This window comes from Burkholderia sp. BCC0398 (assembly GCF_902833245.1).
Taxonomy (GTDB): Bacteria; Pseudomonadota; Gammaproteobacteria; order Burkholderiales; family Burkholderiaceae; genus Burkholderia; species Burkholderia sola.
Map to the genome: position 1 here is coordinate 346,027 of NZ_CADFEM010000004.1, position 55,748 is coordinate 401,774.

Below are 55,748 nucleotides of genomic sequence, written 5' to 3' on the forward strand. Positions count from 1 at the left end.
CCGTTTCAAACAGGCCGCCGCGCGCCGGCGGCTTGATCGCCAGCGCCTCCCGCCCTGCCGACGGCCTTTTCCGCGCATCCCGCATGGCGGAAACGGGACCGTTCCAAACCCCGCTCAGCCTTTCCCCGCTTGATTTCCTGCCCTTAGAGCGTCGCTTCTAGCCTCTTGCGGTTTCCGGGTTCACCCACTATCGTTACATCAACCAATGTAACATTAAAAAATGAGCCAGATCGGAGACACCCGGATGAATGCTCGCACGTTGCCTTTCGGTCCACCCGGCCCTGACGGCCGGGATGAAGCCATCGACATCGCCATCATCGGCACCGGCTTCGCCGGCCTCGGGATGGCGATCCGCCTGAAACAAACCGGCGTGACCGACTTCGTCGTCCTCGAGAAGGCCGCGTCGGTCGGCGGCACGTGGCGCGACAATCATTACCCCGGGTGCGCATGCGACGTGCAATCGCACGTCTATTCGTTCTCGTTCGCGCCGAACCCGCGCTGGACCCGCATGTTCGCGCCGCAGCCGGAGATCCGCACGTATCTGGAAGACTGCGTGCAGCGCTTCGGCGTCGGCCCGCACCTGCGGCTGAATCACGAGTTGCAGCGCGCCGAGTACGACGAAGCCGCGCAACGCTGGCGCCTCACGTTCGCGAACGGCAAGCGGCTGTCGGCGCGCGTGCTGGTGTCCGGGATGGGCGGGCTGTCGCGCGCCGCACTGCCGGCGATTCCCGGTGTCGAGACCTTCAAGGGCCGCGCATTCCATTCGCAACAGTGGGATCACGACTACCCGCTCGAAGGCAAGCGCGTCGCGGTGATCGGCACCGGCGCGAGCGCGATCCAGTTCGTGCCGCAGATCGCGCCGCGCGTGAAGTCGCTCGCGCTGTTCCAGCGCACGCCGCCGTGGATCATGCCGAAGCCCGACCGCAACCTGACCGGCGTCGAGAAATGGCTGTTCCGCACGCTGCCGTTCACGCAGAAGGTCGTGCGCAGCGGCATCTACTGGATGCTCGAATCGCGCGTGCTCGGCTTCGCGATCCATCCGTCGCTGATGAAGAACGTGCAGAAGCTCGCGCTGCGTCACATCCGCAAGCAGATTCCCGATCCGGCACTGCGCAAGGCCGTCACGCCGAACTACACGCTCGGCTGCAAGCGCGTGCTGATCTCGAACGACTACTACCCGGCGCTGTCGCGCAAGAACGTCGACGTGATCACGACCGGCATCGATCGCATCGAAGCCGACGCGGTCGTGACGACCGACGGCAAGCGTCATGAAGTCGACTGCCTGATCTACGGCACCGGCTTCCAGGTGGCCGACCCGTATCCGCGCGGCGCGATCATCGGCCGCGGCGGCCTCGACATCGTCGATGCGTGGCGCGACGGCGCGCACGCGTATCTCGGCACGACGCTGCCCGGCTACCCGAACTTCTTCATGATCGTCGGCCCGAACACGGGCCTCGGCCACAACTCGATGGTGTTCATGATCGAGTCGCAGATCGAATACATCCTCGGCGCGCTGCAGGCGATGGGCCGCGAGCGCGCGGAGGCGATCGAGGTACGCCCGCTCGTCGAGGCGCAGTACAACGACGACCTGCAGGGCAAGCTGAAGAAGGCGATCTGGTCGACGGGCGGCTGCAAGAGCTGGTACCTCGACCCGCGCACCGGCAAGAACACGACGCTGTGGCCGGGCTTCACGTGGCGCTTCCGCCAGGCCACCGCGCAGTTCTCGATCGCCGATTACCACGCGTATCGCGCACCGCACGACACGACCGCGCGGCCCGCCGCCGCGCCGGCCGCTTCCGCTTCCACGTCCGCCGAAGCGGCCTGAGCCAGACAAGGAGCCATCGACATGAGAGATTTCGCCAACAAGGTCGCCGCGATCACGGGTGCCGGCTCGGGCATGGGCCGCGCACTCGCGATCCAGCTCGCGCAGGCCGGCTGCCACGTGTCGCTCGCCGACAAGAACGGCGTCGGCCTCGCCGAAACCGAACGAATCGTCGGTGCGATCGCGCCGAACGTGCGCGTATCGACGCGCGTGCTCGACGTCGGCGATCGCGACGCGATGTTCGCGTGGGCCGACGACACCGCGAAGGCGCACGGCAAGGTCAACCTGATCTTCAACAACGCGGGCGTCGCGCTGTCGAGCACGATCGAAGGGATGGACTACAGCGATCTCGAGTGGATCGTCAACATCAACTTCTGGGGCGTCGTGCACGGCACGAAGGCGTTCCTGCCGCACCTGAAGGCATCGGGCGACGGCCACGTGATCAACACGTCGAGCATCTTCGGGATCTTCGCGCAGCCGGGCATGAGCGGCTACAACGCGACCAAGTTCGCGGTGCGCGGCTTCACCGAATCGCTGCGCCAGGAACTCGACATGATGAAGTGCGGCGTGTCGGCCACCTGCGTGCATCCGGGCGGCATCCGCACGAACATCGCGCAGTCGAGCCGCGTCGCGAAGAACATGGTCGGCTTCATCGTCGAGAGCGAACAGCAAGGCAAGGACAGCTTCGAGAAGTTCTTCATCACGACCGCCGACGACGCCGCGCGCACGATCCTCGCCGGCGTGCGCAAGAACAAGCGCCGCGTGCTGATCGGCCGCGACGCGAAGGGCGCGGACTGGATGGCGCGCCTCCTGCCGGCCGCGTACCAGGCGCTCGTCGTGCTCGCGACGCGCCGCGAGGCCGCGAAAGCCCGCCGTGCCGCACGCGGCACGCCGGCACCGGTGCACGCCACCTACAACAATGCAGGCAATCAGGGAGAACAATCATGACGACACCGAACATGATGCCCGTGCGGCGCGACATCCGTTTCGCGCTGCCGCCCGAACGCGCGAAGGACTGGCATGTGCAGGGCGTGCCGGTCACGCACTTCATGAATGCGCTGTCGCTGCTGTTCCCGGCCGGCGAACGCTTCTTCATGGATTCGGTGCGCCACTACCGCGACCGGATCGAGGATCCCGAGCTGAAGAAGCAGGTCATCGGCTTCATCGGGCAGGAAGCGATGCACACGCGCGAGCACATCGAATACAACGATCTGCTGCAGGCGTCAGGCCTGCCCGCGCACAAGCTCGACAAGCGTCTGTGGACGATCCTCGGCTGGTTCAAGAAAGTGCTGCCGCACTCGATGCAGCTGGCGATCACGATCGCGCTCGAACACTACACGGCGATCCTCGCGAACCAGTTGCTGTCGGGCCACGAGCACCGGATCGACGGCTCGGTCGAGGGCTACCAGCAGATGTGGATGTGGCACGCGATGGAGGAAACCGAGCACAAGGCGGTGTCCTACGACGTGTGGCGCACCGTGATGAAGCCGGGCCTCGGCAGCTACCTGCTGCGCACCGGCACGATGCTGACGACGACGGTATTCTTCTGGGCGATCGTGTTCGACTTCCACGTGCGGCTGATGCGCGCGCACCGTCGCGAACACGGCAAGTTCGACGGCATGTGGCGCCTCGTGAAGTATCTGTACAGCCCGAAGAACGGCGTGTTCCCGAGCATCGCGCGCGAATGGCTCGACTACTTCCGCCCGGGCTTCCACCCGTGGGATCACGACAACCATCAGTACCTGCAGGAGCTCGACACGCTGCTCGATAACATCGACGCGACCAACGCGCGCTATGCGGCGCAAGCCGCCCCGCGCCGCGTGCCGCTGCATTCGGTAGCGCAGGCATGACGCGATCGCGCGCTCACGAGATGCTGACCGTCCGGTCCGGCGACGTGAAACTCGCCGTCTACGTCAGCGGGTCGCGTCGCGCGCCGCCGCTGATCCTCGTGCATGGCTACCCGGACTCGGCGACCGTGTGGGCGCCGATCCGCGCGCGGCTCGCGAAGCGCTACCGCGTGATCGCGTACGACGTGCGCGGCGCCGGCGCATCCGATGCGCCGCGCCGCCGTGCCGACTACACGCTCGAACGGCTCGCCGGCGACCTGAAAGCGGTGGCCGACGCGACCTGCGGCGGCCGGCCGTTCCACCTGGTCGGCCACGACTGGGGCTCGATCCAGTGCTGGGAGGCCGTGACCGACCCCGCGTTCCGCGGCCGCATCGCGTCGTACACGTCGATCTCCGGCCCGTGTCTCGATCACGTGTTCCGCGCGAAGATGCGGCTCAAGCAGAGCCTGAAGTCGTGGTACATCGGGTTCTTCCATCTGCCGCTCGTGCCGTCGCTGGTATGGCGGCTCGGCGGCGCCGCGCTGTGGCCGCGCTGGCTGCAGCTCACCGAACGCGTGCGCGCCGAGCGCGATCCCGTGCAACTGAAGAACGCGCTGAACGGGATGCAGATGTACCGCGCGAACTTCCTTGCCCGGGCCCGCAAGCCGCGTGAGCGGTACGCGCAGGCGCCGGTGCAGATTCTCGTTCCGCTGCGCGACCGCTACGTGACGCCCGAGATGTCGGTCGACCTCGACCGCTGGCTCGGCGAGCACGTGCGCGAGGAAATCGACGGCACGCACTGGATCGTGCTGCGCCATCCGGACATGATCGCGTCGCGGATCGACCGGTTCGCGGCCGCGCATGAACGGCCCGCGGTTGCCGCCGCGTCGGCAGCGGCGCCGGCCACGAGAACGGGAGCCGCGGATCAGCGCAGCGGCGGCAGTCGCTCGAACAGCGTTTCGTAGTCGATCACGAGCCCGTCGTCGTCGATGTCCATCTCCGCGGTGAAATCCCGGAAGATCCCTTCGTAGCGGTAGCGGCGGCCCGGTTCGATGCACGCATAAGCCTGCTTGACCGGCATGACCTTCAGATCCGGCGTCGAGATGTACGCGACGTCGAGCGGCCGCCGCTCGCCGCGCGCGAGCCCGAGGCGGCCGATCGGCAGCGAATTCGTGAACGGCGTCGCGGCGATGTCGATATCGATGCAGCCGTCGAGCTCGTGCAGTTCGCGGCCTGAGCCGTCACGCCAGTGCCCAGCCCCGTCGCCACGCAGTTCGAGCGTGCCGCCGCCCATCACCTTGAGCACCGCGTAGGTCACGCGCCATTGCAGATCGCATTCGACGCGATACGCGAGCCCGTACGCGCGGCCATACCGCTGGCCGACCACCGCGCTTTCGACGACGATGCCGGATTCACTCCGGTCGAACGTCAGATGTTCGATTCCGTCGCCTTCGAGCGACGCCCAACGTACTTCGCGCATCGTTCCACCTCCTTGGTATCCCGCGTCGGGGCATCGTCACACAAATCGTCGCTATCCGGAATGCCGCCGTCGATTGAGTCCAGCTCGGCGGCCCGGTCGCTAGAGCGTTGAAACTGACGCGCATGGGTCCCCCCTCGGCAACCCCGCGTGCACGCGAAAGCAATAGCGATGGCGCAAATTTGATATCGAATCGCCAGAATCTCGCGAAAACGCTAACAACACATCCCGAGTACGCGCACCGCACCTCGCGATGCCCCGCTTCAGGGCATCGACCACAAATCCTGACTATCCGGAATTCCCTATTCCGGTGCATCGCAGCATGTCCTATGCTCGCGGCTCATCCTGTTCCGCCGCGATCATGCCTACTGCCCGCCCCGCTTCGCCGTCGATCGACCTGCGCATCCTGCTGCGCGGCATCGGGCAGATCGTGCTGCAGGCGAATGCGCTCACCGGGTCGCTGCTGCTCGCCGCGCTCGCGCTGAACGACCTGCGGCTCGCATGCGCGGCGCTGGTCGGCTCTGCCGCCGCCAGCATGACGGCCGTGCTGGCCGGCGCCGAACGCCGCGACGTCGAACAGGGGCTGCACGGCTTCAACGGCGCGCTCGCGGCGCTGATCGCCGTATTGTTCGCGCCCCATCAACTCGCCGCCGTCGCGCTGGTGCCGCTGGTCGCGATCGGCGCGGCGCTCGTGCAACGCGCGATGCGGGCGTCGCTCGCCCGCTGGCGCCAGTGCCCGTATTCGAGCCCGTGCCTGGTCGTCACCGCGCTGTGGCTGCCGTTTGTCGCGTTGCAGCATGCGGACGGCGCGACCGCCGCCCCGGTGCCGACACTCGCTTCCGCAACCGACGCGCTGTTGTCGGGCGTTGCTCAGACCACCTTCGCGCAAGGCGCATGGGCCGGCGCGCTGGTCGTCGCCGCCCTCGCCGTCGCGTCACGCCGCGCGGCCGCGTTCGCGCTCGGCGGCGCGATCGCGTCGACCGTGCTGCTGATCGCGCTCGGCGCAAGCGACGCGTCGTTCGCCGGCGGCCTGCTCGGCTTCAACGGCGCGCTCGCCGCACTCGCGCTGATGTCGCGCGGGCCGCGTGCGGCGCTCGCGGCCGCCGCACTCGCCGCGCTGATCCAGTGGCTCGCGATGCGCGCGGGCATCCCGGTGTTTACAGCCCCGTTCGCGCTCGCGGCGTGGGTGACCGTAGTCGTCGCGCGCCGCCTCACCCTCGGAGCACCCGATGTCATTCGCACACCGTCCTGACGCCGTGAAGCCCGGCGGCCCGATCTCCGACGCCGAACGCAGGCTGCGCGTCGACCTCGCCGCCGCGTACCGGCTCGTCGCGCTGAACGGCTGGGACGACCTGATCTACACGCATCTATCCGCGACCGTGCCCGGCGAGCCCGGCCACTTCCTGATCAACCCGTTCGGCCTCACGTTCGACGAGGTACGCGCATCGAACCTCGTGAAGATCGACCTCGCCGGCAACCGGATCGGCGACAGCGAGCACGCGGTCAACGTGACCGGCTTTGCACTGCATGCGGCCGTGCACGCCGCGCGCGCCGATGCCGTCTGCGTGATGCACCTGCACAATACGGCCGGCATCGCCGTGTCGATCCAGCGCGACGGGCTGTTGCCGGCGTCGCAGCACGCGTTGCGCTTTCACGGCGATCTTGCGTACCACGACTACGAAGCGCTCGCGTTCTCGCCGGCCGAAGGCGCACGGCTGACCGCGAACCTCGGCGCGAAATCCGCGATGCTGCTGCGCAACCACGGCACGCTGACGGTCGGCCGGACCGTCGCCGAAGCGTACGTGCTGATGGATACGCTGATCAAGGCGTGCGACATCCAGGTGCGCGCGCAAGCTGGCGGCGGGCCGCTCGTGCTGCCGGAGCCGGCCATCGCCGAGCGCACCGCCGAACAGTTGCGCGACGGCGGCGCGATCGAAGGCGAACTGGAATGGCCGGCGCTGCTGCGCCGGCTCGACCGGATCGATCCGTCATATCGCGACTGACCGCGCATCCACCCCACCCAATCGTTCAATCCCAACCGGAGCCTGTGTCATGCCGACTTTCAATATCCAGCTGTTCGAAGGCCGCACCGTCGAGCAGAAGCGCGCATTCGTCGAAGCAATCACGCGTGTCACGTGCGACACGCTCGGCTGCACGCCGGGCTCGGTCGACATCATCCTGACCGACGTGAAGAAGGAGAACTGGGCGACAGCAGGGAAGCTGTGGAGCGACGAGCGCTGAGCACCGACGGCGGCGTCGCGTCGGCGCCGTCCGCTCTGTGCTGAGCCCTGCACTGAGCCCTGCACCGCAGCGCCTGCGACGCGTGCTGCACGCCGGCGCCTCCACTCGCCTCCGTTGTGCGCCCGCACATCGCTTTGTCACGCAATCGGCGCATAATGCCGGACAGACGCAGCAGCCAATGGCCACCCGACGGAGACCGCCATGGAAGCGAAGAACGAGGAAGTCGTCGCACACCTGCTCTCCGATGTCGTCGAATTCGCGCGCGCTCGCCTGCCCGACGCCACGTTCCGGATCGTCGAACTCTTCCTGCGTCATTACTACGATTTCGTCGATGCCGACGATCTGCAGAGCCGCGGCATCGCCGACCTGTACGGCGCCGCGATGGCGCACTGGCAGACCGCCCAGAAATTCGTGCCCGGCAGCGAACGCCTGCGCGTGTACAACCCGATCCTCGAACAGCACGGCTGGCATTCCGACCACACGGTGATCGAGATCGTCAACGACGACATGCCGTTCCTGGTCGACTCGGTGACGATGGCCATCAACCGTCTCGGGCTCGCGCTGCACTCGGCGCTGCATCCGGTGTTCCGCATCTGGCGCGGCGCCGGCGGCGGCATCGAGCGCGTCGACGCGGGCGGTGCGACGTCCGGCGACGGCCAGTCGCAACTCGCGTCGTTCATCCATTTCGAAGTCGACCGCTGCGGCGACGCCGCGCTGCTCGACACGCTGCGCGAGGACATCGCGCGCGTGCTCGGCGACGTGCGCGCGTCGGTCGAGGACTGGCCGAAGATCGTCGACATCGCCCGCGCGACGATCAAGGAGATGAAGGCGCGCGAGTCGACCGCGGAGGACATCGAGGCGCGCGCGTTCCTCGAATGGATGGCCGCCGATCACTTCACGTTCCTCGGTCAGCGCGACTACGCGCTCGTATCGGACGGCACGGGCTTCGGCCTGCGCGGCATCGAGGGCTCGGGCTTCGGGATCCTGCGCGAATCGCTGCGCACGTCCGGCGCCGCCGACGTGACGCCGCTGCCGCCGGCCGCCGCCGACATCATCACCGGCGCATGGCCGATCTTCGTGACCAAGGCGAATTCGCGCGCGACGGTGCACCGGCCCGGCTACCTCGACTACGTCGGCGTGAAACTCGTCGGCGCCGACGGCAAGGTCACCGGCGAGCGCCGCTTCATCGGGCTCTACACGTCGACCGCCTATTTCGGTTCGTACACCGAGATTCCGATCGTGCGCCGCAAGTGCGCGAACATCGTGCGGCGCGCGGGCTTTTTGCCGAAAGGGCATCTCGGCAAGTCGCTCGTGACGGTGCTCGAAACCTATCCGCGCGACGAACTGTTCCAGGCCGACGAAGACCGGCTCTACGACATCGCGCTCGGCATCCTGCGCCTGCAGGAACACCAGCGCACGCGACTGTTCGTGCGGCGCGACCGGTTCGACCGCTTCGTGTCGTGCCTCGTGTTCGTGCCGCGCGACAAGTACAACACCGACCTGCGCCGCCGCATCGCGAAGCTGCTGGTCGACGCGTACAACGGCGTGAACGTCGAATTCACGCCGCTGCTGTCGGAATCGGCGCTCGCCCGCATTCACTTCGTCGTGCATGCGGAACCGGGCACGATGCCCGACGTCGACACGCGCGAACTCGAAACGCGGCTCGTGCAGGTCACGCGCCGCTGGCAGGACGATCTCGCCGACGCGCTGCTCGACGCATTCGGCGAAGAACAAGGCAACCGCCTGCTGCAGCGCTATGCCGATTCCTTCCCGGCAGGCTATCGCGACGACTATCCGGCGCGCACGGCCGTGCGCGACATCGAGCTGATCGAGCGCGTGAAGGACTCGGGCCAGCTCGCGATGAACCTGTACCGGCCGATCGAGGCCGAGCCGCGCGCGTTCCGCTTCAAGGTGTATCGCGCGGGCGACCCGATCGCGCTGTCGCGCAGCCTGCCGATGCTCGAACATCTCGGCGTGCGCGTCGACGAGGAGCGGCCATACCGGATCCAGACGCAGGACGCCGCGCACGCGTGGGTACACGATTTCGGGCTGGAACTCGCCGACGATACCGAGTTCGACATCGAGCGCGTGAAAGGCCTGTTCGAAGATGCGTTCGACCGGATCTGGAGCGGCCGGATCGAGAACGACGACTTCAACCGCCTCGTGCTGCGCGCGCACCTGAGCGCGCGCGAGGTCACGATCCTGCGCGCGTATGCGAAATATCTGCGGCAGGTCGGCTCGACCTTCAGCGACGCGTATATCGAACGCGCGCTGACCGGCAATCCGGCGATCGCGCGGCAACTCGTCGAGCTGTTCCTGCTGCGCTTCGATCCGCGCATCGGCGACACGCGCGACGTGCAGGCCGAACGGCTGCTGAAGGCGATCGAAGGCGCGCTCGACCAGGTGCCGAACCTCGACGAGGATCGCATCCTGCGCCAGTTCCTCGGCGTGATCAACGCGACCGAGCGCACGAACTACTTCCTCGCGGACGCGAACGGCGAATCGAAGCCGTACCTGTCGTTCAAGTTCAATCCGGCGAAGGTGCCCGGCCTGCCCGAACCGAAGCCGATGTTCGAGATCTGGGTGTATTCGCCGCGCGTCGAGGGCGTGCACCTGCGCGGCGGGCGCGTCGCGCGCGGCGGCCTGCGCTGGTCGGATCGCCGCGAGGATTTCCGCACCGAGGTGCTCGGGCTGATGAAGGCGCAGATGGTGAAGAACGTCGTGATCGTGCCGGTCGGCTCGAAAGGCGGCTTCGTCGTGAAGAACCCGCCGCCGCAAAGCGATCGCGAAGCGTGGATGCGCGAAGGCATCGCGTGCTACCAGACGTTCCTGCGCGGGCTGCTCGACCTCACCGACAACCTCGCCGGCAACGCGATCGTGCCGCCGCCCGACGTGGTGCGCCACGACGCCGACGATCCGTACCTGGTCGTCGCCGCCGACAAGGGCACGGCCACCTTCTCCGACTATGCGAACGCGATCTCGCACGAATACGGCTTCTGGCTCGACGACGCGTTCGCGTCCGGCGGCTCGGTCGGCTACGACCACAAGAAGATGGCGATCACCGCGCGCGGTGCGTGGGAATCGGTGAAGCGGCACTTCCGCGAGATGGGCGTCGACACGCAGGCGACCGATTTCACCGTGGTCGGCGTCGGCGACATGTCGGGCGACGTGTTCGGCAACGGGATGCTGCTGTCGCCGCATATCCGGCTCGTCGCCGCGTTCGATCACCGGCACGTGTTCCTCGACCCGAACCCCGACCCGGCAACGAGCTTCGCGGAGCGCCAGCGGATGTTCGCGCTCGAACGCTCGAGCTGGGCCGACTACGATACGTCGGTGATTTCGCCGGGCGGCGGCGTGTATCCGCGCACCGCGAAGACGATCCCGCTGTCGCCGGCCGTGCAGTCCGCGCTCGGCATCGACGCGCACGCGCTGCCGCCCACCGAGCTGATCCGCGCGATCCTGCAGGCGCCGGTCGACCTGCTGTACAACGGCGGCATCGGCACCTACGTGAAGGCCGCGCGCGAAACGCACACGCAAGTCGGCGACCGCGCGAACGACGCGGTGCGCGTGAACGGCGCGGACCTGCGCTGCAAGGTCGTCGGCGAAGGCGGCAATCTCGGCTGCACGCAGTTCGGCCGCATCGAATTCGCGCAGCGCGGCGGCCGCATCAATACCGACGCGATCGACAACTCGGCCGGCGTCGATTGTTCGGATCACGAAGTCAACATCAAGATCCTGCTCGGACTCGTGGTGTCCGACGGCGAGATGACCGAGAAGCAGCGCAACGCGCTGCTCGCCGAGATGACCGACGAAGTCGGGCTGCTCGTGCTGCGCGACAACTACTACCAGACGCAGGCGCTGTCGATCGCCGGCCGCTATGCGGTCGAACTGCTCGACGCCGAGGCGCGCCTGATGCGCTGGCTCGAGCGCGCGGGCCGCCTGAACCGCGTGATCGAGTTCCTGCCGACCGACGACGAAGTCGCCGAGCGGCAGGCCGCGAAGCTCGGCCTCACGTCGCCGGAGCGCGCGGTGCTGCTCGCGTACAGCAAGATGTGGCTCTACGACGCGCTGCTCGAATCCGACGTGCCCGAGGATCCGCTGGTGGCCGCGATGCTCGTCGACTACTTCCCGAAGCCGCTGCAACAGCGCTTCAGCGAGCCGATGCGCCGCCATCCGCTGCGCCGCGAGATTCTCGCGACGCATCTGACGAACGCGCTCGTGAACCGCGTCGGCTGCGCGTTCGTGCACCGGCTGATGGAGGAAACCGACGCGCAGCCCGGCGACATCGTGCGCGCGTGCATCATGGCGCGCGACGTGTTCGACCTCGATGCGGTGTGGCGCGATATCGACGCGCTCGACAATCGCGTCGCCGACGACGTGCAGGCGCGCATGTTCGTCGACGTCGCGCGGCTGCTGGAGCGCGCGGCGCTGTGGTTCCTGCGGCATCTGCAGTCCGGCGCGGTGGCCGACGGCGGCGTCGCCGGATTGATCGCGCGCTGCCGCGACGCGGTGCAGCGCATCGCGCCGCAACTGCCGTCGCTGCTGCCGGCCGACGATCTGGAAGCGCTGTCCGAGCGGCAGCGCGTGCTGGTCGACGCCGGCGTCGACAGCGCGCTTGCGGTACGCGTCGCAAGCGGCGACATCTCGGCCGCGCTGCTCGACATCGCCGAAGTGGCGGCGACCTGCAATCGCAGCCTCGAACTCGTCGCGGGCGTCTATTTCTCGCTCGGCACGCTGCTCAATTACGGGTGGATCGGCGAACGCGCGGCGAACCTGCCGACGCCGACGCACTGGGACATGCTCGCGCGCGCCGCCGCGCTCGCGGAAGTCGCGCGGCTCAAGCGCACGCTCGCGACGAGCGCGCTCGCGGAATCGCCGGATTCGACCACGCCGGACACGATCGTCGGCGCGTGGCGCGTGCGCCGCGAGGCCGCGCTCGCGCGTTACGAGCACCTGCTCGCGGATCTACGCGCATCCGGCGGCACGAGCCTCGCGGTGCTGCTCGTGGTCGTGCGGGAAATGGCCGTGCTCGAACGCGCGTGACGAAGGCGACGGGTCAGACCGTCGCGACGAGCAATTCTTCCGCGCGGTTCGGCGGCCGCAGGCCGTCCATGCGATCGGCGAAATGCGACGCCATGTCCGGCCGGCGCTGCACGAAGCTGTCGAGCCCCGCGCCGAGGATCACGTACTGGCTCACGCCGCGCGCCGCCTGTTCGGCCACGAGATCCTCGATGAAGCGCGCCCGCGCGACGATCGACGCGCGAAACGGCCGCGTGAACTGCGGATCCATGTCGCCGCGCTGCTGCCAGCCGGGCGCCGGCGCGAGCAATTGCAACCCGATTGCGTCGGCGAGCACGTGCGGCGGCGCGTCGAGTTCGATGTGCAGCGCACGCCACAGCGCGACGCGCGCGGCCGTGCTGTCGGGCGCATCGTCTTCGCGGATAACCGTCATGTCGACCTCACGCGAGCTGCTTGCCCGGCGCCTGCAGACGCCACACGCGACCGTCCGGATCGCGCACGGTCATGTCGCGCGTCCCCCAGTGCGTATCCTCGAACGGCGCGACGACATCGACGATCGGCCGCGGCTGCACCGCCTGCTCGTCGGCGACCTTGATCACGACCTGCATGTCGGGCTTTTCGCTCGGCGGCACTTCGGCGATGAACAGGAACGGGCCGTCGCCGCTGCGCAACTGGCCCGACTGGTGATCGGTTTCGAATTCCAGCGTGAAGCCCAGCGCCTGGAAGAACTTCGCCGACTTGCCCCGGTTGTGCGTGGTCAGATACACGGCTTCGATTCGCTCGGATGACATGTCACTCCTCCTGGTTGGACGGTCCCGCGCCGGGCGGCGGCGCGGCCAGGTACGCGCGCAACGCGTCGGCCACCAGCGCGGACAGCGATTGCTCCGTTTCGATGGCGCGATGCTTGACCTGCCGGATCAGGGAGAGCGGCAGGTACACGTTGAATTGCTTCACTTCTTCGTCGGTCATGGGGCTAGTATGCTAGCAAAAGTCAAATGCGGATGCGGTGAAACGACTGGAATGAATCGGCGCGCGGCCCGCGAGCAGGCCGCTTGCAGTGCCTCGTATGTCCGCGTTACCGCGCAACTCGCGCCGCGAGCCGCGCGAACAGCGCGTCGAGATCGAATCCCGCCGTATTGACGCCGATCGTGTCGCGCAGGCACGCGGCCCAGTCGGCTGCTGTGTCGAACGTGACCGTGCGCCCGGCGCCCGCCGCGTCGCGCAGCGTCAGCACGGTGTTGACCAGCGCCGCGCGGCCGTCCGGCAGCACGCGGCACGCGATCAGGTCGTTCACGAAGATCGATTCGGGATACGTCGACGTGAACCAGTTCGCGGCGTCGTAATCGATCCATTCGGCCGGCTTCAGCGAGAAGCGGTAGGTCGTGTGCCAGCCGTCGGGGATCTCGAACTGCATGTCGAATTCGCCGTGGACCGGCGCATCGACCACGCGAAACGCGCCATGCGGCGTCAATTGCCGCTCGCCCGGCGCGAAGCGCAGCGGCGCGGTCAGCGTCGCGCTGCCGAAGCCGATGTCCGCGAGCCACGCCGCGCCGTCGAGGTCGATGCGCAGCAGCATGTGCGTCTGCGCGGTGACGATCTCGGGCGGCCGCATCCAGCGCACGCGCGCGATCAGCGGCGTCACGCGGAAACCGATCGTCGTGAGCGCGGTGTAGAACAGCTTGTTGAGTTCGAAGCAGTAGCCGCCGCGGCGGCGTTCGATCACCTTGTCGACGATCGCGGGCAGGTCGAGCGCGACGCGCGTGCCGGTCAGCGGATTGAGGTTTTCGAACGGAATCGCCTGCGGGTGCAGCAGATGCAGCCGGCGCAGCACGTCGAGCGTCGGCTCGACCGGGCCGTCGTAGCCGATGCGGGAAAAATAGCGCGAGAGGTCGAACGAGTCAGTCATGAACCGGCACCGATGAAAGGGACCCGCCACGATAGCATCGCGCGAAATCCCCATGTTGTGCGGGCCTATCGTTCGTGGCCGGCGTGCGCGATGATGGCCACGCATCGCCGCCGCACCCGCACGACGTTACGGCAGCAGCTTCAGTGCGGACGACGCGACCGACGGCACCGAAATGCCCTGGCTCGTCGCGAACTGCACGGCCTGGCTGAGCGTCGCGGCAAGCGACTGCAACTGGCCCGGCGCGCTTTGCGCGATATACGTCGCGGCCTGCATGTTCTGCGGATTCAGGCCCGACTGCAGCAGCGACGCCGCGCTCGTCGAACCGAGATTGCCGAGCCCCGACTGCAGTTGCGAATACTGCGTGAGCCCCTGCCCGAGCGAGGCGAGGCCGTTGCTGAACGCCTGCTTGTCGATCGGCCCGTGCGTGGCGCCGCCGCTCGCGAACGCCTGGCCGAGCGCCTGCGACACCGATTGCTGCGCGCCGCCCATCTGCGACAGCGTGGCCGGCGACAGCGCATCGCCGCCGGATAACTGGCTCGCGGCCTGCTGCGCCTGCCCGGCCGCCCCGGTCAGGCCCATCGCCGATGCGAGCAACGACTGGCCGCTCAGCACCTGCTGGTTCGCGCCGACATAGGCCTGCAGCAACTGCGCGACACCGCCCTGCGCCGGCGCTGCCGCCTGCTGCTGCCCGCCGCCGAGCAGCGACGCGCCGATCGACTGCAGGTCGAGCTGCGCGTGTGCGGCGCCGCTCGCCAGGATGCCAAACGCGATGCCTGCCGAGGCCAGATGCCGGCCCGTCGCGCGAATGTGCTTCATGTTTTTCCCTCGTGCCCGAATGGTCGAGGCGATATTGTCGAAGCGCGTCGCGCGCCGCCGCAACGACTGAAACACATCGAAACGAAATCACCGCGCGCCGCCGCTTGCAATTCCGCGGCCGGCGACCGTCGTCGCGCCGATTCGTCCATGTTTGCGGTGCGATGTGATGCGCGTACCGGCATTCTTTCTCCGGTTGCGTCAATGGACGCAGGCTCCGGCGTGCGCAGGCAGCGCGCCGAAACACCTCCACGGGCGCGTTTCGTGTCGAGCGATGCCAAGCAAAACGGGCAGCGCATCGCCGCCCGCTTCGTCATGCGGCCACTACCGCCCGCCACTGCCTGCCGGCGACGCCGTTACGCTGCCATCCACGCCGGCAACCGCTGGTTGACCCAGTCGGCCGCCTGCTCGTAGCCGTGCGCAAGCTGCAGCACGGCGAGATCGGCGCGCGGACGCCCGATCAGCTGCATCCCCATCGGCAATCCCGCGTCGTTGAAGTCGACCGGCACGTTGATCACCGGGCAGCCGGCCAGCGTCCACGGCACGACCGTTTCCATCCAGCGATGGTAGGTGTCCATCGCGCGGCCCGCGATCTCCTTCGGCCAGCGCTGGTCGACGTCGAACGGAAACACCTGCGCGGTCGGCGCCGCGATGAAGTCGTAACGGTCGAAGAAGCTCAGCACCGCCTGATGCCACGCGGTCCGTTCGACGCTCGCGTCGAACACGGCCGCGCCCTGCATCGCGAGCAGCCCCTCGACCTCGTAGATCGCCTCGGGCTTCAGCAGCGCGCGGCGCGCCGGGTCGCGATAGTGCGCGAGCAGCCCGCCACCCGACAACAAGTGCCGGTGCGTGAGCCACAGACGCCAGATCCGGTCGGGCGCGAACGCCGGCAGCGCCGCATCGACGTCGCAGCCGATCTCGCGCAGCGTCGCCAGCCCCCGCTCGCACTGCGCGAGCACGCCGGCCTCGGTCGCGAGATAGCCGTTCCAGTCGCCAACCCACGCGATGCGCTTGCCGCGCAGGTCCGCGTCGAGCGGCTGCGCGAACACGGCCGGATCTTCCGCGAGCGACAGCGGATCGTTGCGGTCGTAGCCGGCCTGGATCGCGAGCAGTTGCGCGACGTCGCCGACGGTGCGGCCCATCGGCCCTTCGATGCCGAGCTGCTGCATGAACACGTCGACGCCCGGCCAGCGCGGCACGCGGCCCTGCGACGGACGGAAGCCGACGATGTTGCAGAACGCGGCCGGATTGCGCAGCGACCCGCCGAAATCGCTGCCGTCCGCCACCGGCAGCATCCGCGACGCGAGCGCCGCCGCCGTGCCGCCGCTGCTGCCGCCCGCGCTCTTCGTCAGGTCGTACGGGTTGCGCGTCGCACCATAGACCTCGTTGAACGTGTGCGAGCCGAGCCCGAACTCGGGCGTGTTGGTCTTGCCGATGAAGATCGCGCCGGCCGCGCGCATCCGCGCGACGCCGACGGAATCGGCCTGCGGCACGTTCTCGCGGAAGATCGGCGAGCCGTAGGTCGTCCGCAGCCCCTTCGTCATCGCCAGATCCTTCGGCGCCTGCGGGATCCCGTGCAGCCAGCCGCGGTACGCGCCGCGCGCCAGCTCCGCATCCTTTTCCGCGGCTTCCGCCAGCAGCGCGTCGCGGTCGCGCAGCGCGACGATCGCGTTGACCGCGCCGTTCACGCGCTCGATATGGTCGAGATACGCACGCATCGTCTCGACGCACGAAACCGCCTTGCTGCGGATCGCCGACGCAAGCTCGCCGGCCGACAGGCGCACGACCGGATCGACGGGAATGGAAGCGGGAGCGAGAAACTGCGGGGCGCCGTGCGGCATGCGGGGTCTCCTGGGAAGCGGTATCGGATGGCGCGCCGCCCGGCGGCGGCCGCCGCTCTACTCTACGCGACGCGATCCGGGCGACCTCCGATATTTTGCGGCGCAATTCATTGCGGATTCGACTGAATCGCGATGCTTCGGACAGCCGGCGACGACCGGGCGGGGCCGGCGTCGCCGCTCGCTGCCGTTTATGCGCATAAACTTAAATTTCTTATATTTTTAATCGGTGCGTCACAGGACCGCGCACGTTAACGACATTTTTATACGGCCGACCGATCTCTTTAGATCGCTTCGTCCGGCCGCCCGCTACGCTGGAAGCACTTCGTTTCCGGGTTCATCGTCCATGCTCAAGCTGCTGGTTCCGGTCGGCCATTCGCCCCGCTCGCTTCAGGCAGTTCGTCACGCGACGTTCCTGTATCGCGAGCGCTGCGCGTCGGAGGTCGTGCTGATCAATGTGCAGGCGCCGCTGGAATCGACGCGGCTCGAGGCCTATCACCCGCTGTCGCGGCTGCGCGCGATCGAGACACGATTCGCGACCGACGATCTCGCGATGGCCGAGCGGATCCTGCGCGATGCGGACGTGAAATTCAGCGTCGTAATGAAGGTCGGCCCGGTCGCCGATACGATCGCGGCCGTGGCGGCCGAGACCGGGTGCGACGAGATCGTCGTCGCCGCGCCGAGACGCGATCCGCTGCACGCGCTGATGTCGGTGTTCCGGCGCAGCGTGATGGCGCGGCTGGTGCGAATTTCGAACGTGCCGGTGACGGCGGTGCAATGACGGAAAGGCGCGTCACGCGTGCGCATCGTGCGCACGCTGTCGCGCAGCGCTTATTTGATGGCCTTGCGCCAGAACACGAAATAGGCGGCCGCCGAAGACGCCAGCAGCAGGATCGCCCACATCGGGGCAAGACTGATCAGGACGGAAGAGACGTTCAACATTTGGATTCCTCACTATTTCGACAGCGATATTCAACACCTGCGTGCTTGCCGGACCTGACGCGTTGACCCTGCGTCGCGTTTCGTCAAATCATGCATTCATGCTATCGCCTTGAACGGCCGCGCGACCGCCGCCGCCCGCCCGTACCCTGACATTCGTCAAACTACCGCGCATTGCCCGCCCGCCGGGCGGCGGCGACGGAAAAACAGGACAGGATCGTCCCGCCCCGCTACCGCTTTCAGCAGACGTTTACCGGGGGAAGCCCCAAGTGCTTCGTCGAACGTGTCCGCGTTACGCTTGAGCGACGAGGAGACGAACCATGAGACGCGCCGTACATATCGCTGTTTTTGCACTGCTGGCCTATCTCATCGGCGATCGCGCGATCCTGCATGCGCAGGGCCGCGACGCCAGCCCGCTCGCGTGCGAGCAAGGCGCCGCGCAGGTGAAGGCCGACGCGCTCGGTCGCGGCTTTGGCGAAGCCGCCGCCGGCAGCCAGAGCGAGGCCTTCATGTCGGGCTGCCTGGTGACGGGACGGAACGATCGGAACGTCGCGATGGCGGCCCGCTGACGCGTATCATCCGTGGGCGAGCCTGCGCGCCCGAAGTCGCAGGCTCGGGCGCCGGTTTGCGCTGCCGGCCGCTACTTTCCCGATCGACGTTTCGACGGACGTCATCGTCCGCCCCTCCCTGCCCCGTTACGCCCAACATGACCGATCCGAACACCGCGTTGATCCAGCGCTTCTACACGGCCTTCCAGCAGCGCGACATCGATGCGATGCTCGCGTGCTACGCCGACGACATCGTGTTCAGCGATCCCGCATTCGGCGAACTGCGCGGCGAACTTGCGCGCGACATGTGGCGGATGCTGGTCGCGCGAGCCCAGGAGTTCTCGCTGACGTTCGGCGAAGTCGCCGCGGACGACCAGGCCGGGCGCGCGACGTGGAGCGCGCGCTACCGGTTCGCCGCGAGCGGGCGGATGGTGGTCAACCGGATCGATGCGCGCTTCCGGTTTCGCGACGGACGCATCGTCGAGCATCGCGACCATTTCGACCTGTGGCGCTGGGCGCGTCAGGCGATCGGGATGAAAGGCGCGCTGCTCGGCTGGACGCCCTTCATGCAGCGCGCAATCCGTGCACAGGCACGGAAAAATCTCGACGCGTATCGCGCCAAGCGGAAATAAATGAACCCGCGCGCGCCGCGGCCCCTCCGCTAAGGCTTCATCGTCGCGTTGATCAGGTCGTACGCCATGTCCGGCACCACGCCGTCCGGGTTCGTGAGGCCGTTCTGGCGATACCAGCTTTCATCGGCCTCCGGATGCGGGCCGGCAAGGCCGACGCGCCCTTTGCCGTAGCGGTAAGTGGCAGCCGCGATGTCCTTGTTCGGGTAGATCGCCAGCACGATCCCGCCGGAGCCGATCGGCGCGACCGGCAGCCTCGCGCCGTCCTGATAGTAGATCCAGCGCTTTTTCCCGCGCCAGACGACCGGCGTCACCGTGTCGGCGATGCCGTGAAGCGTCGAGCCCGGCCGGTCGACCTCGGAGTCGATATCGCCGGCAACCAGCCCGAAACCCTGCGCGCCGGCCAGGTAGGCGCCCATGCACAGCCCGAGGTATCGGCCGCCGTTCGCGACGTATCGCCGCACGGCCCGCATTTCGTTTCGGCCGATGCTGGCTGCCGCGCCGGGAATGTCCTGCCCGCCGCCGGGCTGCACATAGAGCGCCGCACCGGCCAGCGCGGCGGGCGTGATCCTGAGCTTTTCCGCCGGCCCCACGTAGATCACCCGGAACCGCTGGTCCGATTCCCGCAGGCGTGTGGCGATGGTTTCGGCGCACCCGTCACACGCGGCAGGACCGCGATAGACCAGCGCGACCGGCCGACTCGCCGCATCCCCCGCTTCGTCGCCGGGCGTAGCCGCGTAAACGGCCGGCGACGCGACGAGCACCATCATCAGGAAAATCGCGTTTCTGGAGTGCATGTCGTGGATCGCCGGAGTCAAGGGAAGCGCTACCGCCCGGGCCGAATCGACGGGGCGCGCGACGACTTCCGCCTCCCGTTCCGCCACCCGATTGCAAGCTGCGTGACGGCAAGCGTAGCGGCCCGAACGCGCCCGGTGTGTACCGTTTCCTGCGGGATTGTGCAGATACGTGCGATACCGACGACCTGAACCGACACCCTCCATCCGCCCGCCGGCCCGCCCGACAAGGCCGGCTCCGCCATGCAGCCGCGCCTCCCGTCTTTCGCATTGCCAAGTCTTATATAAGACATAAGACATTTGACGTTCCAGACCATTGAGATTAGAATCCCGCTCAAAGCAGTGCCTGGAATAGCCCCGGAGTGCCGGCAAGGCCTTCCCCTCAAACGCAATATCAGCAGGTCTCCCCATGCTTGAAAACTTTCGTGCTCACGTGGCCGCCCGCGCCGCGCTCGGTATTCCTCCCCTGCCGCTGACGGCTCAGCAAACCGCCGAACTGGTCGAATTGCTGACGAACCCGCCCGCCGGCGAAGAGCAGACGCTGCTCGAGCTGATCACCCATCGCGTGCCCGCCGGCGTCGACGAAGCCGCTCGCGTGAAGGCCGGCTTCCTGGCCGCCGTCGCGAAGGGCGAGACCGCCTGCCCGCTGATCTCGCGTGCGCGCGCCACCGAGCTGCTCGGCACGATGCTCGGCGGCTACAACATCCAGCCGCTGATCGAGCTGCTGTCCGACGAAGCCGTGGCCGCGGTCGCCGCCGACGCGCTGAAGAAAACCCTGCTGATGTTCGACCAGTTCCATGACGTGAAGGAACTCGCCGACAACGGCAACGCGCACGCGAAGGCCGTGCTGCAGAGCTGGGCCGACGCCGAATGGTTCACGAGCCGTCCGGAAGTGCCGCAAAGCCTGACCATCACCGTGTTCAAGGTGACGGGCGAAACCAACACCGACGATCTGTCGCCGGCGCCGGACGCCACCACCCGCCCGGACATCCCGATGCACGCGCTGGCGATGCTGAAGAACGCGCGCCCGGGCATCACGCCGGAAGAAGACGGCAAGCGCGGCCCGGTCAAGTTCATCGAATCGCTGAAGGAAAAGGGTCACCTGGTCGCCTACGTCGGCGACGTGGTCGGCACCGGCTCCTCGCGCAAGTCGGCCACCAACTCGGTGCTGTGGTTCACCGGCGAAGACATCCCGTTCGTCCCGAACAAGCGCTTTGGCGGCGTGTGCCTCGGCGGCAAGATCGCCCCGATCTTCTACAACACGATGGAAGATGCCGGCGCGCTGCCGATCGAGCTCGACGTGTCGCAGATGGAAATGGGCGACGTGGTCGAACTGCGCCCGTACGAAGGCAAGGCGCTGAAGGACGGCAAGGTCATCGCCGAATTCCAGGTGAAGTCCGACGTGCTGTTCGACGAAGTGCGCGCCGGCGGCCGCATTCCGCTGATCATCGGCCGCGGCCTGACCGCGAAGGCGCGCGAAGCGCTCGGCCTCGCGCCGTCGACGCTGTTCCGCCTGCCGCACCAGCCGGCCGACAGCGGCAAGGGCTTCTCGCTCGCGCAGAAGATGGTCGGCCGCGCGTGCGGTCTGCCGGAAGGCCAGGGCGTGCGCCCGGGCACGTACTGCGAACCGAAGATGACCTCGGTCGGCTCGCAGGACACCACGGGCCCGATGACCCGCGACGAACTGAAGGATCTGGCCTGCCTCGGCTTCTCGGCCGACCTCGTGATGCAGTCGTTCTGCCACACCGCCGCGTATCCGAAGCCGGTCGACGTGAAGACGCACCAGACGCTGCCGAACTTCATCAGCACGCGCGGCGGCATCGCGCTGCGCCCGGGCGACGGCGTGATCCACTCGTGGCTGAACCGCATGCTGCTGCCCGACACCGTCGGCACCGGCGGCGATTCGCACACGCGCTTCCCGATCGGCATCAGCTTCCCGGCGGGTTCGGGCCTGGTCGCGTTCGCGGCCGCCACCGGCACGATGCCGCTGGACATGCCGGAATCGGTGCTGGTCCGCTTCAAGGGCAAGATGCAGCCGGGCGTCACGCTGCGCGACCTCGTCAACGCGATTCCGCTGTATGCGATCAAGCAAGGCATGCTGACGGTCGCCAAGCAAGGCAAGAAGAACATCTTCTCGGGCCGCATCCTCGAAATCGAAGGCCTGCCCGACCTGAAGGTCGAGCAAGCGTTCGAGCTGTCGGATGCATCGGCCGAGCGTTCGGCCGCCGGTTGCACGGTGCACCTGAACAAGGAACCGATCATCGAGTACCTGAACAGCAACGTCACGCTGCTCAAGTGGATGATCGCGCAGGGCTACCAGGATCCGCGCAGCCTGCAGCGTCGTATCGCCGCGATGGAACAGTGGCTCGCCGACCCGCAGCTGCTGTCGCCGGATGCCGACGCCGAATACGCGGCGGTCATCGAGATCGACCTCGCCGACATCCACGAGCCGATCGTCGCCTGCCCGAACGACCCGGACGACGTGAAGACGCTGTCCGACGTCGCCGGTGCGAAGATCGACGAAGTATTCATCGGCTCGTGCATGACCAACATCGGTCACTTCCGTGCCGCGTCGAAGCTGCTCGAAGGCAAGCGCGACATCCCGGTCAAGCTGTGGGTCGCGCCGCCGACCAAGATGGACCAGAAGCAGCTGACGGAAGAAGGTCACTACGGCGTGTTCGGCACGGCCGGCGCACGGACCGAAATGCCGGGCTGCTCGCTGTGCATGGGTAACCAGGCACAGGTGCGCGAAGGCGCGACGGTGATGTCGACGTCGACCCGCAACTTCCCGAACCGCCTCGGCAAGAACACGAACGTGTACCTCGGCTCCGCTGAACTGGCGGCGATCTGCTCGCGTCTGGGCAAGATCCCGACCAAGGAAGAGTACATGGCCGACATGGGTGTGCTCACCGCGAACGGCGACAAGATCTACCAGTACATGAACTTCGACCAGATCGAGGACTTCAAGGAAGTCGCCGACACCGTGCAGGTGTAAGCACGCAGTCGGGCTGCGACGGGCGGTCGACGTCGCAGCGCACTGACAGGCGCCGCAAGCCGAAAGGCCGCGGCGCTTTTTTTCATGCGTCGGCGACCGGACGCGCCCGTTCGGTCAGTCGTACAGCGCGTGCAGCCGCTCGACCACGTCGAACGGCAAGCCTTCGTCATAGCCGTCCGCTTCGTCGAGATCGACGTACTCGCGTCCGTCGGTCGGCTGCAGCATCAGCGCCGGCACAGGCCGCGCGACCGGTACGTCCGGATAATCGTTCGGCCCCGCGCCATCGAAGTCGTGCGGATCGAACCAGATGCCGTGATGGGCGTAATAGCCGTCGGCATAACGTTGTTCGATGTCGCGAAGCAGCCGGAACGTATCGAGTTGATACGACGCGTCGCCCAGATCGCTTTCGTTCGCATACTGCACGAACCACGCGGCGCCGAGATTCCAGTAGATCAGCAGTGCGGTCGCGCGATCGACGTTGCGGTTGTCCAGCAGCCAGCGCAACGCGCGGCCGTTGCCATCGTAATTGGAGCGTGCGGCGAACCGGTGCCACTGCTCGGGCGTCGCGCGTTCGAGCCACGCCCGGACGATGTCCCACGCCTTCTGTTCGATTTCGGTGTCGTCCATGGATTGCGCGTTGCGGAATGAGCGGTAACGGGAAAGTCTTCGATGAGCGGCGATTCTAGCGCCGCTGCCATTCACGCGGCGTCGCCGCCCGACTCGCGACGGATCACCAGTTCGTTGAAGCCGGTGCCCGCATCCGGCTCGCGCGAGAAGCGATGCGCGGGCAGCAGCGCGAGCAGGATCTCGGCCGTCGTGCGCACCACGCAGCCGCTCGCAACGTGGCCGCCCGTCACGCGGCCGGCTGCATCGGAGATCGACATATGCAGGTGTGCGCCGTCCGGCGATACGGAGCCGGCCAGCGTCAGGATTTCGAGGTCGCCGCGCAGCTCGGTCGGCTGATCGACGCCGGCGAAGCGCAACTGCGCGACGCTCAGGCTGCCGATGCCCTGGATCACGAAGGCCGCATGCGCTTCGTGCTGGCGTAGCGCTGCCTCGATGGCGCCGCGCAGATCGTCGCCGGGAGAAAGACGCAAAGGATGGGCTTGCATGGTCGAGAACCTGTGGGTCGGTCGCGGTATCGGCCAAGCGTACGTTCGCCGCGTGAATCCGGCAAGTCATCCGCTCACGATAGTCCGCGCGCGTCGGCGTCTTCCTGGCGCCGTTTCATCCACTACCGCTCGACTCCGGCGACCTGCGCATACGGAATCCGCGGCATGGTTTCGCACCGGCCGCAGCGCATCGGTTTGTTGACGTACGGAACGCACACGTATCCGTATGAAAACCGACCCCAACGTATGCAAGAATCAGTTCCTCGAGGCAATCCCTGCTTTATCGCCCTCTTTCACCGAACGCTCCGTCGAATGCCCAAATGCCAGAATACGTATGAGCGGTTCCACACCCCAAGCGACGACATCGCCGCGCGGGAAGTCGCGGCAATGAGCGATGAGGAGCGTGCGCGCGCCAAGTCGGTGGGGAGCGTGCATGTCCGAAGCTGGCTCGCCATTCTGGTGATGCCGGTCGCAGTCGGGCCTGCGATCCCGATGCTCGCGTATTTGCTGGGTATGCTTGCATACCGCGGAACGGTCGATCCGGCCTTCGATATGGATCGTGCGGTTAGCGAAACAGCCGTCACCGTCATATGGGTCACGGCGCTCTTCATCGCAGCGTGGATCGGCCTGAACTGGTGCGTCGCGACGTACGGCACCCGACAGCGGTACTGGCGTGAAATGCCGTCGAACGGGCATGTCGAATTGGAGCGCCATACGCTATGCTCGGCAATCGTCGTGTGGTCGGACGACTACGATCCGGAACCCCTCTACGTCGAGGAATGGATCGACGGCAAGCTCAAATCCAGCATGACCGGAGTCAGACAATGGATCCTGGCCCGAACGTCCGCCGGTCATTGGCTGGTGCTGGATCATCGAATTGCGGCAGACGGTTGGGGCGCGCCGCCAACGTTCCCCTCGGAGACGAAACGATTGATCCCGCGGCGAGAATTGGCAATCGCATTTGCGCCACGCACCCATATCCGCATCGGATTGAGATGGAGTGGACCAGCGGCGCCATTGACCGTGACGTCCTACCTGCTGTCTCATGCCGAATGTGAGCGCCTGGCTGCGGCGGCTCATCACTATGCTTTTTTTCCGCCGGATCAATATGGCGTCGTCGATCCCGCCGATGCAGACTGGGTCGGGGAACTCGCCGCCAAGGCACTGGAGCGCGAAGTGCCTGTCGACGTGGCGGCCGGGCGAGCGTTGACGTAATCGTCGCCGACCGAAGGATTGCAACGCTGCGCGGGAAAGACAAGGCCGAGGGCTGGCTCGCGAAGTTGTGAATACAACCTCATCCGCCGACCGTCGAATCGAACTTGGCGGGCCGAATCCGATTGCGCCGCGCGAGTGCATCAGCGCGTGCGCGATCGTCTCCGCCGGAAAATGGACTGCCGCCGCGGCAGCATCAGCCGCGGTCGCGCGCCAGCAACCCGTACAGCGCGCTATCCGACACTTCGTCGCCGACGATCCAGCGTTCGCGCAGCAGCCCTTCCCGGACGAAACCCAGCCGTTCGAGCAGCCGCGCCGACGCGACGTTGCGCGGATCGATATCGGCCTCGAGCCGGTTCAGCCGCAGCGTGTCGAACGCATGATCGATCATGGCCGACGCCGCTTCGCGCATGTATCCGCCGCGCCAGAACGCGCGCCGCAGGCTGAAGCCGATCTCGGCGCGTCGGCATTGCGCGTTAGCGTGGAACAACACGCACTCGCCGAGCGCTTCGCCGGTTTCCCGCAGTTCGAGCACGCAGGTCAGGCTCTCCCCGCTCACGGACGTCTGCACGTTGCGCGCGACGCGCGCCTCGGCCTGCTCGATCTGCGTCATCGGCGAGAACGAGAAATAGCGCATCGCTTCCGCATCGGACCAGATCTCGAAGAAGGCTGGCGCGTCGGCGTCGCGAAGCGGCCGCAGCACGAGGCGGGAGGTATTCAGCGTGACGGGTTCGAACAGGGGCATGGCAGCGGTCTGATGAAAATCGGGACCGTTCATTAGACCACGCGAGCCGCGCGGCAACCATGGCGCCCGTTTGCAACGCTCGACATCGAACGACCGAATCGCCGCGAAATGGACAGACCCGGGCGAACATCCCCGGGCCTGAGCACCTCATCCGTTACTGCCGGCCCCGCTTACGCCTCGAGCGCCTCCAGCACCTTCCCCTTCGTCTCGATTCCGACGAAGTGCACGGTCAGCGCCGCGATCAGCGGCACCACGCCGATCAGGTAGAACGCCGGCGCGAGGTTTCCGCCGATGATCGCGTGCGGCACGATCATCGGCGCCGCGAACGACGCGATCTTCAGCCACGCGCTGCCGAGCCCGCAGCCCGACGCGCGGATGCTCGTCGGATACTGCTCGGGCGTATAGACGTACGCGGTAATGAACCCGGACGCCATCAGCCCGAGCGACAGCGAGCAGAAGATCGCGACCACGTACACCGACGACGCGTGATAGATGCCGGCGAGCGCGAGCGACAGCGCGCACAACACGAACGACCACACGATCACCGGCTTGCGGCCGAGCTTGTCGACGAGCAGCGCCGACGCCAGCGACCCGAGCACACCCATCACCGAGCCGATCACCGCGAGGTTCAGCGCGAGCTGCAGCGGCGCGTGATAGAAGTTCTTGTAGATCGTGGGCAGCCACGTCGACAGCCCGTACTGGATGAACCCGCAGGTCGCCCACAACGTCGCCACCGCGAGCGTGCGCTTGCGATACGCGGCGCTGAACAGGTCGCTCATCCTGCGCTTCGGGTGCTGGCGCACCATCTCGTCGAACGCGGCCGCCTGTGTAACCGGCGGCAGCTCGCCGCGCACCGACGCCTCGAACACGCCGACCGCCCGCCCGGCTTCCGGGAGCCGCCCGCGCGAGGCGAGCCAGCGCGGCGATTCCGGCACGAGGCGCGTGAGCACGAGCGACAGGATCAGCGGCAGCCCGCCGACGAAGTACATGATCTCCCAGCCGAAGCGCGGCACGAGCCACGCGCCGAGCGCCATCGACACGAGCAGGCCGATCGGGAACACGATCTCGTACAGCAGCACGAAGCGGCCGCGGCCATGCGCGCGCGTGATCTCGTTGATGTACGTCGCCGCGACCGGCAGCTCGCCGCCCAGGCCCAGGCCCTGCAGGATCCGCAGCAGCACGAAGATCTCGAAGGTCGGCGCGAAGCCGCACGCGATGCTCGTGATGCCGATCACGGCCGAGCTCCACGCGATCGCCTTCACGCGGCCGTGCTTCTCCGCCAGCGCGGGAAACAGGAACGCGCCGATCAGCTGGCCGATCGCGCCGGATGCGATCAGCAGGCCGATCTGCGTCGGCGACAGCCCCCATTTGTGGATCAGCAGCGGCAGCGTCGCCGCGATCGTGATCACGTCGAAGCCGTCGAAGAACGTCGCGGTGCCGATCAGCACGCGCGCGCGGATCTGCATCGCGTTGGCCGGAAGCCGCTCGAGCCGCGCGATGATCGCGCCGGGCGTGGAGGCGGCAGCTTCCATCGTGGCCCTGCCGGCCACGACGTTGTCGAAAGTGCTCATGCGGGGTTTCTCCTGGATCTTTTGGCCGTTCCGGCCAGTCAGACAAGCGCTTTGGTCGTGTCCGCCAGGGCTTCCGTATCCACTGCCCGGCCCTGGTTCATCCACTTGCGCGCGAGCTTCAGCTCACGTGCGTTGTTCACGGCGATGACACCTCTCACGTGTCCTTCGCCCACGAAAAACAGCGTCGCGCGTCGTGCGGCAAGCTCGCCGCGCACGACGAGCTGCGCATCGGCCGGCAGATCGCCGAGGATCTGCAGGTTCACGTCGTACTGATCGGACCAGAACCACGGAATCTCCGCGTACGGTGCACGCTCGCCGAGCACGGCCTTCGCCGCCGCGATCGCCTGGTTCTGCGCGTTCGCCCACGATTCGAGCCGCACGCGCCGTTTCAGCCAGCCGTTGTGATGGTTCGCGACGTCACCGCACGCGAAGATCGCCGGGTCGCTGGTCGCGCCGTATTCGTCGACGACGATGCCGTCGTCGACCGCGAGCCCCGCATCGCTCGCGAGCGACGCGTTCAGCGCGAGGCCGATGCCGGCCACCGCGAAGTCGGCGTCGATCGTCGTGCCGTCGGCGAGCGTCGCGCGCACCTTCGATGCGTCGCCAGGCTCCACATCGAGCGACGCGAGTGCCGCGCCGAGCCGCACGTCGACACCGTTCGAGCAATGCAGGTCGAGCAGGAAGTCCGACACGACCTGCGGCACCGAGCGACCGCACAGGCGCGGCGCGCCTTCGACCACGACCGCCTCAACGCCGAGCTTGCGCGCGGTCGCCGCGACTTCGAGGCCGATCCAGCCGCCGCCGATCACGAGCACGCGCCGGCTCGCACGCAGCTTCTCGCCGAGCGCGGCCGCTTCGTCGAGCGTGCGCAGGTAGTGCAGGTTCGGGGTCCTCACGAGTGCGTCCGGCAAGCGGCGCGACGTGCCGCCGGTCGCGATCACGAGCCGGTCGTATTCGATCTCGCGGCCGCTTTCGGTTGTCACGACGCGGCGCGCGCGGTCGATCGATGCGGCGCGTTCCGGCTGCCACGCTTCGACGTTCAGCGCGTCGAATTCATCGGGGCGCACGACGCGCACGGTTTCGATGTCGGCGTCGCCGGCCAGCACGGCCTTCGACAGCGGCGGGCGCTCGTACGGCAGGTGCGGCTCGTCGGCGATCATCACGAGGCGGCCCGCGTACCCTTGCGCGCGCAACGTCTTCAGTACCCAGCCGGCCGCCTGGCCGCCGCCGATCACGACGACCGTGCCCGGCGCGGCCTGCTCCTGTGTGTTTGCTTCGTTCAAGATTTGCGCTCCGTCATGAACTTGCCTTCCGGCGCCTTCGCGTTCTTCTGCCGGCGCGTGTTGCCGTCGAGGCCGCCGTCGACGGCCCACTCGGCGAACACGGTCGGGCCCGGTTCGAATTCGCGCGGCTGCCATTCGGGCGTCAGCACGTCTTCGTCCGCGTAGTACTCGATCAGCGCGCCGGCCGGGTTCTGGAAATACCAGAAGTACGCGGACGACACCGGATGACGCCCCGGGCCGAGTTGCGTTTCCCAACCGCAGCGGTCGATGTGCATGCCGCCGCCGAACACTTCGTGGATGTCGCGCACGGTGAACGCGACGTGGTTCAGGCCGCGCTTGCCATTCGGCAGCGCGAGCAGGAACAGGTCGTGATGGCCGCCGTGCGGCGCGCAGCGCATGAACGCGCCGCGGCCCGGATAGCGATCCGACGTCTCGAAGCCGAGCAGCTCGTGATAGAACGTTTCCTGTGCGTCGAGGCAATTCGTGAAGAACACGACGTGCCCGACTTCGACCGGCTCCGCGCGCGCGTAAATCGGGCTCGGCTGGTCGACGCGCAGCGTCTGGCCCCACACGTTCGACGGCGAGCCCGTGAGGTCGAGTGCGCGCTTGCGCGTGACTTCGACGCGGATCGCCATCCCGTTCGGGTCGATGCAGCCGACCGCATCGTCCTGTGCGTAGTAGCCGGGCTGACCGGCCAGCTTCGTGCGCAGTGCGTCGAATTCGCGCCGCGTCGCGACGCCCCACGTGACTTCCCGCAACGTCGGCCCCGCTTCGAACGCAGGCGGAAGCGACGGATCGTCGGCCTTCACGACGAGCACGGTGCAACCGTTCAGCGTCTCGAAACGCGCACGCGTGTCGTCATGCGCGACTTCCTTCAAGCCCCAGTCGGCGAAAAAGCGCCGGCACGTCGCGAGATCGTCGACACCGTACGTGATCTGCTCGATTCCCAAGATGCTCATTGCGTCATTCCCCTTCGCTCAGTTCGCCCACGGCAGCGGCGCGTCGTTCAAGCCCCAGTAGAGGCTCTTCTGCTGCATGTACTCGCGGATGCCGAGACGCCCTTTCTCGCGGCCCATCCCGCTCTCCTTCCAGCCCGAGAACGGCGTGGAGATCGAGAACAGCTTGTACGTATTGATCCAGACGGTGCCCGTCTCCAGTGCCCTCGCGATGCGCCACGCGCGCTTGTAATCCCGCGTCCAGATGCCGGCCGCGAGGCCGAACACGCTGTCGTTCGCCTGCGCGATCAGCGACGCTTCGTCGTCGAACGGCATCGCGACCAGCACCGGCCCGAAGATTTCCTCCTGGCAGATGCGTGCGCTGTTCGACAAGCCTTCGAGAATCGTCGGCTGATAGAAGAAGCCGTCCTCGCGCCCGTCGCCCGACGGCCGCTCGCCGCCGCACAGCAGGCGACCGCCTTCTTCCAGCCCGAGCGCGACGTAGCGTTCGACCGATTCGCGATGCTTCGCGGTGATCAGCGGGCCCATCTGCGTGTCGGGCCGCGTCGGGTCGCCCACGCGCAGCTTGCGTGCGCCGGCTACCAGCCGCTGCATGAATGCGTCGTACACCGCGCGCTGCACGAACAGCCGCGACCCGGCGATGCATGCTTCGCCCGACGAGCTGAAGATCCCGTACAGCACGCCGTTGACCGCGTGATCGAGATCGGTGTCGTCGAACACGATCGTCGGCGACTTGCCGCCGAGTTCGAGCGATACGGGCATCAGTTTCTCGGCGGCGATGCGGGCAATGCCGCGGCCCACTTCGGTGCCGCCGGTGAACGACACCTTCTTCACCAGCGGATGACGCACGAGCACGTCGCCGATCACCGAGCCCTTGCCCGGCAGCACGCTCAGCACGCCCTTCGGCACGCCGGCTTCCTCGCAAATGCGCGCCAACGCGAGCGACACGAGCGGCGTGACCTCGGCCGGCTTGAGCACCACCGCGTTGCCGCCGGCCAGCGCCGGCGCGAGTTTCTGCGCATCGGATGCGATCGGCGAGTTCCACGGCGTGATCGCCGCGATCACGCCGATCGGCTCGTACACGCTCATCGTCAGGTAGTCGCCGCGCGACGGCGTCAGCTCTTCGTCGAGCGTTTCGAGGCACGCCGCGAAATAGCGGAACGTGTTCGCCGCGCTGGCCACCAGCACGCGCGTCTCGGCGATCGGCTTGCCGTTGTCGCGGCGCTGCAGGTTCGCGAGCGCCTCGTGACGCTGCATGATCAGGTCGGCGATCCGGTACAGCACCTGCGCGCGCTGGTGCGGCTTCAGCCCGGCCCAGTCGGCGCGGCGCCATGCGGCGTCGGCGGCCGCGACGGCGTCGGCCGCGTCTTCCGCGTTCGCCGTCGACACTTCCATGTTCAGCGACTGGTCGGCCGGATAGATGCTCGCGTACGGCGCACCACGGCCGCGCCGCCACTCGCCGCCGATCAGGATGTTGCCGTCGGGCACGAGGCTCGTATCGAAAGGAGTCATGTCACAAGTCCCACAAATCTGTCTCTGCACATCCGCCCTCACCGTGGCGCGGGCGGACGCTCGATGGTCCGCTCAGATCACGCAGCAGGCCGCGCGGTTGCGCAGCGCGCGAATCGCGCTGTACGCGGTCAGCGCGGACGTCTTCGGGTTGTCGGGCAGCGGCTTGCCGCTCATTTCCAGCGACATCTCGCCGAATGCGCCGCGCGCGGTGATGCGGTGCACGTTGCGCTCGACGGCCGGATCGGCGATCAGGCGCACGTGCGTCGCGTCGAGGCCGAGGCCCGCGAGCGCCACCGTCGCCGCGACGTTCGCGTTCTTCGGATACAGCCGCGCGGCGTCGCGCGCGGTGCCTTCGAAGATCACCTTTTCCTCGCTCATTGCGTGCAGGTCGCACAGCGCCTCGGCCGGCGTGTCGAGCCAGCCGAGCGGCGGCTTGCGGCCGACGTACAGCACTTCGTCGAGGCCCCCCTGCTTCGCCGACGCCAGCGCGTCGATACCGCCAATTGCGCCGGACAGCAGCGTCACGGTAGCGCCACCTTCGTCGGCGGCCTGCGACAGCACGTCGAGCAGCGCGAGGTCGGACAGCGCGCCGATCGACGCGACCGCGCAGTCGGTGCCGGCCTTCAGCAACGGCACGACGTGATCGACGAGCGCGCTGTGGCCCGCGCATTCGAGCGCGAACCCGGGGCGGCGGGCCAGCGCGTCGACCGACGACACGACCTCCACCGCACTGCCAAGCTCGCGCTGCACTGCGTCGCGCTGATGCTCCGGCACGATCACGTGCGCGACGTGCAGCGACGCATCGTGCTCGACCGCGCGGTACACGGCTGCGCCGATCGCGCCGAAGCCGATCATCGCGACGTCGACGGGTGCCCGCTTGTGCCCGTTACGCATACTGGCGCTCCGTCGGCGCTTCCTTCTTGACCGGCGGGCCCGCGAACGCAGACGCGAACGAGCCGACCGACAGCATGTCGACCTCGACCATCACCGGCCCTTCCTTCGCGATCCCTTCGCGGACGATCGCTTCGGCCTGGTCGAGCGACGTGATCCGGTAGTGCGTGAGGCCGAAGCTCGCGCAGAACTGCGCGAAATCGGGCTGGTGCAGCTGCACGAAGCAGCGGCGACCGCCGTAGTGCGCGTCCTGGATGTTGCGGATCACGCCGTAGCACTGGTCGTTCATCAGCACGATCATCACGTTCGCGTTTTCCTGCACGGCCGTCACCAGTTCGCCGACGTTGACCATCAGGCCGCCGTCGCCGACGAGGCAGACCGTCTTCGCCGCCGAACCGGCCAGCGCCGCGCCGATGCCCATCTGGATGCCCTGGCCGATGCCGCCGCCGAGCGCATGCACGCCCGCGCGCGGCTCGAAGATCTTCAGCAGGCGGTTGCCCCACGTGCTGTTCGAGATCGTCACGTCGCGCACCCAGTTGTAGTCGCGACCAACGGCGCCTTGCAGCGTGTCGACGAGCTTCTTGTACGGCCCGAGGCCTTTCGCCACATCGGCCACCGCGTCCTCGCGGGCCGCCGCGAGATCGGCCGCGAATTGCGGATCGACCGACAGACGGCCTTCGAGGCGGTCGGCCAGCTCCGCCAGCACGCGCTTCGAATCGCCGTGCACGAACAGCGCGTTGCGATAGCCACGGTTGTCGGCGAGCGCATCGGCATCGACGCGGAACAACGGTTGCGGCAGCGCAAGCTTGTACTTCAGCGTTTCGTTGCCGCGCAAGCGCGAGCCGACCACGACGAGCGCGTCGCAGGTCTTGTAGAACGCCTCGACCGACGCATGCACGTTGAACGCGCCGAGCGTCGCCGGGTGATCTTCCGGCAGCACGCCGCGGCCCTGCACGCTCGTCACGACGCCGAAGCCGAGCTTCACGAGGCGTTCGACCTCGTCGCGTGCATGGCGCGCGCCGCCGCCGAGCCACAGCAGCGGGCGGCGCTTGGCCGCGAGCGCGTCGGCGAGCTTCGCGACGCGTGCTTCGTCGTGCTCGCGCACCGCAACGTGCGCCGGTGCGAGGTCTTCCGGCCATTCGATTTCGGCTGCCTGGATGTCGATCGGAATCTCGACCGACACGGGGCCCGTCGGCGCGGTCTGCGCGACGCGCACGGCTTCGCGGATCGTCGGCAGCACGGTTTCGACGGTGCGCACGCGGAACGCGGCCTTCGAGATCGAGTCGAGCATCGACAACTGGTCGGGCGCTTCGTGGATGTACGCGAGATCCTGGTCGAGGTACGGCGTCTCGATCTGCCCGGTGATGTGCAGCAGCGCGGTGCCGGCCGTCAGTGCCTCGACCATCGCGCCGGCCGCGTTGCCGGCCGCCGTGCCGGTGCTCGTGAACGCGACGCCGAGGCCGCCCGACACGCGGGCCAGCCCGTCGGCCATGTTCAAGGCGCCGGCTTCGCCGCGTGCACCGACATACCGGATGTTGCCGCGCGAGTTGATTGCGTCGAGGATCGGCATGTTGTGGATCGAGATGACGCCGAACGCGGTTTTCACGCCGCACTGCTCGAGAAAGGCGGCAATCAGCTCGCCAACCGTGGTTTTTTTAGACATGGCGTGCAAAGCCTCCAGAAACGTCGATATGGCTGCCCGTCGTGTAGGACGACAGATGCGTTGCGAGATAAAAAAGGGCCCAGGCCGCCTCGTCGGGCTTGCCGAAGCGATTCAGCGGAATGTTCTTCTTGCGGGCGAGCGCGCTCGTCCAGTCCTCCCAGCTTTCGCCGGGCTGCGCCTGCGCTTCATGGCGGCGGCGCCACTGCCCCGACTCGACGATGCCGATCAGGATCGAGTTCACGCGGATGCGCTGCGGCGCGAGTTCGGTCGCGAGCGATTTCACGAGGCTCAGCACGCCGGCGCGCGCCGACGACGTCGCGACCATGTGCGGCTCCGGCTGCAGCGCGAGCAGCGAGTTCACGCAGGTGATCGACGGCGCGGCCGCCTCGCGCAGCAGCGGCAGGAACGCGCGCGTCGGGCGAATGATGCTGAAGTACTTCAGCTCGAGTTCTTCGCGCCACGCGTCGTCGGTCGTGTCGGCGAAGGTCGACACGCGGCCCTGGCCGGCGTTGTTGACCAGCATGTCGGCGCGGTCGAAACGGGCGGACACCGCTTGCGCGAATGCAGTCACGTCGGCTTCGTCGAGCACGTCGCAGCGTGCGGTCAGCAGTTGGGCATCCGCGTACTTGTCGCGCAGCACCGCTTCGGCGCGTGCGAGGCGTTCGCCATCGCGGCCGCAAATCGCGACCGACGCACCGGCCTGCAGGAACCGTTCGGCCGTCGCGAGGCCGATGCCCGACGAACCGCCCGTCACCACCGCTACTTGCCCGGTCAGATCGATCTCAATCATCGGAGTCCTAAAGCCTTCATGAACGTGTGCTCGTCATCCGAGCGGTAATTGAGCCGCCGCGACAATTCCGCCGCCGCGCGCTGCACCTTGTCGATCAGCCCGTCCGCGATCAGCGCCGCGTCGATCTCCGGCCTCGGCACCGTCACCGTGATGCACGCGACGATCTTCTGCGTCTCGTTGCGCACCGGCGCCGTGACGACCGAGATCCCGCGCTCGAACGACGAATTGCTGACGCCGTAGCCGCGCAGCGCATCCTCGCGAATCACTTCGTACAGCGCGTCGACCGTCTCCGGCGTCGCGCTCGTCATCCGGTTCAGCGCGCCTTCCGGATACAGCGCGTGCAGTTCGTTCAGCGACAGGTCGCCCATCAGCACGTGGCCGTGCGTCGTTGCATGCGCGGGCAGCCGCGTACCGACGTTCACGCGAATCGAGCTGAACACCGGCGACTGGCTCTGCGCCTTCGCGACGAACACCACGTCGCGGCCGTCGCGAATCACGATATGCGTCGTGAAGCCGGTCGCATCGCGCAGGCTCTCGATCACCGGCAGGCCGAGATCGGTCAATTCCAGCGAGCTCAGGTATTCGAAGCCGAGCCGCAGCACGGCGATGCCGAGCTTGTAGTTGCGATCCTTGTCCGCACGTTCGAGAAAGCCGAGCGATTCGAGCGTCTGCAACAGACGGAACACCGTCGTGCGCGGAATGCCGAGCCGTTTCGACAGTTCGGGCGCGCCGAGCACGGGCTCGCGCGGCGAGAATTCGGCGAGGATGCGCAGCCCGCGTTCGAGGCCCGGCACCACGTAGCCGGCTTCGGTCTTCGCATTGTCCGCGTCCTGCTGGTGTTGCAACGGTTCGCTCATTCCCGCCCCCGTTGACCATCGCACTGGCGGCAGAAGCCGTCGATCAGCGCGGAATAGACTGCCGGCGCTTCCACATAACCGGCGTGCCCTGCCTGCGGAATCACCTGCAGCCCGACGTGCGCGGCCGCGGCGATCCGCTCGCATGCAGCGGGCGGCGTGATCGCATCGTTCGCGCCGACGGCCACGGCGATGCGGCCGCGAAAGCCGGCGAGATCGGCCGCGAGATCGGCGTTCGCGAGCAGATGCGTGGCCTGCGCATAGCCGGCCGGCACGATGCGCGCCATGTTCCAGCGCACCCACGCCCGCGCCTCCTCGTTCGCGAAACCGGACAGCATGTTGCCGCTGCGCTGCTCGGCGAGCCCGGCCGGGCCGAGTTCCGCGAGCATCGCGAGCCGCGCGTCGCGGCGCGATTCGCGGGTGTCGGCCGGTGCGCCGCCGTAGCCGCCCGCGGGCGAAATCAGCAGCAGGCCGGCGATCCGCGCGGGCATCACGCGCGCCAACCCGCCCGCGATGATCGCGCCGAGCGAATGCCCGACCAGCACGCAGCGTTCGATGCCGAGTGCGTCGAGCCACGCGTTCAGCGACGCCGCGTAATCGGCGGCGGCCGGCGACGCGCTGCGCACCGGCGTCGACACGCCGTAACCGGGCGCATCCCACGCGAGCACGCGGCGCGACGCGCCGAGCGTGTCGAGCTGGCGGACCCACGATGCGGCGCCCGAGCCGATCCCGTGCAGCAGCACGGCGGGCAGCGTGCGGCCCGCATGCCGCGCGCCGGCCTCCCGGTAGCCGATCGTGCCCGCCGCGCCGGCTTCGCAACGCTGCTCGGGAAACTGCCCGAGCAGCGCGGCGAACGCCGCGGTGCGGTCGCGTTCACGTTCGCGTTCGCGTTTGTCGATGACACTCATTGCTTCACCGGCTCCGTCTCAACGCTTGATCTTCGCGAGCGGCGAATCGGGCGGATACGTCGGCGTGATCGGCTTCGACGAACCGAGCATCACGCACATCAGCGCATCTTCCTCGCCGATGTTGATTTCCGTCCGATACACGCCCGGCGGCACCGAGATCAGGTCGCGCTCGCCGAGGATCGCTTCCCAGGTCTCGCCGTCGCGCTCGCAGATCACCTTCATCTTGCCGCGCAGCACGAAGAAGATTTCCTCGACGTCGATATGGATGTGGCTCGGGCCGATGTTGCCGGCCGGGATCACCATCGTCGAGAACGTGAAGTTGCCGGCCGGCACCGTGTTGACGTCCTTCGCGACGCCCGTGCCGCCCGTGCCGACATAGCGCATCTGCGCACGGCGGTACTTCGGGTCGTAGTCGGCCTGGAACTTCAGTGCGTCCCAGTCGTAGCGCCGCGTCGCGTAGCGCGCGACGCGCCCTTCCATCCAGTCGTTGAAGCTTGCGCCTTCCGGCTGGTCCCACGACTTGCGTTCGAGATCGGCGTCCGCCATCGTCCTCTCCTTCATTTCGAGTGAAAACTTCAAATCAGTTCATTACGAAGCCGCCGTTCACCGGCAGCAGTTGACCCGTCACGAAACGCGCGCCGTCCGACAGCAGGAACAGCACGGGGCCCGTCACGTCGTCGGGCACCTGCGTGCGTGCCAGCGCACGGCCCTGCAGGTAGAACGCATGCCGTTCGGCCGGCACGCAGGCGGTCGCCTCGACTTCGGTCAGCCCCGGCGCGATCGCGTTGACCGTCACGCCGTGCGCGCCGAATTCGCGTGCCTGCGCATGCGTCATCGCGATCACCGCGCCCTTGCTCGCGACGTAGGCGAGCAGCTTCGGCGCGCCCCACAGCGCGGTGTCCGATGCGAGGTTCACGATCGCGCCGCGGCCCGATTGCGCGAGATGCGGCAGCGCCGCATTGCTGACGAGCCACACGCCGCGCACGTTCACGTTCATCACGGCATCCCACGTCGACACGTCGAGCTCCGTCGAGAGCTTGCCGCCCGAGTTCGTGATCGCCGCGTTGTTGATCAGCGCGTCGATGCCGCCGAGCGCCGCCGCGCCCTGCGCGACGAACGCGTCGATACTGGCCGGGTCAGCCAGGTCGAGCGCGAAGAAATGCGCGGTGTGGCCGGCTTGCGCGAGCTGCGCGGCCAGCGCGCGGCCCTCTTCGATCAGCACGTCGCCGAACGCGACCTGCGCGCCCGCCTCGACCAGCGCCTTCACGAAGGCGGCGCCGAGACCGCGCGCGCCGCCCGTGACGAGCACGCGGCGACCGGGCAGCGCCACGACGGGAGCGAGCTCAGCCATTCGCGGGCTCCGAAGCGGCGTGGGCCGCGCGATGCGCGTCGAGCGCGGACAGATGCTCCTGCGCACGCTGGCGCAGCATCCGGCGCACGCGCGTGATGCCGACGTCGTGCTGGTACAGGTATTCGTGATCGCGCGCATGCGGCGCGAGGCTTTCGAGGACGTAGCGATCCTGCTCGAGCACGTCCCAGTGCAGGCCCTCGAGGCGGTTGCGGTACATGAAGCGCCACACGTCGCGCTGCCAGCCGCCGACCTTGCGGGTACGCCAGAAGTAGACCTGACAGTGGTCGCCGTCGACCGGCGTCGCGAAACCGATGATCCCGAAGTTGCCGCCGGGGCCGAACTTCTGCTTGTACGGAATCGCGAGGCGCATCCACAGGCAGCCGGTTTCGCCGAGCTCGACCCAGTCGAAGTTCACGTCGCGCTGGCCGATCTTCTCGAACATCAGGCCCGTGTCCGTCTTGCGCACGCGCATGTCGGCCTGCTTGTCGCCTTCGGCCATCGAGTGCGACGTCGCATGCAGATACGCGCCGTGCATCGGGTCCATCACGTTGTCGATCGCATACTGGTAATTGCACTTCCAGTTCGACACGCACAGGAAGTGCGCGTACTCGTCGGCGACCAGCTCTTCCGGCAGGTTCAGCGCGGCCGGCTCGCCGTGCGCTTCGTCGCCGAACCACAGGAAGATCGCGCCGGCCTTCTCTTCGACCGGATACGACTTCACGCACTTCGTGCCTTCGAGCGGACAGTTCGACACGGCCGGCACGCGATTGACCGTGCCGCCGCCGTCTACTTCGATGCCGTGATACCAGCACGCGATGTTGCCGCCGAGGTTCCAGCCGAGCGACAGGCGCGCGCCGCGGTGCGGGCAGCGATCTTCCAGCGCGTGGACCTTGCCTTCGTGATCGCGCCACAGCACGATCTGCTCGGACAGGCGCGTGAGGCCGACGGGCGCGTTCGACACCTGCCAGCTCGGCGCGACGGGATACCAGTAGTTCTTGATGCCGCGGTCGAGATAGTCGCGGACCGCGTCGTGTTGGGTTTCGTGTTGGTCGGGGGACGTCATCAGTGTGCTCCGGATGCGGTTGTCGTCGGGCCGCCGCTCAGGCGCGCGGCGCGGTCGGTGCGTTCATTCCGCCAGCGAGGCCATTTCGGCGCGGAAACGCTCAGGTGTCCAAATCGTGCCGTCCGGCGCGCGAAAACCGATGCGGTTCAGGCCCGCGACGACGTCGTCCAGCTCGGTCGCGCCGCTCTCGAACACGCGTTCGAGCGCATCGCCGAGATCGTTCTCGTACTGCGTCGGTTCGGCCTTGCGGTTCTGCCAGACCTGGTTCTCGACCTGCCCCGGAATCTCGATCTGCCCCTTGCCCGCGACGTTGTTCGGCTGCGGCGCCACCCACGGCTTCAGGAAGGGATTGAAATTGACGGTCGCTTCTTTCATGTCATTCCACCTTGATCTGGATTTCTTCACCGGCCAGACGCACCGCGTACTGCTTCAGCGCACGCCCGCCCGGGCCCTTCAGGCATGCGCCCGTCTTGATGTCGAACACGGCTTCGTGCAACGGGCATTCCACCGTGCCTTCGTCGACGAACCCCTGCGTCAGCAGCGCGTACGCATGCGGGCACACGTTCTCGAGCGCATACACGTCGTCGCCGACGCGGTAGATCCCGATTTCCACGCCGTCGGTCCGCTTGAACTCGATCGGCGTGTCTTCCGACAGCGCGCCGGCGTGGCCGGCGCAAACCCATTGTTCCGACATCTCGCACCCTTCCTTCTGATCGACTCTCGGTTTGTTCCCATTTGTTCCATATTAGGAACGTCAGTTTATGGATGGTGATTATAGGAGCGACTTTCCGCGAGTAAAATAAAAAGCTGCATGTCCTAGGGAAAACACCGACACCTCGCTCGACCGCTCCCTTCGTCTACTCTGTCGAATGTAATTTTTTGTTATGTGACGGGGATTTATCGGCTTTTTTCGAGACGTCACGCAGGATTGCCGGGCGTCGGCCCGGCGCGCATCCGTCCCGAAAAATTTATTTTTGATCGGGCGCACACCCCCTCTATACTCCATTCCATTAAAGGCACGTTGTTCCTTATATGGAACATAAGAATGTCCTTTCGGCGATGAACATGCGCGACGGCCGGCCGTCCCCGCGCAGGCCGTCACAACACGTATTCATCAGGTTGGAGAGTCAGGAGATCAAATGGTCAAGCATGCGGTAGCAGCAGCAGTCATCGGGATGGGCGCCGCGTCGGGCGCGTGGGCGCAGAGCAGCGTGGTGCTGTACGGCAGCATGGATGCGGGCGTCGCCTACGTGAACAACGTCGGCGGCCACGCGAAGTGGGCGATGATCCAGGGCAATACGCAGCCCGACCGGTGGGGCCTGAAGGGCAAGGAAGATCTCGGCGACGGGCTGTCGGCGATCTTCCAGCTGGAAAACGGCTTCTATACGAACAACGGCCAGTTCGCGACGGCGAACACGATCTGGAATCGCGCGGCGTTCGTCGGCCTCAGTGCCGAGCGCTACGGCACGCTGACGCTCGGCCGCCAGACGCCGCTGACGTTCGACTATCTCGATCCGCTCAGCACCGCGTACCTCGCGCTGAGCTGGTTTGCGTTCCATCCGGGCAACATCGACGCGCTCGCCGCAACCGGTAACGTGCCGTACAACAATTCGGTCAAGTACCGTTCGCCGACCTTCGCGGGTTTCTCGGCCGCGGCGACGCTCGCGCTCGGCAACACGACGAACTTCTCGACCGGCAAATCGGTCGGCGTCGCGCTGAACTATGCGAACGGGCCGTTCAAGGCGTCGGCCGTCTACTCGAACGAGCACGACCGCTCGATCCTGATCAGCCAGACGGGCATCACGTCGTTCCAGGGGCAGAACACCGCGAACGGCTACCTCGCGAACAAGGTCGAGAACATCGGCGCGGGCGCGTCGTACCAGATCGGCGACTTCCTCGTGCATGGCCTCTACACGCGCGTGAAGATGCAGTCGAACGGGTTTTCCGACACGTTCCAAAGCTACGACGCGGGCGTGAACTACCGCAGCAGCGCGTTCAACACGATCGCGGGCGGCGCGGCGACCACGACGCTGGCCGGCCGCCGCTGGACGCAGGTCGAACTCGGCGACATCTACGCGTTGTCGAAGCGTACGCAGTTGTATGCGAACGTGCTTTACGAACACGGTTCGGGCGGCGCAAAGGCTGCGTTCTTCACGGCCGGCGTGTCGAGCACCGCGAACCAGGTGATCGTGCTGACCGGCATTCATCACTCGTTCTGAGTGAACTCGGGCACCGCGCCTGCGGTGCCCGAAAACGACAAGAGCAGCCCGCGGGCCGCTCTCTTCGTTGCGATGCCGCGCGCCGCGGCCGGATCGATGCGCGAACGTCAGAACATCGCGACCTTGTGGCGCGCATGCGCGAACGTCGGGTCGCTTTCGAGCGGACGATAGTTCAGCCGTTGCGACAGGTCGACCGCCGCGCCGCACACCGCTTCGACGAGCCGTTCCTTCTCGCCGGCCTCGCCGATCTCCGAGCGCGGCACCGTCGCGGTGATCGCCGCGACGATCGAGCCCGAATGATCGCGCACGGGCGCCGTCACCGCGGAAATACCGCTCTCGAACGCCGCCTCGCTGACCGCATAGCCGAGCCGCGCGTAATGACGCACGCGCTCGTACAGCTCGTCGACGGTGCCGGGCGTGCGCTCGGTGAACTGTTCGAGTTTCTTCTCCGGATAGAGCTGTCGCAGCGCATCGCGCGTCAGGTCGCCCATCAGCACGTGGCCGTGCACGGTCGCATGCGCGGGCAGGCGCGTGCCGACGTGCACCTTCACCGAGCCGAACATCGACGCATTGCTTTGCGCCTTCGCGACGAACACCACGTCGCGCTGGTCGCGGATCAGCAGGTGCGTCGACAGGCCGGTCGAATCGCGCAGCCGTTCGAGCACGGGCGTGCCGAGATCGGTCAGTTCGAGCGAATTCAGGTATTCGAAGCCGAGTCGCAGCACGCCGACGCCGAGCCGGAAATAGCGGTCGCCGTTCACGCGTTCGAGAAAGCCGAGCGCCTCGAGCGTCTGCAGCAGGCGGAACGTGGTCGTGCGCGGAATGCCGATGCGCTTCGACAGCTCGGGGGCGCCGAGCACGGGCTCGCGCGCGGAGAATTCAGCGAGGATCCGCAGCCCGCGTTCGAGCCCCGGCACCAGATAGGACGAAGCGCCGCCGCCCGACGACTCGTCGTCGCCAGGCACCGACGGCTCAGGGGCATCGCTCATCGTTGTCTTGACCATGTGGACATGGACGGAAGGAAATCAGTCACGAAACAGGTCATGGATCGCCGTGGAGATTCAGTCATGCTACCTCAGTGCGCGCGTGGGCTCGCACCGCTGCGCGGCGCCGCGATGCAGCACGCGCATCCACGCACCATGACGCGTCATTCAAGGTCGAGAGGATAGCAGCGTTGGACGGCGCGGCGCCATGCGGAAATCGCCGGACGATGGAAAGGCGGCACGCGGCACGCGGTCGGGCAACGATGGCCGAAGCGTGAGCTTCGACGCCGGACAGCCTACAGGCGCGACAGATAAACGCGAATGGTCGTGCGGTCGTATGTAAAGCCGCCGGCCGGATCCGGCTGCAGCACGCGTGCCAGATCGACCGGATGCAGCCATCCGGCGCCCAGCAGGCCGCCGTTGATCCCGCGAATCCGGGTGCCGCCGACGGCGATCGCGGCGTGAAAGACATTGGTGCCGCGCGCGAAGCCGACCGCGGTGCCCGCCGGAATGCTCGCGCGCCCGTCCCACTGATTGCCGGTCTCGAAGTTGAAGCGCGTCTTCCACAGCTGGCCGATCGTGTCGAGCAGCGTGCCGGGCGCGATCATCGCGTCGGCGCGCAGCAGATAGCGGACATAAGCAGCGGCGTCGTAGCAGACGCCGCCGGACACGTACTCGTCGATGTTCGCCATCCCGAACATCAGCGCCTGCGCGTGTTTTTGCCGTTCGGCGATGCCGGATTGGGCGACATGCCCGCCTAACTGGGTCAGTTGCACGGATAGCTCCTTTCAGGAAGGCGGGACGTCATCGTCCCGCGGATGCAATAACGTCATATCTTATTACGATATGGCTCGGCGTTTTCCAGGCTTGTTCGCGCCAAACGCGGTGCGTGCTTGCCGGCGGGTCGCGAGCCCGCGTACAGGCTTTCGCCACGCGCGTCGCATCGTCGGCGCAAGGACAGGTGGCGCGGCGAACGCCAGCGGGCAGGCGCCTGTCGCCACCAGCGAAAAGAGAAAAATGGAAAGCAGTCAGGAAAGCACCGCCCGGTAACGGACGGCGCAGAGGAAGACGATCCTCGGGCGGGATCGCCGCGACGGCGTCAGGCCGTCACGGCGGCGTCATATTCGGCGCGGGCAAGCTGGCCGGCGGCGTATGCCTCGGCTTCGCCGCGAAAGCCTTCGCGGCTGAACGCCACGACTTTCACGCCGACGCCGGTCGCCCGCTTCACCGTCAGCGCCCATTGCCATCCGCCGTCTTGCTCGAAGACGTGCAGCGAGGGTGCGAAGGAAGGGTCGAGTACGGTCACGCGTTTTGCTCCTGCCCCGTTGCGCGCTGCGTCGGCCACGCACGGAGACATGTCGAAAGGGTCGCGCCGATAGGCCGGCGCATTTCTGTCATTCGACAGTTTATTCAAGGATTGTTGCGACGCACCATCAGAGGTTTCACTCACCTATCGGAACCGGGCGGTCGATCAAATCTATCTGAAACCCATACGGGACGGGCCTCTGCGCCCGGTCACGCCGGCCGGCATCGCGTTCGTGCGGCAACGTGCCGCACGCGCGGCCGATTGCTTGCATCCAGCTTTCGTGGATCAAGAAAACGGGGCGCGATCTATCCGCCCGCTATCGACACGCGCCGGAAGGTCAGGTTCACGCGTTCGCCCTGCACGCCCGGCGCCTTCGGCACGCGGTGCTGCCATTCGGCCTGCGTGCGTCCGCGCATCACGAGCAGGCTGCCATGCACGAGACGGTATGCATGCGTGACGCCCGTCGCGCGATGACGAAGATCGAACACGCGCATCGCACCGAGACTCACCGACGCGATCACCGGCGCGTCGCCGAGTTCGGGTTCGTTGTCCGCGTGCCAGCCGAGGCTGTCCAGCCCGTTGCGATAGCGATTGAGCAGCACGCTGTTGAAACGCACGCCGCAGGTCGCCTCGACCGCCTGCTTCAGCCCGAGCACGGCCGGCGTCCACGGCTCCGGGACGTTGCGGATCCCCGAGTACACGTAGACGGCATCCGGTTCGCCCTGCCACGCGGTGAGCCGCGGCAACGGAATGCGTCCGCGCGGCGTGCGGATCGTGTCCTGCCGCCACGCGACCTCGTCGATCAGCGCGGCCAGCGCGCGATCGGCGTCGGGCGGCGCAAGCCAGTCCGGGTGCCAGTCCACGTCGGGCACGGGCGTATCGGCGAAGAGATCGGGGGTCGACATGTCGGCAGGAACGGGCAAGGAACGGAGCGAAAGATGCATGTCTGCATACTAGCCAACGGCGCCGCGCGCCGCCATGCGCTGTCATTCGCGCCGAAAGGCCGACAGGAAGCCGCCGTGCGCCGCGAGGCGCATTCGTATCGCGCGACGGCCGCCTCCCGGCTATCGGCTAGCCGCGCGTCAGCCGAATCAGCGTGATCTCGGATGGCACGCCGAAACGGTTCGGCGGCCCCCAGTAGCCGGTGCCGCGGCTCGTATACAGCCACATGTCGCCGAAGCGGTTCAGCCCGCCGATCACCGGCTGCTGCAACCGCACGAACGGCGGCCACGGCAGGAACTGGCCGCCATGCGTGTGCCCCGACAACTGTACGGTAAAGCCCGCGCGATTCGCCGCTTCCGCGCTGCGCGGCTGGTGTGCGAGCAGGATCTTCGTGCCGACGTCGCGCGGCGCACCGGCCAGCGCCTGCTCAGGATCGCTGCGATGCGCGGGATCGAAGCCGCCCGCGGTGAAATCGGTCACGCCCGCGAGCACCGCCCGCGCGCCGCCGTGCTCGATCAGCACGTGCTCGTTGAGCAGCACCGTCAGCCCGATACGACGAAACTCGTCGATCCAGGCATGCGCACCCGCGTAGTACTCGTGGTTGCCCGTCACGAGGAAGGTGCCGTGCCGCGAGCGCATCTGGCCGAGCGGCGCCGTGTGTTCGCGCAGGCGCTTGACCGAACCGTCCACCACGTCGCCCGTCACGACCACCAGGTCGGCGTCGAGCGCATTGACCGCGCGCACGATCCGTTCGATGTACGGCCGCTTGATCGTCGGCCCGACGTGGATGTCGGACAGTTGCACGATCGTCAGCCCGTCGAGCGCGGCCGGCAGCCCGGCGACCGGAATCGACACGCGCTTGACCGCCGCCGTGCGACGCGCGCCGACGAATCCGATCGCGGTCGCGAACACCGCGGCCACCAGCACGCCGAGCGCCGTGTCGGGCGCCGCGCGGCTCCATGCACCGTCATGCCCGAGATGCCGCCACGCGAACACGCCGAGCAGCACGATTTCGCGCAGGAACGTCAGCACCAGCAACGACGAGAAGAAGCCCATCGCGAGCGCGCCGGCCCATCCGACCAGCGTCGCGGCCCACCCTTCGTCGAAGCGGCGCGAGAACATGCCGACCGGAATCAACACGACGAAACTCGCCAGCACGAGCGCCGCGACCGTGCGTGCGAGCGGCGACGCGAACGCATCGGGAATGATCCGCATCCCGACGTACAGATGGAACAGCACGCCGATTGCAATGAACCGGACAAAGAAACTTCGCATGGAACGTTCACCTTCGTTGCAGTACCGCTTCCCCGACGCGCGTCGCGCGGGCCGTGATGCCCGGTGCGGCGCGTCGCGCCCTACGCACGATGGTACACAGATCCCGGCCGCGACGACGGGTCGCGGCCGGCGGCGCAGCGCCGTGCGGCTGCGCACGCCACTCGGCCACCTTCCCGCCGCAACGCCATGCGCTTCGTTCTCGTCGACGTCAAACTTTTCACGCAGATCGCGAAAGCGAACAGCCTGCCGGGCGTGCTGCACCACGCTCTCGTCGACCTGCTCGTCGAGGCTGCGCGCGGGTCAGCCGGACCGACCGGATTTGCATGGGTCCAGGCGGCAATCGACGGTTTGCGCGCCGATTGCCGCTGCGTCGACATGGCAAATTCCGCTGCGCGATTTCATCTGACGATCCTTTACAGTCCGTTAGCAACCCTACGCGAGCGGGTGCCGGCAGAATCGCGACGGTCCGATCATCGATGCCGACACACACTGCCGGACCGTCCGGCATGACCGACCACGCGGCCACGGCCAGCCTGTGCCCATGCGGCAAACGTGCCGGATCGCTGGCGGTCCGCATCGCGCTGATTTATGATCGCCTCCGTATTCAGGAATCGTCGTCGCGGCCCGGCCGGTCGCGACGATCCGCATTGCGCCGCGCCCGGCATCCACCCCCAACGTCGAGCTCGTCACACCATGAGAAGAACAACGCCGCGCGCGCCCCTGCGCGTCGCCGCCGTGCTGGCGCCCGTCCTGCCGCTCGCGGGCTGCGCATCGCGCGGCGCACCGTCCTACGTGCTGTTCGGCGCGTATTTCCCGCTGTGGCTCGTCAGCGCGATCGTCGGCATCGTCGGCGCGATCGTCGCGCACCGCGTGTTCGTCGCGACCGGCTGGGCCGCGACGGTGCCCTACCAACTCGCCGTCTGCACCGCGATCGGGCTCGTGGTCGCCGTGATCGTCTGGCTCACCGGCACGGGGCCGTTCGCATGAAGGCCGCCGGCATCGCCCGCCCCTCCGTCAAAGGCCGCGTGATCGCGCTCGCGATCGTCGCGCTCGGCATCGCGGCGCTCGCGTACGCGTACCACCGCACGACCGCCTATCCGTCCACCGACGACGCGTCGATCGACGCCGACGTCGTGCACGTCGCGTCGCCGGTCGGCGGCCGCATCGTGCAGCTCGCGGTGCATGAAAACCAGCGCGTCGCGAAAGGCGACCTGCTGTACGTGATCGATCCCGTGCCGTACCGGCTGACCGTCGCGCAGGCGCAGGCCGACCTCGAACTCGCGCGCGCGTCGCTCGACACGCGCCGCCGTTCGCTGATCGGCGAGCGCTCGAACGCATCCGTCGCTGCCGAGCAGGTCAAGCGCGCGACGCAGAACTACGATCTCGCGACGCGCGACGTGAACCGGCTCGCGCCGCTCGCCGCGCAGGGCTACGTCAGCGCGCAGCAGTTCGACCAGGCGAAGGTGCGCCAGCGCGACGCGTCCGTGTCGCTCGCGCAGGCGCAGGAGCAGCAGCGCGCGTCCGCGCAGACGATCGGCGACGATGCCGACGCGATCGCGACGCTGCATGCACGCGAAGCCGCGCTGGCCCGCGCGCAGCATGCGCTCGACGATACGGTCGTGCGCGCGCCGCACAACGGGCTCGTGACGGGCCTGAGCGTGCTCCCCGGCGAAACCCTCGCACCGAACCAGTCGATCTTCACGCTGATCGACGCGAGCGAATGGTTCGCGGTGGGCAATTTCCGCGAGACGTCGCTCAATCGCATCGCAGTCGGCGACTGCGCGACCGTCTATTCGATGATCGACCGCAACCGCCCGATGACGGGCAAGGTCGTCGGCATCGGCGCCGGCATCGCGGACAGCGCGCGCATCAACCTGCCGCGCTCGCTGCCGATCGTGCAGAACTCGGTGAACTGGGTGCACGTCGCGCAGCGCTTCCCCGTGCGCGTGAAGCTCGACGAACCCGACGGCAAGCTCGTGCGTGTCGGCGCGAGCGCGATCGTCGAGGTCCGGCATGGCTCAGCCTGCCGCTGACGTCCGCACGCCGGGCCCGCGCGAAGTCCTGCGGCTGCTCGCGCCGTTTCCGGGGCGCGCGGCCATGGCCGTGCGCGTCGCGCTGATCTGCGCGCTCGTCGCGCTCGTGACGAGCGGATACGGCACGCCGGAAGCCGCGATTTCCGCGTACGTCGTGTTCTTCCTGAACCGCGCCGATCGCGTGACGAGCGTCGTGCTCGCGGTCGCGATGTTGCTGCTCGTCACGGTCGTGATCGCGCTCGTGATCGGCGCCGCGATCTTCAGCATCGAGTATTCGGTACTGCGCGTCGCATGTATGGCCGTGCTGTCGGTCGGCCTGCTGTACCTGACGTCCGCGAGCAAGCTGCGTCCGGTCGGTGCGATCCTCGCGATGATCGTCGGCTTCGGGCTCGACGAACTCGGCCTGGCGCCGGTCGGCGAAGCCGCGACGCGCGCGCTGCTCTATGCATGGCTGATGGTCGCGATCCCGGTCGGCGTCGCGATCGTCGTCAACCTGCTGATCGCGCCGTCGCCGCGCAAGCTCGCGCACGCTCAGCTCGCGAAGCGGCTGCGGCTCGCCGCGCGGCGGCTGCGCGGCGGCGACGACGCGCGCGCCGCGTTCGACGCCAGCCTGCGCGAAGGCGACAAGCCATTGCTCACGTGGCTCAAGCTGTCGAAGCTCGAAGGTTCGTCGTCGGGCGCCGATGTCGTCGCATTGCGGCAGGCCGTCGCGTCGAGCACCGCGCTGCTCGTCGCGGTCGCGCTTGCGGATCGCGAAGCGGACGCGCGGCTGCCCGACGCGTTCGCCACGCCGATCGCGACGACGCTCGACGAGATGGCCGCGATCCTCGAACGGGGCGGCTATCCGGTCGACGTGACGCTCGCGCTGCCGGCCGCCGATGCGCTGCCGCCGCTCGCGCGCGTCGTCGCGACCGACCTGCACACGGCGATCACGCAGTTCGCGCAACCGCCCGCGATCGACGCGGCGGCCGCACCGGCCGATACCGCCGACACGCGCGCCGCCGACAAACCGGCGGAACCCGCCACACCGCCCGCCCCGCGCGGCGGCTTCTTCCTGCCGGACGCGCGCACCAATCCCGACCACATCCGCTATGCGCTGAAAACGACGGTAGCCGCCATGTTCTGCTACCTGCTGTACTCGCAGCTCGACTGGTCGGGCATCCATACCTGCTTCATCACCTGCTACATGGTGTCGCTCGGCTCGACGGCCGAAACGGTCGAGAAACTGACGCTGCGCATCGCCGGCTGCATCGTCGGCGCGCTGATCGGCACCGCCGCGCTCGTGTTCGTCGTCCCGTCTCTGTCGTCGATCGGCGAGCTGATGGCGCTCGTCTTCGCCGGCGCGTGGCTGTCCGCGTGGGTCGCGTTCGGATCGCCGCGCATCGCGTACGCGGGCTTCCAGATCGCGTTCGCGTTCTTCCTGTGCGTAATCCAGGGCGCGGGCCCCGGCTTCGACCTGACGCTCGCGCGCGATCGCACGATCGGCATCCTGCTCGGCAACGTGGTCGTGTATCTCGTGTTCACGCGCATCTGGCCGGTCAGCATCGGCAAGCAGATCGACGCGGCGCTCGCAACGCTGCTCGCCCAGTGGCGGCGCGTCGCGCAGATCGCGCAGCCGGCCGAACGGCGCGCGCTGGCCGCCGAAGCGTTCGCGCGCCACGGCGCGATCTCGCAGGAGCTCGGCCTGATCCATTACGAACCGTCGTGGGTGCGGCCGGCCGCGACGTGGCTGGCCACACGGCGGCGCGCACTCGCGGAACTCGGGGCGATCGAAGGTCCGCTGTTCCTGCTCGCCGAGCGCAAGCCCGGCGACGCGGCGATCGGCGCGCAACTCTCGCGCGTGACTGCGCCGGGCGACGACGAAACCGCGCCCCGCACGAATGCCCCGACACCACCGTCGGACATCGCCCCCGCCGACCCCACGCGCGACGCGCTACTGAACCTGATCGACGCGCGGCTCGCGCAGATCGCCGACGCCGCCCGTCAAGCCACACCGAAGGAGCCTGCCCCTCATGCGCCCACCTGAACCGCCGGCCGCGTCGATCGCCGCCGCCGCGCTCGCGACCGCCGTCGCGCTGGCCGGCTGCGCGACGTCGTCGATCGATCTGGCGCCGGAGGCGTCCGACCGCCCGTGGCAGCCGCAAACGTCGGCCGCGGGCGACATCGTGGCGGCGGCGCCGCGCGCGTCCGCACAAGGCGCGCATGACTACACATTGCCTGCCTCGCCGGCGCTCGCGTCGGTGTCGGCGCCGGCCGCGCTGGATGCCGCGCATGCGTACACGCTGCCCGAGCTGATCGATCTCGCGGAATCTTCGAACCCACTGACGCGTATCGCGTGGAACGACGCGCGCAACGCGGCGCTCGCAGTCGGCCTCGCCAAGTCCGCCTATCTGCCGCGCCTGTCGGCGACGGCGATGGGCGCGTACCAGGCGAACCACGGCTCGACGTCGACGATCCTCGGCGATTCGTCGAGCAACACCACCGCGCACGGCACGATTTCGGCGCTGTCGCTGCAATGGCTGCTGTTCGATTTCGGCGGCCGCGCAGCGCGCGTCGAAGCGGCCGAACAGGCGTCGATTGCATCGAACGTCGCATTCACGGCCGTGCATCAGCAGGTGATCCACGACGTGACCGTCTCGTACTACCGCTACGAAGCCGCCCGCTCGCGCGCGCTCAGCGCGCAACAGGGCCTCACGAACGCGGATGCGATCCTCGCGGCGTCCCGCGCGCGGCTCAAGCACGGCGTCGGCACGGTCGTCGAGCTCGCGCAGGCGACGCAGAACCGTGCGCAGGCGAACCTCGCGCTCGTGCAGGCGAACGGCGCCGAGAGCGACGGCTATCTCGCACTCGTCTCCGCGCTCGGCATCTCGCCGCTGTCGAAGCCGACGATCGCCGCGTTGCCGAAGCGGACGCTGCCGCCCGCGCTCGGCTCGTCGGTCGACGCGATCGTGTCGGACGCGATCGCGCGCCGCCCCGATCTGCAGGGCTCGTTCGCGGTCGAAAAGGCCAATCGCGCGAAGATCAAGGCGGCTCAAGCCGCGTTCATGCCGAAGATCTTCCTGTCCGCGTCCACGTCGTATGCGAGCGGCGGCACGTCCATCTCCGCGCTGCCCGCGATCGGCGACCAGGCGCCGACCGTCAACCTGAACGGCAGCCGCTACGGCGGCGGCGTGTTCCTCGGCGTGACGATTCCGCTGTACGACGGCGGTTTGCGCTCCGCCGTCTTGATGCAGGCGCGCAACGACGCGGAAAGCGCCTCCGCGCGCCTCACGCGGACCAAGGAGGAAGCTGTGCGCCAAGTCGTCGCCGCACAGAACGCGGTGCAGACGAGCCTGGCGTCGCACGACGCCGCGAAGGCGCTCGTCGATGCCGCGCAAACCAGCTACGACGCGGCACTGACCGCGTACCGGAATGGCGTCGGCTCGGTCACCGACGCGACGATCGCGCAAAGCCAGTTGCTCGCCGCGCGGAACGCGGAAGTCGACAGCTATGCCGGCGCATTGTCGGCCGCCGCCGCGCTCGCGCTCGCGACGGGCACGATCGGCTCGGCGCAGTAGCGCCGCCGCAGGCGGTTGACGCGAGCGCGCGCCGCCCACTAGAATGCCGCCCATTCTTCCTTCAGGAACCATCGTGGACAGTTGCAGCACTCCGTTGCGTGCGCCGCTTGCCGCCTGAACGCCTGTCCGCCGCAGTTCTCCTGCCGCGGCTCGCGTTCCGCGAGCCGCACGCTCCCCCGTTTCACACTGAATGACGCATTCGCGCGGTACAGTACCGCGCGATGACGGCTATCTTCGTGTCGCCTTCGGCCTTGCGCCGCCGCGACGCGAAACGGCATGCGCTTCTTGCACGGCAGGACAACCATGACTTTTGATTTCGCACTCCGTCTTTTCACCGCGTTCGCCTGCGGCGTCGCCATCGGCCTCGAGCGGCAGATGCGCCAGCGCACGGCCGGCCTGCGCACCATCACGCTCGTCGCGAGCGGCGCGTGCCTGTTCGTCACGCTCGGCGTGCTCACCGGCAACGGCGTCGCGGGCGTCACGCAGATCGCCGCGTACGTCGTGTCGGGCGTCGGCTTTCTTGGCGGCGGCGTGATCATGCGCGACAAGGGCTCGATCCAGGGCATCAACACGGCCGCGACGCTGTGGTGCTCGGCCGCCGTCGGCGTGCTGGCCGGCTCCGGCCACTACGTGCCCGCGCTCGCCGGCACGGCCGTCGTGCTGCTCACCAATACGGTGCTGCGCGGCGTCAGCCAGGCCATCAACGCGACGCCCGTGTCGAACGCCGACCTCGTGCGCGAATACCAGATCACCGTGATCTGCCTCGCCGCCGACGAAGTGCACATCCGCACGCTGCTGTCGAACGCGATGTATGCGAAGCCGCTGTCGTTCCAGAGCCTCACGAGCGAAGACGTGCCCGAGCAGCCCGACCGGCTGAAGGTGACCGCGACGCTGAAGCTGCATCCGAAGGATCAGCAGAAGCTCGAGCAGATCGCGAGCCGGATGAGCATGGAGAAAAGCATTTCCAGCGTGAGCTGGACCGCAAAGGAAGCGGAGCCGATGATGGAGTGAGCCGCGGCGCGGCGGACGCGGCATCCGGCGCCGCCGTCGCACGACGTCACGTCAAGGTGCTTCGATGAGCCCGGCCGAAATCGCCTTGACGACCGCCTGGACCTTGTTGGTCGCGCCAAGTTTCTCGAGGATGTTGTTCACGTGGAAGTTGACCGTCCGCTCCGAGATGCTGAGGATCTGGCCGATTTCGCATGCGGTCTTGCCCTCGGCCGTCCAGCACAGCACCTCGCGCTCGCGCGCGGTCAGCGTGACGCCCGCCGCGGGCGACAGCTTCGGCACCATGAAGCGGCTCATCAGCGAATGCGACAGGTTCGCGAGCCAGTTCGTCTGCAGCGTCAGCATGTTGATCTCGGCCGGCGTCAGCCGGTCGGCATGACGGGCGATGCTCAACAGGCCGAACGCGCCGCGCGCCGCCCAGCTCGATTGCGCGATGCCCACCGACAACCCGAAATCGCGCGCGTCCTGCCACAGCGGACACGGGTCGAGGTTGTCGACGTCCGGCCAGACGATCATGTTGGTGCTGAGCGCGCCGTCGCGAACCGTCGAGTCGATCTCGATATAGTTCTGCGCCTGATAGTGCGCCATCCAGCCGTCCGGATAGGTATTGAAGATGGCGACCGCCGGCTTCGAAACGGGCAGCGGTACGCGAATGCCGTAACAGCAATATTCGAATCCCAGCCGCCTGGAATAGGCGGCGATCCGCTGGAAGAGCTGCTGCTCGTCTTCCGCGGCGCTGAATTGTTGGTAGGCATCCTGCCAGCGCAGTTCCATTCTTTCTCCGACAACGTCACGCTGTCATACTTGTCAGGTTCCAGCACCCTTTCGAGGCTGATACATTCCGCGCATGACTTCACCCTTGCTGCACCCTGTCCCCGGCCCGTCCCCGGACGGCTACGTACGCCTGTCAGAAGGCGCACTGGCCGCACTTGTACTCGACCATGTCGCAAGCGGCCTCGACCCTTCTTTGCTCGCCGAACTGCGCGACAACGCGATCGACGCCCGCCTTGCCGGCTATACCGAATGGCATCGCGCGGCCGGTGCCGGCGTCGCCTACGTGACGGTCGGCTGGGACTGGTACCTCGAACGCGCGACGGGCGCGTTCGTGATCGCGGGCGGCGACGTCCGCAGCAACGTGATGGCCATCGACGCCAAGGGCGCCGACATCGGCATGTTCCGCACGGCCGCCGCGCTCGCCGCGCGGCTCGCCACCCTCGACTGGCCTGCCGCGGTCGCATCCGCCCTGCTCGGGCCCAACGACGCCTATCATGCCGGTCCGACGCTCCAGTGACAACTGGCCGCGCATTCCTCTGACTATTTTGCAAGACTGGCGCTCTTTATAAATAAAACCGCCCCGGTTTTCAATCCCGTCGATCAAGAAACCGTTACCACCGCGCAAATGGCGTCTTTTACGCCGCCACCCTGTAAGAGTTACCAGTTACAGGCTCCTCGTGCCGCGCGCTGTAATGCGTGCATACAAAAGCACAGATCCGAGGACATCCATGCAGACCTTCGTTCACGAGGAAGGGCGGTTGCCGCACGCACTCGCGGCGGACCTAGGGCGCTATCGGCGCCGCGTGTTCGTCGAGCAGCTCGGTTGGGCGCTCCCGTCGGCGAACGAAAGTTTCGAGCGTGACCAGTTCGATCGCGACGATACCGTCTACGTGTTCGCGCGAAACGCCGCCGGCGACATGTGCGGATGTGCGCGCCTGCTGCCGACGACGCGCCCGTATCTGCTGAAGTCGCTGTTCGCCGACCTGGTCGCCGAGGACATGCCGCTGCCGCAATCGGCCGCCGTCTGGGAACTGTCCCGGTTCGCGGCGACCGACGACGAAGGCGGGCCCGGCAACGCCGAATGGGCCGTGCGCCCGATGCTCGCGGCCGTCGTCGAATGCGCGGCGCAGCTCGGCGCGCGCCAGTTGATCGGCGTGACGTTCGCGAGCATGGAGCGGCTGTTCCGCCGGATCGGCATACACGCGCACCGCGCAGGCCCGCCGAAGCAGGTCGACGGACGTCTGGTGGTCGCGTGCTGGATCGATATCGACTCGCAAACGTTTGCCGCGCTAGGAATCGAGCCGGGGCAGGCCGCCCGGCAAGCTATCGCCGCCTGAGCCGGAACGCACGTTTCCGTCCGGGTGGCATCGTAACGAAGGAGAACCAACGTGGACCAGTCCCAGGTCTTTCGCGCGATGATGCCCGGGTTGACGAGCGCCAGCGGCGCCCGCATCGCGGTCGCCTATCCGTCGTTCCCCAGGCCGTTGCCGCTCGTGCGGCTCGACCGCCGCGGGCTCGTGTTTCGTGCGACCGGCGCCGCGCCGCTCGTGTGCGGGCTGCCGCGGCCGGCCACCCTGCTGGTCGCGGACGAGCCGCTGTGCTCGCTGCGCCTCGTGATCCGCGACATCGCCGCGGTCGGCGACGGCCGGCACGACCTGACGATGCAGCCGTCCGGCGCCGCCGGCGACGAATTGCTGTGGCACGCATTGCGCGATCGCGAGCCGTACCGGCAGATTCGGCACCCGCTCGCGCCGGTCGACGCGCCCGTCGCGTCGGATCGCGAACCGCCTGAGGCGGCCGGCGAAATCGCGGCGCGCCCGTCGCGCAGCGCGGCTTTCCGCCTGCCCAGCCACAGCGACGCGCTGTTCTTCGCGGACTGGCTCGAATATCACTTCGACGAACTGCGCGCGCTGTCCCACCAGCACGGGCCGCAACTGCAGCTCAATCAGCTTGAACGACAGGTTGACGATGACGAGGTCGGCGTGCGTTTCGTCTACGACATCGACGGGCATGCGACGCGGCACGCATTGACCGACTGCGCGCGCGAGGCGTGCGCATGGATCGAAACGGAGATGCGCAGCAAATACGCGCTGCCCGTCGCGCAGGAGCGGTTCGGCGCGTTTGCGACGCACGCACGGGCCGGCGGCGTATGAATGAGGCTGTGCCGCGCGCCGCCGCCAGGCGGTCTGCGCGGCGACAAGTTGTGCGGATACAACGAGGGCTTGCAAACGTCCGGGTTTTCCCTTAAATTTACCTCTGTCTCCTCCATGTCTCCAAACATGGATTCAGCCCGCTCAAGCAGCGGGCTTTTTTATTGCCTGAACGGTTTGTGGGGCCGCATCGCCTCCCCCGCCTGACTAGCCCGCCGGACGCACGCCGGTCGGTCGCAGCCGGTAGTGATGCACCGCAAATATCAGCGCGACCGCCGCGACGAGCGCCAACAGCAGGTACAGCCAACCCTTCCGGGTCGTCGGCAGGTCCGTCAGGGCACCGACATCGCCCGTCAGCGCCGCCAACGCGACCATCGCCAAGCCGGCCAGTACCAACGTCCCCTTTGCCACCCATCCGAAACCGGCCTCCAGTCCGGCCGCCCATCGCGACTGACGATAAGGTCCGGCAACCGGTCGACGAAGATCGGGCTTATCCATTCGTCACTTCCCGCCCGGCATGCGCGTATCCGCGCGTCGTGCGGCAGGCGCTGTCGAACGCATGCCTTCGAAGGTCTTGCTGACGAGTGGCCGCAGCAACGCGGAGTGCCCATACTGGATCGACAAGCGTCATGTTTTTTCTTTCGCGAGATGAGGCTCGACACCATTCGATCCGTTTGGCCGCGCCGAATCGATATCGTTCGATACGGCGAGTATCGCGGGAAACAAGACTCGCTCGCCTCGCG

Annotated in this window: 54 protein-coding genes and 1 pseudogene; 23 read left to right on the top strand and 32 right to left on the bottom strand. The window is 67.6% G+C overall.

What is annotated here, in order from left to right; genetic code table 11:
* The first annotated feature begins 244 nt into the window (after positions 1-244).
* The 4 genes from HWX76_RS10775 to HWX76_RS10790 are packed head-to-tail and all read left to right on the top strand — an operon-like array spanning position 245 to position 4,613.
* Entirely contained in the window at positions 245-1,825 is a 1,581-nt protein-coding gene (locus HWX76_RS10775; protein ID WP_124630750.1) for an NAD(P)/FAD-dependent oxidoreductase, read from the top strand.
* A gap of 21 nt (positions 1,826-1,846) precedes the next feature.
* Positions 1,847-2,770 (top strand): SDR family oxidoreductase, encoded by a 924-nt coding sequence (locus HWX76_RS10780; RefSeq protein ID WP_050011893.1) that lies wholly within the window; start codon positions 1,847-1,849, stop codon positions 2,768-2,770.
* Positions 2,767-3,672: a metal-dependent hydrolase gene (locus HWX76_RS10785; RefSeq protein WP_050011894.1), complete on the top strand. Its 906-nt coding sequence runs from the start codon at positions 2,767-2,769 to the stop codon at positions 3,670-3,672. Before HWX76_RS10780 ends, HWX76_RS10785 begins: the two co-directional genes overlap by 4 nt.
* On the top strand, positions 3,669-4,613 hold the full coding sequence (locus HWX76_RS10790; RefSeq protein WP_089489481.1) for an alpha/beta fold hydrolase: 945 nt from the start codon (positions 3,669-3,671) through the stop codon (positions 4,611-4,613). Before HWX76_RS10785 ends, HWX76_RS10790 begins: the two co-directional genes overlap by 4 nt.
* On the opposite strand, the gene HWX76_RS10795 is transcribed toward HWX76_RS10790, so the two are convergent.
* Positions 4,574-5,128 carry a putative glycolipid-binding domain-containing protein gene (locus HWX76_RS10795; protein ID WP_176015790.1) on the bottom strand — a complete coding sequence of 185 codons (555 nt, stop codon included), beginning with the start codon at positions 5,126-5,128 and terminating at the stop codon, positions 4,574-4,576. The genes HWX76_RS10790 and HWX76_RS10795 overlap by 40 nt on opposite strands.
* Positions 5,129-5,486: 358 nt before the next feature.
* Here HWX76_RS10795 and HWX76_RS10800 point away from each other — a divergent pair, with 358 nt between their 5' ends.
* The 4 genes from HWX76_RS10800 (at position 5,487) to HWX76_RS10815 (ending at position 12,409) form a co-directional block, all read left to right on the top strand.
* A complete protein-coding gene (locus HWX76_RS10800) occupies positions 5,487-6,377 on the top strand; it encodes an urea transporter (RefSeq protein WP_060733359.1) in 891 nt (296 codons plus the stop codon).
* Positions 6,355-7,128 (top strand): class II aldolase/adducin family protein, encoded by a 774-nt coding sequence (locus HWX76_RS10805; RefSeq protein ID WP_050011898.1) that lies wholly within the window; start codon positions 6,355-6,357, stop codon positions 7,126-7,128. Before HWX76_RS10800 ends, HWX76_RS10805 begins: the two co-directional genes overlap by 23 nt.
* A gap of 49 nt (positions 7,129-7,177) precedes the next feature.
* Positions 7,178-7,366, top strand: a complete 189-nt coding sequence (locus HWX76_RS10810; RefSeq protein ID WP_050011899.1) for a 4-oxalocrotonate tautomerase — start codon at positions 7,178-7,180, stop codon at positions 7,364-7,366.
* Between the two features lie 201 nt (positions 7,367-7,567).
* Positions 7,568-12,409: an NAD-glutamate dehydrogenase gene (locus HWX76_RS10815; protein WP_176015791.1), complete on the top strand. Its 4,842-nt coding sequence runs from the start codon at positions 7,568-7,570 to the stop codon at positions 12,407-12,409.
* An 85-nt stretch (positions 12,410-12,494) separates the two neighbouring features.
* On the opposite strand, the pseudogene HWX76_RS10820 reads toward HWX76_RS10815, so the two are convergent.
* From HWX76_RS10820 to HWX76_RS10845, 6 genes and pseudogenes are all read right to left on the bottom strand, one after another.
* Positions 12,495-12,818, bottom strand: a pseudogene (locus tag HWX76_RS10820) (class I SAM-dependent methyltransferase); the annotation flags it as partial.
* A gap of 7 nt (positions 12,819-12,825) precedes the next feature.
* Positions 12,826-13,176, bottom strand: a complete 351-nt coding sequence (locus HWX76_RS10825; RefSeq protein ID WP_050011902.1) for a glyoxalase — start codon at positions 13,174-13,176, stop codon at positions 12,826-12,828.
* A 1-nt stretch (position 13,177) separates the two neighbouring features.
* On the bottom strand, positions 13,178-13,354 hold the full coding sequence (locus HWX76_RS10830) for a ribbon-helix-helix domain-containing protein (protein ID WP_050011903.1): 177 nt from the start codon (positions 13,352-13,354) through the stop codon (positions 13,178-13,180).
* A 106-nt stretch (positions 13,355-13,460) separates the two neighbouring features.
* Positions 13,461-14,291, bottom strand: coding sequence for an arylamine N-acetyltransferase (locus HWX76_RS10835; protein WP_089489487.1), 831 nt, complete (start codon positions 14,289-14,291; stop codon positions 13,461-13,463).
* Positions 14,292-14,417: 126 nt separating this feature from the next.
* Positions 14,418-15,107 carry a hypothetical protein gene (locus tag HWX76_RS10840; RefSeq protein ID WP_050011904.1) on the bottom strand — a complete coding sequence of 230 codons (690 nt, stop codon included), beginning with the start codon at positions 15,105-15,107 and terminating at the stop codon, positions 14,418-14,420.
* Between the two features lie 353 nt (positions 15,108-15,460).
* Positions 15,461-16,945, bottom strand: a complete 1,485-nt coding sequence (locus HWX76_RS10845; protein WP_050011905.1) for an amidase — start codon at positions 16,943-16,945, stop codon at positions 15,461-15,463.
* Positions 16,946-17,288: 343 nt separating this feature from the next.
* Here HWX76_RS10845 and HWX76_RS10850 point away from each other — a divergent pair, with 343 nt between their 5' ends.
* From HWX76_RS10850 to HWX76_RS10860, 3 genes are all read left to right on the top strand, one after another.
* Positions 17,289-17,723 carry a universal stress protein gene (locus HWX76_RS10850; protein ID WP_050011906.1) on the top strand — a complete coding sequence of 145 codons (435 nt, stop codon included), beginning with the start codon at positions 17,289-17,291 and terminating at the stop codon, positions 17,721-17,723.
* A gap of 478 nt (positions 17,724-18,201) precedes the next feature.
* A complete protein-coding gene (locus HWX76_RS10855; RefSeq protein ID WP_050011907.1) occupies positions 18,202-18,450 on the top strand; it encodes a hypothetical protein in 249 nt (82 codons plus the stop codon).
* 137 nt (positions 18,451-18,587) lie between these two features.
* On the top strand, positions 18,588-19,061 hold the full coding sequence (locus tag HWX76_RS10860; protein WP_050011908.1) for a nuclear transport factor 2 family protein: 474 nt from the start codon (positions 18,588-18,590) through the stop codon (positions 19,059-19,061).
* 29 nt (positions 19,062-19,090) lie between these two features.
* On the opposite strand, the gene HWX76_RS10865 is transcribed toward HWX76_RS10860, so the two are convergent.
* On the bottom strand, positions 19,091-19,828 hold the full coding sequence (locus tag HWX76_RS10865) for a BPL-N domain-containing protein (RefSeq protein ID WP_235356151.1): 738 nt from the start codon (positions 19,826-19,828) through the stop codon (positions 19,091-19,093).
* A 433-nt stretch (positions 19,829-20,261) separates the two neighbouring features.
* Here HWX76_RS10865 and acnB point away from each other — a divergent pair, with 433 nt between their 5' ends.
* Entirely contained in the window at positions 20,262-22,847 is a 2,586-nt protein-coding gene (acnB, locus tag HWX76_RS10870) for a bifunctional aconitate hydratase 2/2-methylisocitrate dehydratase (protein ID WP_050011910.1), read from the top strand.
* Positions 22,848-22,961: 114 nt separating this feature from the next.
* On the opposite strand, the gene HWX76_RS10875 is transcribed toward acnB, so the two are convergent.
* Positions 22,962-23,474, bottom strand: coding sequence for a DUF4274 domain-containing protein (locus HWX76_RS10875; RefSeq protein ID WP_124638952.1), 513 nt, complete (start codon positions 23,472-23,474; stop codon positions 22,962-22,964).
* A gap of 71 nt (positions 23,475-23,545) precedes the next feature.
* Complete coding sequence (locus HWX76_RS10880) at positions 23,546-23,959, bottom strand: PPC domain-containing DNA-binding protein (protein ID WP_069620960.1); 414 nt, start codon at positions 23,957-23,959, stop codon at positions 23,546-23,548.
* A gap of 312 nt (positions 23,960-24,271) precedes the next feature.
* Between HWX76_RS10880 and HWX76_RS10885 the strand changes: the two genes are divergently transcribed.
* The gene (locus HWX76_RS10885; protein ID WP_050011913.1) at positions 24,272-25,174 is read left to right on the top strand and encodes a hypothetical protein; all 903 of its coding nucleotides are present in this window, start codon (positions 24,272-24,274) and stop codon (positions 25,172-25,174) included.
* 193 nt (positions 25,175-25,367) lie between these two features.
* Here the strand turns inward: HWX76_RS10885 and HWX76_RS10890 are convergent, their stop codons facing one another.
* The 15 genes from HWX76_RS10890 to HWX76_RS10960 all read right to left on the bottom strand — a co-directional run bounded on the left by HWX76_RS10890 (position 25,368) and on the right by HWX76_RS10960 (position 39,452).
* Positions 25,368-25,916 (bottom strand): GNAT family N-acetyltransferase, encoded by a 549-nt coding sequence (locus HWX76_RS10890; RefSeq protein WP_050011914.1) that lies wholly within the window; start codon positions 25,914-25,916, stop codon positions 25,368-25,370.
* A 170-nt stretch (positions 25,917-26,086) separates the two neighbouring features.
* On the bottom strand, positions 26,087-27,487 hold the full coding sequence (locus HWX76_RS10895; protein ID WP_176015792.1) for an MFS transporter: 1,401 nt from the start codon (positions 27,485-27,487) through the stop codon (positions 26,087-26,089).
* A gap of 38 nt (positions 27,488-27,525) precedes the next feature.
* Positions 27,526-28,770 carry an FAD-dependent oxidoreductase gene (locus HWX76_RS10900; RefSeq protein ID WP_176015793.1) on the bottom strand — a complete coding sequence of 415 codons (1,245 nt, stop codon included), beginning with the start codon at positions 28,768-28,770 and terminating at the stop codon, positions 27,526-27,528.
* Positions 28,767-29,729, bottom strand: a complete 963-nt coding sequence (locus HWX76_RS10905; RefSeq protein WP_089489492.1) for a VOC family protein — start codon at positions 29,727-29,729, stop codon at positions 28,767-28,769. The genes HWX76_RS10900 and HWX76_RS10905 overlap by 4 nt, the downstream gene beginning before the upstream one ends.
* 18 nt (positions 29,730-29,747) lie before the next feature.
* Entirely contained in the window at positions 29,748-31,238 is a 1,491-nt protein-coding gene (locus HWX76_RS10910; RefSeq protein WP_176015794.1) for an aldehyde dehydrogenase, read from the bottom strand.
* Positions 31,239-31,310: 72 nt separating this feature from the next.
* A complete protein-coding gene (locus HWX76_RS10915) occupies positions 31,311-32,132 on the bottom strand; it encodes an aspartate dehydrogenase (protein ID WP_050011919.1) in 822 nt (273 codons plus the stop codon).
* Positions 32,125-33,792 carry a thiamine pyrophosphate-binding protein gene (locus HWX76_RS10920; RefSeq protein WP_124592919.1) on the bottom strand — a complete coding sequence of 556 codons (1,668 nt, stop codon included), beginning with the start codon at positions 33,790-33,792 and terminating at the stop codon, positions 32,125-32,127. The genes HWX76_RS10915 and HWX76_RS10920 overlap by 8 nt, the downstream gene beginning before the upstream one ends.
* Positions 33,785-34,582, bottom strand: coding sequence for an SDR family oxidoreductase (locus HWX76_RS10925; RefSeq protein ID WP_050011921.1), 798 nt, complete (start codon positions 34,580-34,582; stop codon positions 33,785-33,787). The genes HWX76_RS10920 and HWX76_RS10925 overlap by 8 nt, the downstream gene beginning before the upstream one ends.
* On the bottom strand, positions 34,579-35,439 hold the full coding sequence (locus HWX76_RS10930; protein WP_050011922.1) for an IclR family transcriptional regulator: 861 nt from the start codon (positions 35,437-35,439) through the stop codon (positions 34,579-34,581). Before HWX76_RS10930 ends, HWX76_RS10925 begins: the two co-directional genes overlap by 4 nt.
* Positions 35,436-36,344 (bottom strand): alpha/beta hydrolase, encoded by a 909-nt coding sequence (locus HWX76_RS10935; RefSeq protein WP_176015795.1) that lies wholly within the window; start codon positions 36,342-36,344, stop codon positions 35,436-35,438. The genes HWX76_RS10930 and HWX76_RS10935 overlap by 4 nt, the downstream gene beginning before the upstream one ends.
* An 18-nt stretch (positions 36,345-36,362) precedes the next feature.
* On the bottom strand, positions 36,363-36,890 hold the full coding sequence (locus HWX76_RS10940; protein WP_006489904.1) for a cupin domain-containing protein: 528 nt from the start codon (positions 36,888-36,890) through the stop codon (positions 36,363-36,365).
* Between the two features lie 34 nt (positions 36,891-36,924).
* Positions 36,925-37,695, bottom strand: a complete 771-nt coding sequence (locus tag HWX76_RS10945; RefSeq protein ID WP_089489494.1) for an SDR family oxidoreductase — start codon at positions 37,693-37,695, stop codon at positions 36,925-36,927.
* Positions 37,688-38,758, bottom strand: coding sequence for an aromatic ring-hydroxylating dioxygenase subunit alpha (locus HWX76_RS10950; protein WP_089489495.1), 1,071 nt, complete (start codon positions 38,756-38,758; stop codon positions 37,688-37,690). The genes HWX76_RS10945 and HWX76_RS10950 overlap by 8 nt, the downstream gene beginning before the upstream one ends.
* A 63-nt stretch (positions 38,759-38,821) precedes the next feature.
* Complete coding sequence (locus HWX76_RS10955; protein WP_050011926.1) at positions 38,822-39,133, bottom strand: recombinase-like helix-turn-helix domain-containing protein; 312 nt, start codon at positions 39,131-39,133, stop codon at positions 38,822-38,824.
* 1 nt (position 39,134) lies between these two features.
* Positions 39,135-39,452: a non-heme iron oxygenase ferredoxin subunit gene (locus HWX76_RS10960; RefSeq protein WP_050011927.1), complete on the bottom strand. Its 318-nt coding sequence runs from the start codon at positions 39,450-39,452 to the stop codon at positions 39,135-39,137.
* 445 nt (positions 39,453-39,897) lie between these two features.
* Between HWX76_RS10960 and HWX76_RS10965 the strand changes: the two genes are divergently transcribed.
* The gene (locus HWX76_RS10965; RefSeq protein ID WP_089489496.1) at positions 39,898-40,977 is read left to right on the top strand and encodes a porin; all 1,080 of its coding nucleotides are present in this window, start codon (positions 39,898-39,900) and stop codon (positions 40,975-40,977) included.
* 107 nt (positions 40,978-41,084) lie between these two features.
* Here the strand turns inward: HWX76_RS10965 and HWX76_RS10970 are convergent, their stop codons facing one another.
* From HWX76_RS10970 to HWX76_RS10990, 5 genes are all read right to left on the bottom strand, one after another.
* A complete protein-coding gene (locus HWX76_RS10970) occupies positions 41,085-41,981 on the bottom strand; it encodes an IclR family transcriptional regulator (protein WP_124555036.1) in 897 nt (298 codons plus the stop codon).
* 275 nt (positions 41,982-42,256) lie between these two features.
* Positions 42,257-42,736 carry a type 6 secretion system effector deamidase TecA gene (gene tecA / locus HWX76_RS10975; protein WP_027810144.1) on the bottom strand — a complete coding sequence of 160 codons (480 nt, stop codon included), beginning with the start codon at positions 42,734-42,736 and terminating at the stop codon, positions 42,257-42,259.
* Positions 42,737-43,059: 323 nt separating this feature from the next.
* A complete protein-coding gene (locus HWX76_RS10980) occupies positions 43,060-43,266 on the bottom strand; it encodes a hypothetical protein (RefSeq protein ID WP_034204546.1) in 207 nt (68 codons plus the stop codon).
* Positions 43,267-43,571: 305 nt separating this feature from the next.
* Positions 43,572-44,171 (bottom strand): alpha-ketoglutarate-dependent dioxygenase AlkB, encoded by a 600-nt coding sequence (locus HWX76_RS10985; protein WP_176015796.1) that lies wholly within the window; start codon positions 44,169-44,171, stop codon positions 43,572-43,574.
* Between the two features lie 166 nt (positions 44,172-44,337).
* Positions 44,338-45,483: a metallophosphoesterase gene (locus HWX76_RS10990; protein ID WP_124630738.1), complete on the bottom strand. Its 1,146-nt coding sequence runs from the start codon at positions 45,481-45,483 to the stop codon at positions 44,338-44,340.
* Between the two features lie 186 nt (positions 45,484-45,669).
* Between HWX76_RS10990 and HWX76_RS10995 the strand changes: the two genes are divergently transcribed.
* The 6 genes from HWX76_RS10995 (at position 45,670) to HWX76_RS11020 (ending at position 52,084) form a co-directional block, all read left to right on the top strand.
* Positions 45,670-45,993 (top strand): hypothetical protein, encoded by a 324-nt coding sequence (locus HWX76_RS10995; protein WP_124654400.1) that lies wholly within the window; start codon positions 45,670-45,672, stop codon positions 45,991-45,993.
* 183 nt (positions 45,994-46,176) lie between these two features.
* Positions 46,177-46,470, top strand: a complete 294-nt coding sequence (locus HWX76_RS11000) for a hypothetical protein (protein ID WP_050011932.1) — start codon at positions 46,177-46,179, stop codon at positions 46,468-46,470.
* A complete protein-coding gene (gene mdtN / locus HWX76_RS11005) occupies positions 46,467-47,516 on the top strand; it encodes a multidrug transporter subunit MdtN (protein WP_124555040.1) in 1,050 nt (349 codons plus the stop codon). Before HWX76_RS11000 ends, mdtN begins: the two co-directional genes overlap by 4 nt.
* Complete coding sequence (locus HWX76_RS11010) at positions 47,497-49,542, top strand: FUSC family protein (protein WP_176015797.1); 2,046 nt, start codon at positions 47,497-47,499, stop codon at positions 49,540-49,542. The genes mdtN and HWX76_RS11010 overlap by 20 nt, the downstream gene beginning before the upstream one ends.
* A complete protein-coding gene (locus HWX76_RS11015; protein WP_176015798.1) occupies positions 49,529-51,073 on the top strand; it encodes a TolC family protein in 1,545 nt (514 codons plus the stop codon). Before HWX76_RS11010 ends, HWX76_RS11015 begins: the two co-directional genes overlap by 14 nt.
* A gap of 303 nt (positions 51,074-51,376) precedes the next feature.
* Complete coding sequence (locus tag HWX76_RS11020) at positions 51,377-52,084, top strand: MgtC/SapB family protein (protein WP_050011936.1); 708 nt, start codon at positions 51,377-51,379, stop codon at positions 52,082-52,084.
* A 51-nt stretch (positions 52,085-52,135) separates the two neighbouring features.
* Here HWX76_RS11020 and HWX76_RS11025 read toward each other — a convergent pair whose 3' ends face one another.
* Positions 52,136-52,855, bottom strand: a complete 720-nt coding sequence (locus HWX76_RS11025) for an autoinducer binding domain-containing protein (RefSeq protein ID WP_050011937.1) — start codon at positions 52,853-52,855, stop codon at positions 52,136-52,138.
* A gap of 73 nt (positions 52,856-52,928) precedes the next feature.
* Here HWX76_RS11025 and HWX76_RS11030 point away from each other — a divergent pair, with 73 nt between their 5' ends.
* The 3 genes from HWX76_RS11030 (at position 52,929) to HWX76_RS11040 (ending at position 55,008) form a co-directional block, all read left to right on the top strand.
* Positions 52,929-53,372 (top strand): DUF4902 domain-containing protein, encoded by a 444-nt coding sequence (locus HWX76_RS11030; RefSeq protein ID WP_089489499.1) that lies wholly within the window; start codon positions 52,929-52,931, stop codon positions 53,370-53,372.
* Positions 53,373-53,583: 211 nt separating this feature from the next.
* Positions 53,584-54,192, top strand: coding sequence for an acyl-homoserine-lactone synthase (locus HWX76_RS11035; RefSeq protein WP_050011939.1), 609 nt, complete (start codon positions 53,584-53,586; stop codon positions 54,190-54,192).
* A 51-nt stretch (positions 54,193-54,243) separates the two neighbouring features.
* Positions 54,244-55,008, top strand: coding sequence for a hypothetical protein (locus tag HWX76_RS11040; protein WP_176015799.1), 765 nt, complete (start codon positions 54,244-54,246; stop codon positions 55,006-55,008).
* A 204-nt stretch (positions 55,009-55,212) separates the two neighbouring features.
* Here the strand turns inward: HWX76_RS11040 and HWX76_RS11045 are convergent, their stop codons facing one another.
* Entirely contained in the window at positions 55,213-55,503 is a 291-nt protein-coding gene (locus HWX76_RS11045) for a hypothetical protein (RefSeq protein ID WP_124652143.1), read from the bottom strand.
* Positions 55,504-55,748 lie beyond the last annotated feature (245 nt).

What these genes read in the sequence shown, in the direction of transcription:
- HWX76_RS10775 (WP_124630750.1), top strand. Translation starts at nt 245, where the DNA reads ATGAATGCTCGCACGTTGCCTTTCGGTCCACCCGGCCCTGACGGCCGG.
- HWX76_RS10780 (WP_050011893.1), top strand. Translation starts at nt 1,847, where the DNA reads ATGAGAGATTTCGCCAACAAGGTCGCCGCGATCACGGGTGCCGGCTCG.
- HWX76_RS10785 (WP_050011894.1), top strand. Translation starts at nt 2,767, where the DNA reads ATGACGACACCGAACATGATGCCCGTGCGGCGCGACATCCGTTTCGCG.
- HWX76_RS10790 (WP_089489481.1), top strand. Translation starts at nt 3,669, where the DNA reads ATGACGCGATCGCGCGCTCACGAGATGCTGACCGTCCGGTCCGGCGAC.
- HWX76_RS10795 (WP_176015790.1), bottom strand. Translation starts at nt 5,128, where the DNA reads ATGCGCGAAGTACGTTGGGCGTCGCTCGAAGGCGACGGAATCGAACAT.
- HWX76_RS10800 (WP_060733359.1), top strand. Translation starts at nt 5,487, where the DNA reads ATGCCTACTGCCCGCCCCGCTTCGCCGTCGATCGACCTGCGCATCCTG.
- HWX76_RS10805 (WP_050011898.1), top strand. Translation starts at nt 6,355, where the DNA reads ATGTCATTCGCACACCGTCCTGACGCCGTGAAGCCCGGCGGCCCGATC.
- HWX76_RS10810 (WP_050011899.1), top strand. Translation starts at nt 7,178, where the DNA reads ATGCCGACTTTCAATATCCAGCTGTTCGAAGGCCGCACCGTCGAGCAG.
- HWX76_RS10815 (WP_176015791.1), top strand. Translation starts at nt 7,568, where the DNA reads ATGGAAGCGAAGAACGAGGAAGTCGTCGCACACCTGCTCTCCGATGTC.
- HWX76_RS10825 (WP_050011902.1), bottom strand. Translation starts at nt 13,176, where the DNA reads ATGTCATCCGAGCGAATCGAAGCCGTGTATCTGACCACGCACAACCGG.
- HWX76_RS10830 (WP_050011903.1), bottom strand. Translation starts at nt 13,354, where the DNA reads ATGACCGACGAAGAAGTGAAGCAATTCAACGTGTACCTGCCGCTCTCC.
- HWX76_RS10835 (WP_089489487.1), bottom strand. Translation starts at nt 14,291, where the DNA reads ATGACTGACTCGTTCGACCTCTCGCGCTATTTTTCCCGCATCGGCTAC.
- HWX76_RS10840 (WP_050011904.1), bottom strand. Translation starts at nt 15,107, where the DNA reads ATGAAGCACATTCGCGCGACGGGCCGGCATCTGGCCTCGGCAGGCATC.
- HWX76_RS10845 (WP_050011905.1), bottom strand. Translation starts at nt 16,945, where the DNA reads ATGCCGCACGGCGCCCCGCAGTTTCTCGCTCCCGCTTCCATTCCCGTC.
- HWX76_RS10850 (WP_050011906.1), top strand. Translation starts at nt 17,289, where the DNA reads ATGCTCAAGCTGCTGGTTCCGGTCGGCCATTCGCCCCGCTCGCTTCAG.
- HWX76_RS10855 (WP_050011907.1), top strand. Translation starts at nt 18,202, where the DNA reads ATGAGACGCGCCGTACATATCGCTGTTTTTGCACTGCTGGCCTATCTC.
- HWX76_RS10860 (WP_050011908.1), top strand. Translation starts at nt 18,588, where the DNA reads ATGACCGATCCGAACACCGCGTTGATCCAGCGCTTCTACACGGCCTTC.
- HWX76_RS10865 (WP_235356151.1), bottom strand. Translation starts at nt 19,828, where the DNA reads ATGATGGTGCTCGTCGCGTCGCCGGCCGTTTACGCGGCTACGCCCGGC.
- acnB (WP_050011910.1), top strand. Translation starts at nt 20,262, where the DNA reads ATGCTTGAAAACTTTCGTGCTCACGTGGCCGCCCGCGCCGCGCTCGGT.
- HWX76_RS10875 (WP_124638952.1), bottom strand. Translation starts at nt 23,474, where the DNA reads ATGGACGACACCGAAATCGAACAGAAGGCGTGGGACATCGTCCGGGCG.
- HWX76_RS10880 (WP_069620960.1), bottom strand. Translation starts at nt 23,959, where the DNA reads ATGCAAGCCCATCCTTTGCGTCTTTCTCCCGGCGACGATCTGCGCGGC.
- HWX76_RS10885 (WP_050011913.1), top strand. Translation starts at nt 24,272, where the DNA reads ATGCCCAAATGCCAGAATACGTATGAGCGGTTCCACACCCCAAGCGAC.
- HWX76_RS10890 (WP_050011914.1), bottom strand. Translation starts at nt 25,916, where the DNA reads ATGCCCCTGTTCGAACCCGTCACGCTGAATACCTCCCGCCTCGTGCTG.
- HWX76_RS10895 (WP_176015792.1), bottom strand. Translation starts at nt 27,487, where the DNA reads ATGAGCACTTTCGACAACGTCGTGGCCGGCAGGGCCACGATGGAAGCT.
- HWX76_RS10905 (WP_089489492.1), bottom strand. Translation starts at nt 29,729, where the DNA reads ATGAGCATCTTGGGAATCGAGCAGATCACGTACGGTGTCGACGATCTC.
- HWX76_RS10910 (WP_176015794.1), bottom strand. Translation starts at nt 31,238, where the DNA reads ATGACTCCTTTCGATACGAGCCTCGTGCCCGACGGCAACATCCTGATC.
- HWX76_RS10915 (WP_050011919.1), bottom strand. Translation starts at nt 32,132, where the DNA reads ATGCGTAACGGGCACAAGCGGGCACCCGTCGACGTCGCGATGATCGGC.
- HWX76_RS10920 (WP_124592919.1), bottom strand. Translation starts at nt 33,792, where the DNA reads ATGTCTAAAAAAACCACGGTTGGCGAGCTGATTGCCGCCTTTCTCGAG.
- HWX76_RS10925 (WP_050011921.1), bottom strand. Translation starts at nt 34,582, where the DNA reads ATGATTGAGATCGATCTGACCGGGCAAGTAGCGGTGGTGACGGGCGGT.
- HWX76_RS10930 (WP_050011922.1), bottom strand. Translation starts at nt 35,439, where the DNA reads ATGAGCGAACCGTTGCAACACCAGCAGGACGCGGACAATGCGAAGACC.
- HWX76_RS10935 (WP_176015795.1), bottom strand. Translation starts at nt 36,344, where the DNA reads ATGAGTGTCATCGACAAACGCGAACGCGAACGTGAACGCGACCGCACC.
- HWX76_RS10940 (WP_006489904.1), bottom strand. Translation starts at nt 36,890, where the DNA reads ATGGCGGACGCCGATCTCGAACGCAAGTCGTGGGACCAGCCGGAAGGC.
- HWX76_RS10945 (WP_089489494.1), bottom strand. Translation starts at nt 37,695, where the DNA reads ATGGCTGAGCTCGCTCCCGTCGTGGCGCTGCCCGGTCGCCGCGTGCTC.
- HWX76_RS10950 (WP_089489495.1), bottom strand. Translation starts at nt 38,758, where the DNA reads ATGACGTCCCCCGACCAACACGAAACCCAACACGACGCGGTCCGCGAC.
- HWX76_RS10955 (WP_050011926.1), bottom strand. Translation starts at nt 39,133, where the DNA reads ATGAAAGAAGCGACCGTCAATTTCAATCCCTTCCTGAAGCCGTGGGTG.
- HWX76_RS10960 (WP_050011927.1), bottom strand. Translation starts at nt 39,452, where the DNA reads ATGTCGGAACAATGGGTTTGCGCCGGCCACGCCGGCGCGCTGTCGGAA.
- HWX76_RS10965 (WP_089489496.1), top strand. Translation starts at nt 39,898, where the DNA reads ATGGTCAAGCATGCGGTAGCAGCAGCAGTCATCGGGATGGGCGCCGCG.
- HWX76_RS10970 (WP_124555036.1), bottom strand. Translation starts at nt 41,981, where the DNA reads ATGGTCAAGACAACGATGAGCGATGCCCCTGAGCCGTCGGTGCCTGGC.
- HWX76_RS10985 (WP_176015796.1), bottom strand. Translation starts at nt 44,171, where the DNA reads ATGTCGACCCCCGATCTCTTCGCCGATACGCCCGTGCCCGACGTGGAC.
- HWX76_RS10990 (WP_124630738.1), bottom strand. Translation starts at nt 45,483, where the DNA reads ATGCGAAGTTTCTTTGTCCGGTTCATTGCAATCGGCGTGCTGTTCCAT.
- HWX76_RS10995 (WP_124654400.1), top strand. Translation starts at nt 45,670, where the DNA reads ATGCGCTTCGTTCTCGTCGACGTCAAACTTTTCACGCAGATCGCGAAA.
- HWX76_RS11000 (WP_050011932.1), top strand. Translation starts at nt 46,177, where the DNA reads ATGAGAAGAACAACGCCGCGCGCGCCCCTGCGCGTCGCCGCCGTGCTG.
- mdtN (WP_124555040.1), top strand. Translation starts at nt 46,467, where the DNA reads ATGAAGGCCGCCGGCATCGCCCGCCCCTCCGTCAAAGGCCGCGTGATC.
- HWX76_RS11010 (WP_176015797.1), top strand. Translation starts at nt 47,497, where the DNA reads ATGGCTCAGCCTGCCGCTGACGTCCGCACGCCGGGCCCGCGCGAAGTC.
- HWX76_RS11015 (WP_176015798.1), top strand. Translation starts at nt 49,529, where the DNA reads ATGCGCCCACCTGAACCGCCGGCCGCGTCGATCGCCGCCGCCGCGCTC.
- HWX76_RS11020 (WP_050011936.1), top strand. Translation starts at nt 51,377, where the DNA reads ATGACTTTTGATTTCGCACTCCGTCTTTTCACCGCGTTCGCCTGCGGC.
- HWX76_RS11025 (WP_050011937.1), bottom strand. Translation starts at nt 52,855, where the DNA reads ATGGAACTGCGCTGGCAGGATGCCTACCAACAATTCAGCGCCGCGGAA.
- HWX76_RS11030 (WP_089489499.1), top strand. Translation starts at nt 52,929, where the DNA reads ATGACTTCACCCTTGCTGCACCCTGTCCCCGGCCCGTCCCCGGACGGC.
- HWX76_RS11035 (WP_050011939.1), top strand. Translation starts at nt 53,584, where the DNA reads ATGCAGACCTTCGTTCACGAGGAAGGGCGGTTGCCGCACGCACTCGCG.
- HWX76_RS11045 (WP_124652143.1), bottom strand. Translation starts at nt 55,503, where the DNA reads ATGGATAAGCCCGATCTTCGTCGACCGGTTGCCGGACCTTATCGTCAG.